The organism is Paractinoplanes polyasparticus, from assembly GCF_019710575.1.
Classification (GTDB): domain Bacteria; phylum Actinomycetota; class Actinomycetes; order Mycobacteriales; family Micromonosporaceae; genus Actinoplanes; species Actinoplanes polyasparticus.
This window is the reverse complement of record NZ_JAHWFK010000046.1, coordinates 110,503-155,477: the sequence shown is the minus strand read 5'-3', so window position 1 is coordinate 155,477 and position 44,975 is coordinate 110,503. Positions and strand designations below refer to the sequence as shown.

General features: G+C 69.6%; 37 protein-coding genes, 1 tRNA gene and 1 pseudogene (1 of these 39 running past the window's edge). 22 read left to right on the top strand and 17 right to left on the bottom strand.

The window, feature by feature from the left end:
- Positions 1–164: 164 nt before the first annotated feature.
- The 3 genes and pseudogenes from KXC43_RS53630 to KXC43_RS38910 form a co-directional block, all read left to right on the top strand.
- Positions 165–452: pseudogene (locus tag KXC43_RS53630) on the top strand (helix-turn-helix domain-containing protein); the annotation flags it as partial.
- Between the two features lie 164 nt (positions 453–616).
- Entirely contained in the window at positions 617–751 is a 135-nt protein-coding gene (locus KXC43_RS51735; RefSeq protein ID WP_255645573.1) for a hypothetical protein, read from the top strand.
- 115 nt (positions 752–866) lie between these two features.
- Positions 867–1,820, top strand: a complete 954-nt coding sequence (locus KXC43_RS38910; RefSeq protein ID WP_369076975.1) for a helix-turn-helix domain-containing protein — start codon at positions 867–869, stop codon at positions 1,818–1,820.
- 179 nt (positions 1,821–1,999) lie between these two features.
- On the opposite strand, the gene KXC43_RS38905 is transcribed toward KXC43_RS38910, so the two are convergent.
- Both KXC43_RS38905 and KXC43_RS38900 read right to left on the bottom strand, forming a co-directional pair.
- Entirely contained in the window at positions 2,000–4,273 is a 2,274-nt protein-coding gene (locus KXC43_RS38905) for an IPT/TIG domain-containing protein (RefSeq protein WP_221381229.1), read from the bottom strand.
- Positions 4,274–5,056: 783 nt separating this feature from the next.
- The gene (locus KXC43_RS38900; RefSeq protein ID WP_221381228.1) at positions 5,057–5,755 is read right to left on the bottom strand and encodes a hypothetical protein; all 699 of its coding nucleotides are present in this window, start codon (positions 5,753–5,755) and stop codon (positions 5,057–5,059) included.
- An 803-nt stretch (positions 5,756–6,558) separates the two neighbouring features.
- Between KXC43_RS38900 and KXC43_RS38895 the strand changes: the two genes are divergently transcribed.
- Complete coding sequence (locus KXC43_RS38895; protein ID WP_308129460.1) at positions 6,559–7,302, top strand: site-specific integrase; 744 nt, start codon at positions 6,559–6,561, stop codon at positions 7,300–7,302.
- A 746-nt stretch (positions 7,303–8,048) separates the two neighbouring features.
- On the opposite strand, the gene KXC43_RS38890 is transcribed toward KXC43_RS38895, so the two are convergent.
- The 3 genes from KXC43_RS38890 to KXC43_RS38880 form a co-directional block, all read right to left on the bottom strand.
- Complete coding sequence (locus KXC43_RS38890) at positions 8,049–9,626, bottom strand: methyl-accepting chemotaxis protein (RefSeq protein ID WP_308129459.1); 1,578 nt, start codon at positions 9,624–9,626, stop codon at positions 8,049–8,051.
- Positions 9,627–10,265: 639 nt separating this feature from the next.
- Complete coding sequence (locus tag KXC43_RS38885; protein WP_221381227.1) at positions 10,266–10,427, bottom strand: hypothetical protein; 162 nt, start codon at positions 10,425–10,427, stop codon at positions 10,266–10,268.
- 202 nt (positions 10,428–10,629) lie between these two features.
- Positions 10,630–10,702 (bottom strand) — tRNA-Lys (locus tag KXC43_RS38880).
- A 167-nt stretch (positions 10,703–10,869) separates the two neighbouring features.
- Between KXC43_RS38880 and KXC43_RS38875 the strand changes: the two genes are divergently transcribed.
- From KXC43_RS38875 to KXC43_RS38855, 5 genes are all read left to right on the top strand, one after another.
- The gene (locus tag KXC43_RS38875; protein ID WP_221381226.1) at positions 10,870–12,120 is read left to right on the top strand and encodes a L,D-transpeptidase; all 1,251 of its coding nucleotides are present in this window, start codon (positions 10,870–10,872) and stop codon (positions 12,118–12,120) included.
- 133 nt (positions 12,121–12,253) lie between these two features.
- The gene (locus KXC43_RS38870) at positions 12,254–13,474 is read left to right on the top strand and encodes a L,D-transpeptidase (RefSeq protein ID WP_221381225.1); all 1,221 of its coding nucleotides are present in this window, start codon (positions 12,254–12,256) and stop codon (positions 13,472–13,474) included.
- Between the two features lie 147 nt (positions 13,475–13,621).
- Complete coding sequence (locus tag KXC43_RS38865) at positions 13,622–13,969, top strand: hypothetical protein (RefSeq protein WP_308129458.1); 348 nt, start codon at positions 13,622–13,624, stop codon at positions 13,967–13,969.
- A 160-nt stretch (positions 13,970–14,129) separates the two neighbouring features.
- Positions 14,130–14,999 carry an MHYT domain-containing protein gene (locus KXC43_RS38860; protein WP_221381224.1) on the top strand — a complete coding sequence of 290 codons (870 nt, stop codon included), beginning with the start codon at positions 14,130–14,132 and terminating at the stop codon, positions 14,997–14,999.
- 340 nt (positions 15,000–15,339) lie between these two features.
- The gene (locus KXC43_RS38855) at positions 15,340–16,338 is read left to right on the top strand and encodes a 3-oxoacyl-ACP synthase III family protein (RefSeq protein WP_221381223.1); all 999 of its coding nucleotides are present in this window, start codon (positions 15,340–15,342) and stop codon (positions 16,336–16,338) included.
- A 162-nt stretch (positions 16,339–16,500) separates the two neighbouring features.
- Here KXC43_RS38855 and KXC43_RS38850 read toward each other — a convergent pair whose 3' ends face one another.
- From KXC43_RS38850 to KXC43_RS38840, 3 genes are read right to left on the bottom strand one after another with little or no spacing between them, the layout of a single operon-like run.
- Positions 16,501–16,848, bottom strand: a complete 348-nt coding sequence (locus KXC43_RS38850) for a PRC-barrel domain-containing protein (protein ID WP_221381222.1) — start codon at positions 16,846–16,848, stop codon at positions 16,501–16,503.
- A 30-nt stretch (positions 16,849–16,878) separates the two neighbouring features.
- Positions 16,879–17,316 carry a response regulator gene (locus tag KXC43_RS38845; protein ID WP_308129457.1) on the bottom strand — a complete coding sequence of 146 codons (438 nt, stop codon included), beginning with the start codon at positions 17,314–17,316 and terminating at the stop codon, positions 16,879–16,881.
- A gap of 49 nt (positions 17,317–17,365) precedes the next feature.
- The gene (locus KXC43_RS38840) at positions 17,366–17,785 is read right to left on the bottom strand and encodes a DUF2750 domain-containing protein (RefSeq protein ID WP_255645571.1); all 420 of its coding nucleotides are present in this window, start codon (positions 17,783–17,785) and stop codon (positions 17,366–17,368) included.
- Positions 17,786–19,085: 1,300 nt separating this feature from the next.
- Between KXC43_RS38840 and KXC43_RS38835 the strand changes: the two genes are divergently transcribed.
- The gene (locus KXC43_RS38835) at positions 19,086–19,778 is read left to right on the top strand and encodes a hypothetical protein (protein ID WP_221381220.1); all 693 of its coding nucleotides are present in this window, start codon (positions 19,086–19,088) and stop codon (positions 19,776–19,778) included.
- Between the two features lie 702 nt (positions 19,779–20,480).
- On the opposite strand, the gene KXC43_RS38830 is transcribed toward KXC43_RS38835, so the two are convergent.
- The 4 genes from KXC43_RS38830 to KXC43_RS38815 all read right to left on the bottom strand — a co-directional run bounded on the left by KXC43_RS38830 (position 20,481) and on the right by KXC43_RS38815 (position 26,098).
- Positions 20,481–23,099, bottom strand: a complete 2,619-nt coding sequence (locus KXC43_RS38830; RefSeq protein ID WP_221381219.1) for a lipopolysaccharide biosynthesis protein — start codon at positions 23,097–23,099, stop codon at positions 20,481–20,483.
- Between the two features lie 196 nt (positions 23,100–23,295).
- Positions 23,296–24,357: a magnesium and cobalt transport protein CorA gene (locus tag KXC43_RS38825; protein WP_308129456.1), complete on the bottom strand. Its 1,062-nt coding sequence runs from the start codon at positions 24,355–24,357 to the stop codon at positions 23,296–23,298.
- A gap of 28 nt (positions 24,358–24,385) precedes the next feature.
- On the bottom strand, positions 24,386–25,120 hold the full coding sequence (locus tag KXC43_RS38820; RefSeq protein WP_308129455.1) for an ABC transporter permease: 735 nt from the start codon (positions 25,118–25,120) through the stop codon (positions 24,386–24,388).
- A 3-nt stretch (positions 25,121–25,123) separates the two neighbouring features.
- The gene (locus KXC43_RS38815) at positions 25,124–26,098 is read right to left on the bottom strand and encodes an ABC transporter ATP-binding protein (protein WP_221381218.1); all 975 of its coding nucleotides are present in this window, start codon (positions 26,096–26,098) and stop codon (positions 25,124–25,126) included.
- Between the two features lie 62 nt (positions 26,099–26,160).
- Here KXC43_RS38815 and KXC43_RS38810 point away from each other — a divergent pair, with 62 nt between their 5' ends.
- From KXC43_RS38810 to KXC43_RS38800, 3 genes are all read left to right on the top strand, one after another.
- Positions 26,161–27,114: a helix-turn-helix transcriptional regulator gene (locus tag KXC43_RS38810; RefSeq protein ID WP_255645570.1), complete on the top strand. Its 954-nt coding sequence runs from the start codon at positions 26,161–26,163 to the stop codon at positions 27,112–27,114.
- A gap of 181 nt (positions 27,115–27,295) precedes the next feature.
- Positions 27,296–28,126, top strand: coding sequence for an LLM class flavin-dependent oxidoreductase (locus KXC43_RS38805; protein WP_221381217.1), 831 nt, complete (start codon positions 27,296–27,298; stop codon positions 28,124–28,126).
- A gap of 137 nt (positions 28,127–28,263) precedes the next feature.
- Positions 28,264–29,031 carry an SGNH/GDSL hydrolase family protein gene (locus tag KXC43_RS38800; protein ID WP_308129454.1) on the top strand — a complete coding sequence of 256 codons (768 nt, stop codon included), beginning with the start codon at positions 28,264–28,266 and terminating at the stop codon, positions 29,029–29,031.
- A gap of 11 nt (positions 29,032–29,042) precedes the next feature.
- On the opposite strand, the gene KXC43_RS38795 is transcribed toward KXC43_RS38800, so the two are convergent.
- A complete protein-coding gene (locus tag KXC43_RS38795; RefSeq protein ID WP_221381215.1) occupies positions 29,043–29,576 on the bottom strand; it encodes a GNAT family N-acetyltransferase in 534 nt (177 codons plus the stop codon).
- Positions 29,577–29,600: 24 nt separating this feature from the next.
- On the opposite strand from KXC43_RS38795, the gene KXC43_RS38790 reads away from it, so the two are divergent.
- Positions 29,601–31,064, top strand: a complete 1,464-nt coding sequence (locus tag KXC43_RS38790; protein WP_221381214.1) for a beta-N-acetylhexosaminidase — start codon at positions 29,601–29,603, stop codon at positions 31,062–31,064.
- Here KXC43_RS38790 and KXC43_RS38785 read toward each other — a convergent pair.
- Entirely contained in the window at positions 31,061–32,266 is a 1,206-nt protein-coding gene (locus KXC43_RS38785; RefSeq protein ID WP_221381213.1) for a cytochrome P450, read from the bottom strand. The genes KXC43_RS38790 and KXC43_RS38785 overlap by 4 nt on opposite strands.
- Before the next feature lie 203 nt (positions 32,267–32,469).
- Between KXC43_RS38785 and KXC43_RS38780 the strand changes: the two genes are divergently transcribed.
- Positions 32,470–34,602 (top strand): M48 family metallopeptidase, encoded by a 2,133-nt coding sequence (locus KXC43_RS38780; RefSeq protein WP_221381212.1) that lies wholly within the window; start codon positions 32,470–32,472, stop codon positions 34,600–34,602.
- A 644-nt stretch (positions 34,603–35,246) separates the two neighbouring features.
- A complete protein-coding gene (locus KXC43_RS38775; protein WP_221381211.1) occupies positions 35,247–35,786 on the top strand; it encodes a hypothetical protein in 540 nt (179 codons plus the stop codon).
- A gap of 45 nt (positions 35,787–35,831) precedes the next feature.
- Here the strand turns inward: KXC43_RS38775 and KXC43_RS38770 are convergent, their stop codons facing one another.
- From KXC43_RS38770 to KXC43_RS38760, 3 genes are read right to left on the bottom strand one after another with little or no spacing between them, the layout of a single operon-like run.
- Entirely contained in the window at positions 35,832–36,842 is a 1,011-nt protein-coding gene (locus KXC43_RS38770; protein WP_221381210.1) for a helix-turn-helix transcriptional regulator, read from the bottom strand.
- A gap of 59 nt (positions 36,843–36,901) precedes the next feature.
- Positions 36,902–37,864 carry a hypothetical protein gene (locus KXC43_RS38765; protein WP_221381209.1) on the bottom strand — a complete coding sequence of 321 codons (963 nt, stop codon included), beginning with the start codon at positions 37,862–37,864 and terminating at the stop codon, positions 36,902–36,904.
- A gap of 12 nt (positions 37,865–37,876) precedes the next feature.
- Positions 37,877–38,521: a hypothetical protein gene (locus tag KXC43_RS38760; protein WP_221381208.1), complete on the bottom strand. Its 645-nt coding sequence runs from the start codon at positions 38,519–38,521 to the stop codon at positions 37,877–37,879.
- A 245-nt stretch (positions 38,522–38,766) separates the two neighbouring features.
- Here KXC43_RS38760 and KXC43_RS38755 point away from each other — a divergent pair, with 245 nt between their 5' ends.
- The 6 genes from KXC43_RS38755 to KXC43_RS38730 all read left to right on the top strand — a co-directional run.
- Positions 38,767–41,670 carry a sensor histidine kinase gene (locus KXC43_RS38755; RefSeq protein WP_221381207.1) on the top strand — a complete coding sequence of 968 codons (2,904 nt, stop codon included), beginning with the start codon at positions 38,767–38,769 and terminating at the stop codon, positions 41,668–41,670.
- The gene (locus KXC43_RS38750; RefSeq protein ID WP_221381206.1) at positions 41,671–42,093 is read left to right on the top strand and encodes a roadblock/LC7 domain-containing protein; all 423 of its coding nucleotides are present in this window, start codon (positions 41,671–41,673) and stop codon (positions 42,091–42,093) included.
- Positions 42,083–42,469: a DUF742 domain-containing protein gene (locus tag KXC43_RS38745; RefSeq protein WP_221381205.1), complete on the top strand. Its 387-nt coding sequence runs from the start codon at positions 42,083–42,085 to the stop codon at positions 42,467–42,469. Before KXC43_RS38750 ends, KXC43_RS38745 begins: the two co-directional genes overlap by 11 nt.
- On the top strand, positions 42,450–43,049 hold the full coding sequence (locus KXC43_RS38740) for a GTP-binding protein (protein ID WP_221381204.1): 600 nt from the start codon (positions 42,450–42,452) through the stop codon (positions 43,047–43,049). Before KXC43_RS38745 ends, KXC43_RS38740 begins: the two co-directional genes overlap by 20 nt.
- Positions 43,050–43,075: 26 nt before the next feature.
- Positions 43,076–44,128 carry a lactonase family protein gene (locus KXC43_RS38735; protein ID WP_221381203.1) on the top strand — a complete coding sequence of 351 codons (1,053 nt, stop codon included), beginning with the start codon at positions 43,076–43,078 and terminating at the stop codon, positions 44,126–44,128.
- Positions 44,129–44,367: 239 nt separating this feature from the next.
- On the top strand, positions 44,368–44,975 hold the 5' portion of the coding sequence (locus tag KXC43_RS38730) for a substrate-binding and VWA domain-containing protein (RefSeq protein WP_221381202.1). 1,105 nt of this gene lie beyond the right edge of the window; only the first 608 of its 1,713 coding nucleotides appear in the window; its start codon is at positions 44,368–44,370; its stop codon lies beyond the right edge, outside the window.

The following is a 44,975-nucleotide window of genomic DNA, read 5'->3' as shown; positions in this document are numbered from 1 at the left end:
TCATCAGCAGCGCACCGGAACTACTATCCAACATGGACAAAGACGCTCTGCGTCACCACCGAAAGAGCGCCAGAGCCGTTCGTGTTACGGACCCTGAAGCTGTCGGCCAGTCGTAGCATTTGATCTTGGTGGTTCGGTGGGACAGGATTCCCGCCGTGCGCATGATGTTGACGTTGTCCGACCGTGAGGAAATCTCCCGCGGTCTGGCGGAAGGCTTGCTGTATAAGGAAATCGGGTTACGGATGGGCCGGGATCCGTCGGTGGTCTCGCGGGAAGTGATCCGCCACGGCGGGCGGTCCGACTACCGGGCCACGACCGCTGACACGAGCGCCGGCATGGCTCGCGGCCGGCCGAAGCAGTACGCGGTCGAGCGGTCGATGTGGCTGAACGCCGTCGTCCGTGACCGGCTGCGCCACGGCTGGTCCCCGGCCTCGATCGCCGGGCGGTTGCCCTCGACCTGCTCGACTGCTACCCACCGATCGCCGGCCTACCAGGCCGGCAACGGCGCCGGTTCGGCACCCTGCTGGCCGACAAGGCCTGCAGCAGCGAGGCCTTCCGTCAGGCCTACCGTGAACGCGGCACCGAGCCGGTCATCCCCAAGCCCAAAACTGCCGGCGTGAAGGCACTTGGCAAGCTGCGCTACGTCGTCGAACAGACCTTCGCCCTGCTGCACCAGTTCCGCCGCGTCGCCACGCGCTGGAACGACGCCTCGACATTCACGACGGCCTTGTCAGCCTTGCCTGCGTTCTGATCTGCTGGCGCCGGTTGATCAACTGGACCGACCCGAGATCGTGTTAGCAGCTTTTTAGGCGCGCGTTCGACGAATTTTCTGCTGCGCCGTTACAACCCCTGGCACGGTGGAGATCATGACCGCAACGACCCTATCCGCGATGATCGACCAGTGGTGTGCTCAGCAGCAGCAACCACCTGAGGAGTTGGCGCGGCGGGCCAGAATGTACCCGGGCAGTCTGACCCGGTTGCTCGCCGGTCGGTTGACCTTGGACCGGCTGCGCGCGGACCGGCTGGCCGTTGTGCTGGACCGCGATGTGCAGGAGGTGCTGGTCGCGCACCGGCCGCACACCCTGGTGCCTGCGGTGCGGCCGGGCCCGCCGTGGCGGCGAATCGTTGACGAGGCGCTGGCCGCGCACCGGCAGTCGATTTGCGGGTTCGCCGACGCGATCGGGATGAGCCGGGGCGCGATCTTCGATGTGTTGCGTGGTGCCCGAGGGCTCAGCCCGGCGGTGGCTCGGCACCTAGTCGAGCAGCTCGGCATTGACCTGGCGGCACTACTCGACGCCGCGGGCATCGAGGTGCCCGAGGGACTGGCGGGCCGGGTGATGGTGCAGCGCTGGCGGAAGGGCTGGACGCAGGCACAGCTGGCGCAGCAGTCCGGCAGCACCAAAGCAATGATCTCGAAGCTGGAGCGGAGTGTGCTGCCGCGCCGGGCGGACCCGCTGCTGCGGGTGTGCGATGTCCTGGGCATCGAGGCCGCTGAGGCGGAGGCGATGGCGGCGCCCACACCGTTCGGCCGGGCTGTGCAGGAACGGATGCGCCGGCGGGGGATGAACATCACCCAGTTGGCCGCCGCGGTCGGGGTGACCAGGCTCGCCGCTGGGCGGTGGCTGTCCGGGGCTCATCCGCGGCCGCAGAAGATGGCTATGCTGGTCGCGGTCCTCGGCGACCCCGACGGTCGGCTGCGATGCACGTGGCAACAGCACCGCAGTCAACTGCCGCGCCCGACCGGGCGGCGCGCCGACGGGATGCCGCGCGGCTGGCGGCGCACCGCTGCGGCCTCAGCACGAATTAATCCCGCTTCCTAAACGCATCCCTCTGGGTGCAGCCGGTTCAGGCCGTCAGAACCAGTTGTGAATAGCGCACGTGCGCGAGGCCCCGCGTGCCCGAAGAGCGCCGGGCCTCGATGCCTGGACACAGGCGGCGGCCCGGAGCTTGATGCTCCGGGCCGCCGCTGATGACGTGTCAGACGGTGGTGCTTGATCTATCAGAAGGACGAGACGGTGAACGTCGAACCGCTGGAGACCAGGCTCTGCACGTAGTTCGGGTCAGACGAAACCGCGCCTACGGCCCCGTTGCTGACGAATGTCAGGTTGTACGCACCCTCAGGGACAGGGTTGTACTGAAGGTGCATGGTGGCGGTGTCCGTACCGGCGGTGGCGGCGTTTGCCGACAGGGTTGCGGCGGTGGAGCTCTGCACCGACAAGATTCGGGTGCCATCGGTGATGTTGGTGTGGCCGACGATCACCTTGCCGACGTCCGCCTGCGAGAACGTGCCGTCAGGAGCGGTGACCGCAGCGATGGTGTTCGTGCCGGTAGTGGTGATGGAGACGTTGGTGCGGTAGATGGGCACCTGGTAGGCCATGGTGAAGCCGTCGGCGTCGGTGCCGACCGCGGGGGTGGAGATCACTGCGGTCCTCGGGCCGAGGACATTGACGATCCTGGTGCCGGCCGGGATGTTGGTGTTGCCGGTCTCGGCGATGATCTGGCCGACGTGCAGCTCGGTGAACTCGTCGGCGATGGCCGTGATGATCCGGCTGCCCAGAACGGTGGTGACGTCGTTGGCCGCAGCGACAGGCGGGGTGTACTGCGCGACCTCCGCGTCACCCTCCAGGTCCAGCCGGCGGTGCAGGTTGAGGGTGCAGATTCCCTCGGTGTCGCTCAGGACCAGGACGTTGGCGCAGTCAGTGACCGGGGCGTTCGCGCGGTCACCGCCGGAGTCCGCCCCGCTGTAGGTGCCCTCAACGAGGTAGAAATGCGCCCCGGCGACCAGGTCTCCATCGGTCGGGAACGCTGCGCTCTGGAAGCCGACACCGCGCACGATGACAGAGACGGGACGCGTGTTGGGGGCGGTGTTCGGGGTCACCTTCAACGCGGCTGTGTACGAGTACGCGTTGGCCAGGGTGTGCTGACCCGAGGAGGTGGAAACCACAAGCGCGACGTTGTTCGCCGGGGCGTGCGCCGGCGTGATCGCCGAGAACGCGGTGGCGCTGATCGGCGTGATGTTGGTCAGCGGCGTGCCGCCCAGCGTCGCGGTGATCTCACCAGGAGTCAGCGGGAGGGCGGTACCGCTGACGACGATCCGGCTGCCGCCCAGGGCGGGGCCCGCCGACGGCGTGATCCCGGTCGCGGTGTGCACGGTGGTGGCCGTGTACGCGACGGACGCGATCAGAGGTGAGGATTCGTCGACGGCACCGTTGTACAGGCAGGAGAGCCACTCCGTCGCGGCCGTCGGAGCGGAGCTGTGCAGAGCAGGGATGGTCAGTGCCACCCGCTCGTCGGAGATTCGACGGACGTTTGCCTGCGTAACAGGCTTGAGCGTCGCACCACCGGTCTCTTCGTACGTCGTCTCGCACGCGGTCTGCTGGAATGCCACACCCACCGTGTCGATGCCGGCGAATAGCGGCGTCGCGCCCGTGATGTTGAGGGCGTTAAGACCCTGCCAGGGGCCGGTGTACTGGCTGAGAAGGACGTGACTGACGGTGTACCGGGCAGCTGAGATGAGCGCCGAAGTGGTGGCAGTGCCGTTGTACAGGCACATGAGGAAGCGCAAGGTTCCGGTGGTCGCGCTCGCGACCCCGGCCGGTACGGCGACGTTCACGCTAGCGTCTCCGACGCGGGTGACCGTACCCGCGAGATTCGCGGTCGGTGTGGCGTAGGTGGTCGGGCAGTCGTTGGCCGTCGTGAATTGAGCGCCGACGGTGGTGACCCCGGTGAAGATCGGGGTGCTTGTGGTGACCCCGACGGTGTTACCTCCGCCGCTCGGGCCAATGGTTGTGGTCAGTGTGGGAGGTGTACCCACCCACACGGGGTAGCCGGCCGCGAGGCCTTCCCGGGCGGTGCCGCCGGTGGGGTTGTAGACGCAGGCGAGGTACCGCTTGGCCTGACCGTTAGTGCCCGCTGTCGCAGTAGCGGGCAGCCTGAACGTCACGGTAGTGGTGGTGGACTCAGCCACGTTAGGGGCCGTCGTAATGTCGGCAGCCAGGACGGAGGCCGACGCCGCCGGCATCGGGGTGACACACGTCGTCCCGGTGGTGAGGAGCTGCACCCGGGACGCCGTCGCGCCGGTGCCGGCAGTGAAGGGCGACGAGTCGGTGTCAGTGATCGTGGCCACGCCGCCGGGCGCGACGACTGGTGGGGTCACGGTGGTGGCGGCGAACGCCGCCGTGGGTGCGACGAGCAGAGCTGCAGTGACTGCTCCAGTCGTCAGCCCGGCGGCCGTCGCCATCCGGGCTGTTGAGCGTGACTTGGACTTACGCATGCGAGGGTCCTCCTACGGGTCCTTAGGACCACGTCTCTGGATTGGGTGGGGCCGCACGTTCGGAACCCGAAGTGAGCCCATCTCGCGGTAGCGTAACCGTAAGTAAGTGACTGATTCCGCACAGTTGGAATATTCCGTGGAGCCGTAGAGTCCGCCTCATCGCAGCTACCGGGTCGGGCCATGATTCCGCTCGGTGCCGGTCGCGCGATAGCGGTTCAACAGATCAGCGTTCGGCTGACGCGGAAGGGGGTCTGAACGGAACTCTGTGGTGCGTACTTCGGCTATTCGCCATGATTCAGCTGCCGGAGCACTTATCCTGACGAGGCGAGGTCACCTACGTATGGTGACCGGGGCTGCCATCCGTCTCAGATGGCAGCCCCGCTTCGTTTTCTAGCCATGATTTCGGACGCCATCATGCTCGAAGATCTGTACCGGCACAGATCCATCCCGATTGTGCAACCCCGGGGTCACCCCATGTCGAGCCGGCACGGACGCAGGGGGCGGTGATATCCGGCGAGGCGCCCCAACCCGAGACAGCGCGTCGGTGGCCTGTGCGGAAGAAGCCGCGAGAGCCACCTGGACCGTCAGCCCTCGACAGCCCCACTACTTGGCCGGTCGGGAACAAAAGAACTCCGCCCGGGGCACACTCGACGCCCGAGGCATGCAGCGGAGGCCGGCCCCTGGCAACGAAGCGCCTCCACCTCAGACCCTTGAGGGCTCGCCGTATGTCCAAGCACTTACCGACCGCAGGCGCCTCGCACGCGTCTGCGCACTGCATGCTGATCAATCCAGCTTTTTCCATTCCGCGTTGATGGTGGCCACGCTCTTCTGCCTGGAAGGGTCGCCGTCGAGGTCCACCACTACGGTGTAGACGCTCTTCTTCGCACTGGTGCGCCAACAGATCAACAGGTTCGACTTGCGTTCCGGTTTCGTGCTGTTGGACAGCTTGATGGTCTGGGAACACGACGCTTCACCGACCCTATCGCCACGATCAGCTACCCAGGCGAGCTCCCGTTGCCCGGTCAGATCCCCTCGAGCCGACACCACGCGCATGGTCGCCTTGTCCTTCTGCACCGAGCCTGAGGTGCGTACCGTGACCGCTTCATCCGGCAGCTCAGCGACAGGAGGCGGCGGCAGCGGACGCAACACCGGAACACTGTCCTTGGCCGCGGCGGCGCGCGCCTCCGCGATGCGTTGAGTGGCGTCCTTGGGCAGCGACGGAGATGGCGCGGGAGACGCAGAGGCGGCATCCTGTTTCGGCGCCGTGCTCGCCCGCTCAATGGAAGGATCGGCCGACGCCGCATCGGCCGCTTTGACCGGTACAGCACGCTCGTCATTCCCGCTCCAGTGATTCACGGCAACCGTCGCACCGCTCAGCACGGCCGTCAGCCCTACCACTGCGACCAGTGCCTGCTTGCGACGCCGGGCCGCTCTCCCCGCCTCCGGGGCCTTCATGCCGTCGTCATCTTCCGCGTTACGCATGTAGAAATCCTTTGCGGGTCTCGACTGGGTCGGCCCGCAGAGGCAGCGGGCGGCTCTGGACCACCATGCTCCCAAAAAATCGGTGACCCTGGACCGGAACGGTGCCACTACGGCGATGGTGCATAGCCGCCGCCTGGTTGCTCAGTATGTGGTCACGCCCGGTCGCCGAGGACTGGGCCGAGGAACGCCGCCGCTCGCATCGCCGAGGTTCTCGGCGACCAGGAGCACCCCAACCTCGACCGCGGCGTCGCCGAGCTGTGGCAGGAGTTCGCCCGCCAGTTCACCAGCCGGCTCTGGGACAACCATGACCTGGCGCAAACGGTTCGCGCTGCGCTGGCGCACCAAGACCGCCGTCGAGGAGATCGCCACCGACCTCGTCTGGAACGTCGCCGGCGGCCTGCGCCGTATCGTCCCCATCAGCGACCTCGGGCACGCAGAGCGAGAAGAGCCAGGAGGTGCCGGGGGTGGTACACCGTGCACGACGCCGTGCTCTACCGGTTCGTCTACTGGCAGCGCCTCACCGAGAAGGACCCGGAGGACCTTACCGCACCCGGAGCGTTCCTGCCCCTCGGCCGGCAGGTCACGCACATGCTCGACTGGCTCATCCGCCACCACCACAGCCAAGCCGCCCACGTCGTCTACCCTGCGTGCCGCACTGAACCTCGCCGTACGGGAAGAACTGATCGAAACGAACCCGGCCCGGCACATCGAGATCACCGGCTACCGCAAACCGCACGCCCAGGTCTGGACCGAGGGCCGGGTCAAGCAGTGGAAACTGACCGGCGAGCATCCGCCCGGTTGCGGTGTGGACCGCCAAGCAGCTCTCCACGTTCCTCGGTGGGGTGGTCGAGGATTCGCTGTTCGCGTTCTGGTGGCTCGCCGCCCTGCGTGGGCTGCGCCGTGGCGAGCTCTGCGGCCTACGTTGGGCGGCGGTCGACCTGGACCGGGGGCTGCTGTTCGTCGAGCGGCAGCGGACCACGGCCGGTTACGAGGTGATCGAGGGCGACCCGAAGACCGCCGCCGGCCGCCGAGCCGATGCCCTCGACAAGCGCACCGTCGCGATCCTGCGTGAGCACCGCCACCGGCAACTCGAACGCCGGCACGCCATCAACGCTCAGTGGGTCGACTCCGGGTACGTGTTCACCCGCAAGGACGGCCAGCCGATCCACCCGAACTACGCCACCACCCGATTCCGCAAGCTGACCGACCGCGCCGGGCTCCCGCCGGTACGGCTGCACGACCTGCGCCACGGCGCCGCGTCGCTCGCCCACGAGGCCGGGGCCGATTTGAAGACCCTTCAAGATCTGCTCGGGCATTCCAGCATCGTGGTCACCGCCGACACCTACACCAGCGTTCTGCCCGACGCGCAGCGCCGCTGCGCCGACGCCACCGCCGCCCTGGTGCTGGCCGCCGACCGGCACACCCGCCACCGGATCAAGCAGAAGAGGCGAAGAACCGGCCCGCCGGACGCGACGAAAAACAAACCACCCCGGCCGATAAGCCCCGATCAGGGGAAGCGCAGTCACAGGTCACGAGGCCGTAACTAGCCGCACCGTCACGGAAAGTGACGACACCCATGTGCCGCCCACCCGCCACCCAACCTCCACAAAGTCCGGAACACGAAAGGCCCGAACCGCGTTCCGCAGATCAGGCCTCTCGAAACGCTGTGCGCCCGAAGGGACTCGAACCCCTAGCCTTCTGATCCGTAGGCCACTCGAACGTGCTGATTCAGTCGCGCCCGTACTGAAACGGTCGCCGACATCCGATCACCACCCGGATCACCACGCGGTCAACTCACTCTGCGTAGAACACGGCGTTATAACGCCGATTCTGCTGAAGGCGGCCTTGGCGACAGGCGTTTGAGCGGCACGCACAGTAACCAGTTGCGGCTAGCGATCGCCGGAGTGCGTCCGCGGCTGGGTGATCATCGGTGAGTCAAAGCATCTGACTCTTAAAATCCAGCTCGGCCGACTGGACCGGTACGGCAGGGCGCGCCGAGGCGCGCGGCGCCCTGCCGATGGCACGTGAACTGCTCGGCCCGGCTATCGAGGCCGTGATTCAGGCCCTGGCTGCGGAGGCCGCGGTGCCCACCGCCGAGCAAGCCGCCCAGCTACTACGCCTCGGCCGCCGGATACTGCACCCGGCGATAGCGCCACCGCCGATCCCGACACGGCGGGCCTACACATCCAGCAAACGGGGTGACGACGGTGGGGGCGTCACCGTCAGGACGCCCATGTGGTGCGGACGCGGCAGGGCGCGGGGGAGTAGTGCCAGGTGTGCCGGTGCCGGCGGTTCAGATGCGGAAGGTGGAGACCAGGCTGCTCAGTTCGGTGGACATGCGGGCGAGTTCGGTGGTGGCTTGCTGGGTTTCGGTGACGCCTTGGCTGGTTATGCGGGCGGCGTCGGCGACACCGGTGATGCTCTGCGCGATCTCCCCGGCTCCGCCGGCCGCTTCGGCGACGCTGCGGTTCATCTCGGCGGTGGTGGCGGTCTGTTCCTCCACGGCGGAGGCGATGGTGGTCTGGAACTCGCTGATCCGTTCGATCACCGTCGAGATTTCGTCGATCGCGGCGACCGCGCCGTTGGTGTCGGCTTGGATCGCCTGGACGCGTCGGGAGATGTCTTCGGTGGCGCGGGCGGTTTCCTGAGCGAGGTCTTTGACTTCGGAGGCGACGACGGCGAAGCCTTTGCCCATTTCGCCGGCGCGGGCGGCTTCGATGGTGGCGTTCAGGGCGAGCAGGTTGGTCTGTTCGGCGATCGCGGTGATGGTCTTGATGACGTTGCCGATCTCGGCGGAGGAGTCACCGAGTTTGTTCATGGTGGCCGACGTGTTCGCGGTGATGGTGACGGCTTCGGAGGCGACGCGGGCGGCTTCGGCGGCGTTCTGGGAGATTTCCCGGATCGAGGCCCCCATTTCTTCGCTGCCGGAGGAGACCGTGTCGACGCTGCGGGAGACTTGTTCTGCGGCGGCCGACACTGCGAGGGCTTGGCTCGACGTTTCTTTCGCGGACGCGGCGATGTTGGCGGCGGTGCTGCTCATCTGCTCCGATGCGCCGGCCAGCGAGGCGGCGGACCCTTCGATCGTCGTGATCGTCTGCCGTAGCCGGGTCAGGGCGGTGTCCAGGGCTCGGGCCATCCGGCCGGGTTCGTCGCGGGTGTCCAGGCCGGTGCTGCGGGTGAGGTCGCCGTCGGCGAGTCCGTCGCAGACGTAGGTGACTTTCGTCAGCGACTGCACGATCTTGCGGGCGACGATGACGCCGACCGCCAGGGCCAGGATCAGCCCGATGACCAGGGTGATGATCGCAGTGGTCCGGCTGGATTCATAGTCGGACTTCGCCGCGGCGGCGTTCTTGACCGCGTCCGCGGTCTCCAGACCGTCCATCGTGGTGAGAGTGCCGAAAGTATCCGTCAGGATCGGCAGGATCTCGGCGTCGCGGATCTTCGCCCATTCGGCCAGCTCGTCGCGTTCGCCGGCCGGCAGGAGTTTGTTCTCCGCGATGTCGGCGTAGGCGTCCCAGTTGGTCTGCAGCTGGTCGATCAGGGCGGTGTCTGAGGCCGGGTTGCTGGCTCGGTAGGCGGCCATCGCGGTGGTGAAGTTCTGCAGGTCTGTGGTGAAGGCGTCGGTGAACTTCTTGGTCGAGGCGTCGGTGACGGACAGCGCCTGGTTGGCGGTGTCGACCCGGGCCTGCAACACGACAGCGTTCAGCCGGCTGACTGCTTTGATGCTCGCGACGTTGCTGCTGGAGATCAGCTGCGGCGCGTTGCTGGCGTCACGCAACGCCAGCAGGCCGAGCACCCCGACGATCAACGCCACCAGCGCGGCGGTTCCCACCGCGGCGAGGACCTTCACGCTGACGCTCTCCTGGCGCACCACGACAAGGACATGACCATGGCGCATTCCATCCCTGGACCTGATCAGCGAACGGCAGGCCACCGTCGCCGCAGCCATCACCGACCTGCGCGAACAGATCGGCAAGCTCACCGACGAGCTCCGTACGGCCGAGATCGAACTGTCCGACCTCGCGACCACCCGCCCCACCCTGACCCGGCTGACCGCCACCAGCGACGCCCACTCTCCGAGCGGCCCGCTCGAGATCACCGTCTACCAGCAGATCCTCGCCACATTCCAGACCGGTGACAGCGGCAATATGCGCGCCAAGGACGTCTGCCACGCCCTCGGTATCGGCACCGAGCCCAAAGACTGCGAGGGTATCCGCGCCAAGCTGAAACGCCTGGTCAAGCGGCGGCAACTCACTGAACTCGAACCCGGCCTGTTCGCTCTACCGGCACCGCCCTCAGCAGCCGATCACGCCGTGACCAGCCACTCACTCACTGGTGAGACGTGTCAGCTCGTGAGGCTTCGTCGCCTGCCAGCCCTGCGGATCGTCCCCGTCCTCGCGCTTTGGCAGCTGCCACGCCTCAACGCCGGTAGGCGAAGTCCACGGCGGCGCCGGGACCGCATCCACGTACAACCTGTCGTACTCCGGAAACTCACCTGCAGACGGCGCGCCTAACGGGGTACACGAGTCTTGCCGTCAACCGGCGGGAACGCCTTCCTCAGAACACGCTCGAACTCGCTCAGCAGCGTGCTCGGCAGGACGTCACTGCCCACCTCGGTCAGCCGGCCGATCAGGCACCACGACGAGTCGAGAACCAGGCGGCAGGCGGGCACGCGACGCCACGAACCCGGCAGCGGCGGCGACCATTCCCCCGGGTGAGCTGGGTCACCCGGGGGGCGCCATGACGGCGAATATCGCCCCCTGCTGCCGGGTGTCAGCGTCTCCAGATCACGCATGGATCACTTGTTCGTCCACAAGCGACGGAAAGATGGCCCTGACCAGAGGTGAAACACCTGGTCAGGGCCATGATTACTGTGCGCCGCGTAGGACTTGAACCTACAACCCGCGGATTAAGAGTCCGCTGCTCTGCCAGTTGAGCTAGCGGCGCTCGTTGGCAACGACGAAAACGTTAGCACGGCTCCCGGTGATCTTGGAAATCGGGGGTGGTGGGGACCCGCGGACGAGGGCACCCACCCGGACGGAGGACTCGATCTCTTGCATTCATGAGGCAAGATGTCCCCGCAACTGGAACAACGGGACGGACGGACGGTCAGCATGCGGCGCACGCTCGTGGCAGTCATGGCGATGGCGGTGATCACGCCGGTCGCGCTGGCGGGGTGCGGCAAGGACGACGACAAGGGCGCGTCGGCCTGGATGGGTACGCCGTCGGCGGGCGCGAGTGCGGGGCCGAGCGCCGGCGCCGGGACGTCGCGGGAAGAGTCCGCCATCGTGCCGATCAGCCTCGCCGTCACTCCGGCCGCGGGTAAGACCGGGGTGCCGGTCAGTGCCGAGATCGGCCTCAAGGTCGCCGGGGCCAAGGTGACCACCGTCACGGTGAAAGATGCCGCCGGCAAGGCCGTGGCGGGCACGCTGCGCGAGGACGGTTCGGCCTGGGTGCCGAGCTCGCCCCTCAAGACGAAGCAGAAGTACGCGGTGAACGTCGTCGCCACCGCCGATGACGGCACCACCAAGACCGCCGGCACCACCTTCACCACGATGGGCAAGCCCGGCAAGAAGACCGGCACCGGCCTCTACCTCTTCGACGACCACACGTACGGCGTGGCCATGCCCGTCGTGGTCGAGTTCAGCCCGGGCATCAAGAAGGCCGACCGCGCCGCCGTGCAGCGCCGCCTGTTCGTCACCACCACGCCGGCTCAGCCGGGCGTCTGGTCGTGGACGCCGAACGGCACCCAGGCCTACTACCGCGGCCCCGAGTTCTGGAAATCGGGCACCACGCTCAAGGTCCGCGTCGCGCTCGGCGGCCTGCCGACCGGCGGCGGCCGTTACGGCGACCGGGACCGCTCGGCCACGGCGAAGATCGGCCGCAAGTTCGAGATGAAGGTCGACAACGCCACCAAGAAGATGACTGTGGTGCAGGACGGCAAGACGGTGAAGACGATGCCGGTGAGCCTGGGCAAGAAGAGCACGCCGTCATCGAGCGGCGTCATGGTGGTGATGGAGAAGAAGGCCGACACGATCTTCGACACCACGGCCGAGCTCGGCCCGGACGAGGGATACCGCACCGAGATCCAATTCGCGCAGCGGCTGACCTGGAGCGGGCAGTACATTCACTCCGCTCCGTGGTCGGTGGGTGACCAGGGGCGTCGTAACGTGTCCCACGGCTGTGTGAATGTCGCGCCCGGCAATGCGCGCTGGCTGTTCGACCGCACCCTGATCGGCGACCCGGTGACGGTGAAGGGCACGGGCGACAAGCTTTCGTACGGCAATGGCTGGACGCCGTGGGACAAGCCGTGGTCCGAGTTCGTCAAGGGCAGTGCTCTTCCGGTACCCGCGGAACTCAAGTGACCATTGTGGCAAATGGGTCCAAATCGGGCTGAATCGCACCGTTGAAATGTGCGGGCGGCACGATTCCGGGATTGGTGACCGGGAAAGATAAAGGCAGTATTGGCGCCGGGACGACCGATGCCGTGAGGGGACCATGAAGACCTGGGGAATCAAGAACGCCGCGATTGCGCTGGTCGCTGCGAGCGTCCTGCTCGCCTCGGGCTGTGGTGACGGCGACAAGAAGTCGTCGTCCTGGCAGGGCGGCGGCGAACCGGGCAGCAGCGCCGCGCCGAACGGCGAGGCTCCGTCACCCGAGGCGCTGCCCAGCACCGTCGCGGTGTCCTCGCCGGCCGCCGAGGCGAAGAACGTGCAGGCGATCGCTCCGATCAAGTACACGAGCGAGAGCCCCGGCGACACCACCGTCACGGTGACCGACGCCAAGGGCAAAGAGGTCGAGGGCACCCTCGACAAGGACGCCAAGACGTTCACCCCGGCCAAGGCGCTCGCGTGGGGCACCAAGTACACGGTGACCGTCACCGGTCCCGAGGCCGACGGCAAGACCAACACCGCCACGAGCACCTTCACCACGATGGCGAAGCCGGCCAAGCTGATCCGCGTCTCGAGCTTCCTCGGCGACGGCCAGAGCGTGGGCGTGGGCATGCCGCTGATCATCCGGTTCGGCCGCTCGATCCCCGAGAGCTACCGCGACGACGTCGAGCGCCGCATGAAGGTCACCGCCACTCCGGCCCAGGAGGGCACCTGGCACTGGACCAGCCCGACTGAGGTGCACTACCGCACGAAGGTCTACTGGAAGGCCAACTCGAAGGTCTTCTACAAGGTGGCGCTGGCCGGCGTCCCCTTGGGCAACGGCTACTACGGCCGGTCCGACCTCACCGTCGACCTCAAGATCGCTCGCGAGTTCATCATGACGGTCTCGAACAAGTCGAAGCGGATGACGGTCAAGCAGAACGGCAAGGTCATCAAGACCATCCCGGTCAGCCTGGGCAAGAAGAGCACCCCGTCCTCCAGCGGCACGATGGTCGTCATCGAGAAGAAGAAGCACACGATCTTCGACACGACGGACGAGCTGCCGGCCGGCGAGGGCTACAAGACCCCGATCGACTTCGCCCAGCGCATCACCTGGAGCGGCCAGTTCATCCACGCCGCACCGTGGTCCGAGGGCAAGCAGGGCAAGGTCAACGTCTCGCACGGCTGCGTCAACGTCTCCGAGAAGATGGGCGCCTGGCTCTTCGGCCGCACCCTCATGGGTGACCCGATCACGGTCACGGGCACGGAAGAGAAGCTGCAGAACGGCAACGGCTGGACCGACTGGAACATGAGCTGGGCCGAGTACAAGAAGGGCTCCTACCTCTGAGCGGTCCAACACCTGAGCAATGCGGGGCCCGGTCGGCGACGACCGGGCCTTTTGCTTCCGTACGAGGTGAGGCCCGCCTAGCCTGACCAAGTGTCACAATTCGTACCTTTAATTCTGGTGTTTATGCTTTTGGCGGGGTGCAGCGGCGTGGAAGAGAAGCCGGCCCCGCCGTCATCGCCGAGCGTGTCCCCGCCTGCCTCGGCGTCGCCGCCACCCGTGGACGATCCGCCCGGCACGCTCGCCTGTGCCGCATTGGCCGAGGCGATAGCCGACTCGTCGCTCATGACACCCGGGATCGTGGATGGGATCGCCGGGGCGAGCGCCACTGCGGATGCCCCGGTCGCCGACGCGGCCGAGCGCCTCGCCGTTGCGTACGCCTCAGCCTTGGCCGCCGCGGGCAAAGAGACAGAGCCGGATGCCGTCGCAGCGGTCGGAGCTGCCGCCTCGGACATGGCGAATGTCTGTTCGGACAGCGGGCTGCAGACCGTCGGGTGATCACGAAACCGCAGGCCGGGGATCTAATCGTTCGGCAAACCGCGGACGCCGATGACGCTCAGCGGCCGGTCCGTGACACAAGTTGGTCACGAACCGCCCGGATCCACGTCCGGCAATGCAGGATGCACTACCGGAGCGGGAGACATAGAAGGGGACCGCGATGGCGCAGATCCATCACTTCGACCATGGGTGGATCACGCCCACCATCAGCTACGTTCTCTCGGTGCTGGGCTCGATGCTGGGGCTCACGTGCGCCATCCGGTTCCGGAGTGCCGCCGGTCGTGGCGAGCGCGTCTGGTGGCTCACTCTGGCGTCGGTGTCGATCGGCGGCACCGCGATCTGGAGCATGCACTTCGTCGCGATGATGGGCTTCAGCGTCACCGGCACCGCCATCCGCTACGACATCGGCCTCACCCTCGCCAGCGCGATCATCGCGGTGGTCGCGGTGGGCGTCGGCCTGGCGATCGCGCTGCTCGGCAAGGGTGCGCAGAACATTCGCATCGTGAGCGGCGGGGTTGTCGCCGGCCTCGGCGTCGCCGCGATGCACTACACGGGCATGGCCGCCATGAGACTGCACGGCGAGGTGTCGTACTCGATGAGCCGGGTCGGCCTCTCGGTCGGCATCGCCGTGGTCGCGGCCGCTGTCGCGCTCTGGCTCGCTGTCACGGTGCGCCGGCCGCTGGTCGTCTTCGCCGCCGCGCTCGTGATGGGTATCGCCGTCAACGGCATGCACTTCACCGGCATGACCGCGATGTCGGTCGACGCCGACCCGTCAACCGTTCAGCTTCCGGGCGCGACCGCCGCCGGCATGATCGTCCCCATCGGGGTGGCCGTCGTCTTCGGCATCATCGGCCTCGCGTACGCCCTGATGTCCGCCCCGACCGAAGAGGACCGCGCCGCGTCCGCCTACCTGGCGCAGCGCCGGGAAGAGGCTGCCGCCCGGATCCCGCAGCAGGCGCCCCCGCCCACGCCGGGCAGCCTCGCCTCGGGCGCCTGGACCTACCGCGATCGGGACCGTTCGCCTCGTTGAGACGGATCTAACAAGAGGGGCCGGCCGCCGAGGCCGGCCCCTCTTGCGTCTCATGAGCCCCGCACGGGATTTCACTATCTGAAGATGTTGAAACCGCTTTTCTGGGCGGCAAATGCAACGCTCCTGGTGACGCTGCGTATCCTCTGCCTCGACGCAGCGAACGACCGCGGTGTATTTGGTTTCCACTTGTTACCGACCCGTTTCCGGCGGCTTCACAGGTGGGCCGATCGGCTGATGGCCGGGCACCGCCCGGTCGCTCGATCTTGTCTGACTGTCATAGCCTAAACCGGATAGCCTCTTTCCTCAGGGAGTGGGCGAGTTCGATCAAAGTGGGGGCGAAATGAGCGTGGGCATCCTGGGTACCGGCTCGTACCTGCCGGCCGAGGTGGTCACCAACGACGACCTGGTGCGTCTCGTGCCGGACGCTGACCCCGAGTGGGTCAGCCGGAAGACGATGATCCAGGCCCGTCGTTTCGCGGCCCCGCACGAGGCCGCTTCCGACCTCGCGGCCGAGGCGGCGCGAGAGGCGCTGGTCAATGCCGGGCTCGAGGCCGTCGACATCGACTACCTCATCGTTTCGACGTCCACCGGTGACTCTCCGCAACCGCCGACCTCCACTCTGGTGCAGCACAAGATCGGCGCCAACGGGGCGGCCTGCTTCGACATCAACGTCGTCTGCGCCGGCTTCGTCTTCGGCGTCGCGCTTGCCAACAGCCTCGTGTCGATGAACCCGACGGCCAAGGTGCTGGTGATCGCGTCCGACATCTACTCGCGCATCCTCGACTTCGGCGACCGCCGCACGGCCGTGCTCTTCGGCGACGGCGCGGGCGCGGCAGTCGTGGGCACGGTGGCCGACGGCTACGGCTTCCTCGACATGGAACTGGTGTCGCGGGGCGAGGCCAGCGAGCTCATCCACGTGCCCGGCGGCGGCAGCCGCCTGCCGGCGTCGGCCGAGACGGTGGCCAACGGCGACCACTACTTCAAGATGAACGGCCGCGGTGTCCGCGACTTCGTCAACATCGGCGTCCCGCCCGCGCTCGAGGCCCTGCTCAAGCGGGCCGACGTCGCCGTGGAAGACGTCACCCACTTCGTGCCGCACCAGGCCAACGGCATCATGCTGGCCGAACTGGTCGAGAAGGCGGGCCTGACCGAGGCCACCACCCACCTGACCCTCGACCGCTACGGCAACGTGGGCAGCGCGTCGGTGCCGGTCACGCTCGACGAGGCAGCCCGCAAGGGCGCGCTCAAGGACGGTGACATCGTGCTGATGGCCGGCTTCGGTGGCGGCATGTCGGTCGGCGCGTCCCTGATGCGCTGGGGCGGCACGCCGCGACGCTGACGTCTTTCTCGCACTGCTGAGCGGCGCGCGGCGGATTCTCGCGGCGCGTCGCTTTCCACGTACGCCCTGGCGGCGGCTTTTGCGCCTTCCCCGGGCGGCGTTGATATTCGCGCCGACGCCGACGCCGACGCCGGCGGTCGGCTTTCTGCTTTCGGGCCGGCTCTAGCGGGGCTGGATGAGCCAGTTCCACGCTCGCTTGAGCGTGTCCTGAAGGCCCTCGTCCGCGCTGTGGGCGGCCGGGTCCTCGCTCGGCTGGGGCAGGTCGGCGCCGGGAACGGTCAGGATCACGCCGTGCTCGAACAGGCCGCTGATCTTCTCGGCCGGGGCGAAGCGGTGTCCCTCCGGCGTCTTGACGATCAGCCCGTGAAAGACGTCCGACTGCTCGTCGTCCAGCACGTGCTCGACCTCACCGGCGCGGGCGCCCGACTCGTCGTACACGGGTGTGCCGTCCTTGAGCACAAGATAGGCGACCGGGGCGCCAAGGTCCTCGGGAGCTTCGTTCTGGGTCATGGCTCCCGCAGTACCCCCAGGTGGCGCGGCCTATGCTTCGCGGTCGGCCGGCAGCGTCGCGATCTCGCGATAGAAGCGGTCGATCTGGCGTACGGTCGCCTCGAACTCGTCCAGGCCGAACGGCTTGGTCACGTACGCGTTGGCCCGGTGCTGATAGCTGGCGACGATGTCAGGCGCCGCGCCGGAGGTAGTCAGAATCACCACGGGGATGGCCTTGAGCCGGTCGTCCGTCTTGATGGCGGCCAACGTCTCGCGCCCGTCCATCCGCGGCATGTTGAGGTCGAGCAGAATCAGGTCGGGCCGGCTCGCGTTGGCGTAGGCACCCTCGCGGCGCAGATAGTCCAGCGCCTCGCGCCCGTCGGCCACCCGGTCGACGCTGGTGTGCGTTGTCGCGTTCTCCAACGCCTCGGAAATCATGAGGGCGTCGGCGTCGTCGTCGTCGACGACGAGAATCTGCAGGCTACGCACAGGGGCCCCTTTGGTTGCTGTACCGCAAGCATAGGGGCAGGCGCGGACCTCAACTACGCCCGGGCAGTTCCAATTCGGCATCCTCGGCCGGTGCATCCACGAACCACTGCCTCACCTGCGTGGGAGCCAGGTCGTAGCCGGTGGCCCGGGCCCCGGACCAATTGACCCCCACCAGCATCCCGTCCTGCTCCAGCCGCGGCAGCCACCCCCGCAGCCATTCATCGACGTCGACCGCCAGCACCTCGAACCCCCGGTAAGCGGCCACCTGATCCACCACCCGCCCGGCCCGGGTCGCCTTGGACCAGAACGGAACCGCCCGCCGGCCGTCATCCCCCGCAGGCGCCGGCATCCCCTCCGGATCCCGGATCGAGAAGACACGCCCTTCCCGCGCCACCTCCCGCCGAAAGGCCGCCCGGTGCGCCCCACTGAGCGACATCACAGTTCCCCCATCCTGATCGAGCGCCTCCATCGTGCTGCATCCAAGAGCCGGACGAGGCCGAGACCGCCCGAAAACACCCCTTCCCACCGCGCTCCCACCCACCACTTGCCGTGGCCTGGCCAGTACCACTGCACCGTCGCGTGCCCGTTTGATGCGCCGCGCCACTCATACCCCCTGCCCCTCGCCGGCGTCGTCTGACCACGCCGCTCAATTCGGCAATGCCGCATCGCTGCACCGCCCACTTCGGGATGCAACTGGCCGCCCGCCGCATCACCGTCCAGCCCGTGCCGGCCGGCGACCCACCGTCCGGACATGCGAGTCCGCTGCGCCGGCCCCGACATTGCCTGTCCGTGCCGGCTGCTGTGCAGCGCCGCCGTGCCGCCTGTGCGTGCTGCCTGTGCCGGCCGTGCGGCCCGCACTGTTCGAGTGGGCCGTGCCGCCGTACCGTTCGGGTCCGCCGCGCTGCCTGTGCCGATCGTGCGGCCCGCACTGTTCGAGTCGACCGTGCCGCCGTACCGTTCCGGTCGGCCGCGCTGCCTGCACTGCCATGCCGTCTGGGCAGCCCACCCCTGACGTGCCGCTCGGGCTGGAGCTGCTGTTCTTGCCGGACGTGCTGTTCGCGTCCGACGTGCCCTTCATGCCGCGATGCCCGGTGGTGCCGTTCTGTGGTGGCGCGCCAACCACGCCGCCTAGCGGTGCTGGGCTGCTGTGTCGCCTACATCGCCCGGCGGTGTCGGTCAGCTGAGGGCATCGCCGAACCCGTGGCTGGGCTGGTCTGCGCGCTGCATCGTGCCGCCCGGCGGGCGGTCTGCTGTGCGGGGCTCCCGCGGTGCCGGCTTTGTCGGTTGTTGAGGCGCGCCGTCAGTACCGCCTGACCTGTGCCACCGACACCGCTCGACCCTGGCCGTCTGCTGCGCTGAGCCGCCAGCACCGCCCGGCCGTGCCGGTCTCGCTCCGCCACGCCGCCCGCCCTGGCGTGTCGTTTGGCTGCGCCGCGCCGTCCGCCGGCTCTGGTCGTGGGGTGGTGGTCCGTCAGGTGCGCGCTCCGGCGAGTGCAAGGGGTCTTGTAAATGTCTATAAACGCAGGTCGCCATGGATTCGTGCGCATTCTTGATCTTGTTATTGCGAGCATTCCGGGTACTTATTCGGGTTTCTGAGGCGGGGTGCAACCTCAGCTTTTCGGTCAATCCGGGCTAAACATTTAGTACAGGAAAGAGGAATTCATCCCGAAACGCGGGGGAAAGGCGGCGCAGGAGCGGCTCGTGGACATAGTGTCCGTTTTGTCGGTCGGCCATTCGCCGGGCAACCATCAGTAACTGGAGGAATTTCGATGAAGAACAATCGGCGCATCGGTGCGTTCGTGGCTATGGCCACGGCGGCGGTCGGCATGGCTACCGTGACCGCGACGGCACCCGCTGCGGCGGCGCCCGTCCGTGGGCCGCAGCCGGTCTCGAACTGGCTGGGCGCGGTCCGGGCCAACGCGGACAGCTGGGTCAAGATCTACTGGCGTACGGACCGCCCGATCTGCGACGTCGAGGTGCGGGTCGGCGGCGGCCGTGACGTCGACGTCGACTACCCGGGCCGCAAGCGCTTCACGTCCTTCATGCGGGGCGACATGCTGCGTCCGGGCCGCACGGACTTCACCGCCTTCGAGGTGAACCCCGACTACGACCGGGCCGGCGTCGCCCGCCTGCGCGCCACGATCTCGTACGACCTGTGCGGTCGCCGCGACCGCACCCAGTACAGGTCGTTCGCGCTGGCGCTGCCGGTGCTGCGCAACAACGGCCCCCACAGCGGCCCGGGCCGCCCCGGCAACGACGGTCGCCCCGGCCACGACGGTGGCCACGACGGCCGTCCGAACGGTGGCCACGACGGCCGTCCGAACGGTGGCCACGACGGTCGCCCGAACGGTGGCCACGACGGCCGTCCGAACGGTGGCCACGACGACCGCCGGAACGGTGGCGACAACAGCCGCCCGGCGAGCCCGAGCCCGTCGGTCAGCGCGTCCACGCCCGCCGCGTAAGCAGAGCGCATCCCCCGTGCCGCGGGTCCCGGGACCACCGATTGTGTCGGTGAGCCGGGACCCGCACGCGCGCCCTCGGCCCGCATGAAATGGGAACGGCCGGGCGATGCGAGAAAAGCGACATGAAAACCGGCCGCGGGGTTCGGAATCGCCGCCACGCCGGTGCCGGCCGCGACCACCGGCGAAGCCACCACCAGCGGCAATGCGGCCGCTGTCCCCAAAGCGCCGAAGAACCCACGCCCGATCGCGTGCATGTTCCAGGCGGTGGACCGGGGTGGGCCGGGATCGCTGGAATCCGACCGTCGCATCTGTGACGTGCGGGCCGGATCGGGGTCCGGGGCGGCGAAGAACTCGAGATCAACCACCGGCGACCGGGAGTTCGCGCGGCGACCCGCTCGGCGGGGGCAAAGTCTGGGCTGAGGCCAGCCACGACCTGGGCGGCCACGGTAACGATCAGCTGATACCCACCGAGGCCGCGACGCGCCGGCTCGGTCGAGAGACACCACCCTGATGCTCCCGAGCGGAGCTGCGAGCTGAGGGGCGGAGGCAAGCGGCACCGAGGTGCCGGAACATAGTGGGCGCCGTCCTCGCGGCGCCGGATGAACGAGGGCGGGGCAGAGCCGCCAGACACGAGCGGCGGTTGACGCCGGACATAAGTGCGCCCGGCCAGCAGAACTGGCCGGGCGCGGACGTTTCTCGAGGTCAGACGCGCGAGAGGATCTGGGTCTGCTCGTCCGACTCGCGCCGGGCGTTCATGATCAGGGCCGACGGGTCGGTCAGGACCATCTCCATCGCCTTCGAGATCAGGTTGGGGTCGAAGGTCGACGCGTGGAACGTCGCCTCGAGGTGGAGCACGCCGTTCATCTCGCTGGTGGTCAGCGTGACACCCTCGGGGCTGTTCAGCGTGGGCACGCTCAGGTTGACCCGCCACTCCGGCCCGACCGACCACGGCAGGTCGCCGAGCAGGTCGTGCCGGCCCTGGTTGCTGAAGGTCAGGCGGGGCCGCGGCGGGATGGCGAGCTCCGACGGGTACGGGTCGGGCATGCCGGGCGCGCCGTCCAGAGCGATCTTGCCTTCGCGCAGCACCATCATCGTGAGGATGCGGCCGGTGGCGAGCTCGCTCTTGATCGTCGTGTTGATCGACGCCGGGTCCATCATGTTCTGCGGGGAGAGGTACGGCCCCATGCAGAAGTTGCTGTCGATCCGGGTGTCCTTGTCGAGGAAGCGCCGGCCGTCGGCCAGGAACGTCGCGCCGCCGGTGTCGGGCTTGAGGCCCAGCTGGTGCAGCGCCGCGGTGAACGCCGCGAACGTGATGGCCGACGTGGTGACACCCGGGGAGTACTCGTCACGCCACTGACGCATCAGCTTGAGCGTCGTGGCCGAGCGGGCCGAGCGCACGGTCAGGTTGGGCTGCCACTTCCGCATGCGGGTCTCTTCGGGCTCCGGCGGGCGGGCGAAGCTGATGCCCTCCTTCCACCGGGCCGGCTTGGTGCCGAACTGCTTCCACCAGGCCTTGGGCAGCGCCATGCGGTTGCGCTCGAGCGGCGGGATCACCGCGGCCCGGCCCTGGCTGGCCGCGAGCACCAGCTCGTGCACCAGCGAGTTGACCGGTCCGGCGTCGCCGTACGCGTGGGAGACCTTGATCGCGATGTAGCCGGCCCCGACGAGGATGCGGATCGGGTGCACGCCGCGCGGCTCGGCCTGGAGCTTGCGGGTCATGCCGTCCATGTCGAGCGACCAGTCGCCGGAGTCCTGCACGGCGCGGTGCACGAACTGGGCGAACTCGGCCCCGTCCATGTGTTCCCAGCGGGCGCCGACGCGGTCGAGCTTCGAGACGGCCCGGTGCTTGGGGTCGGCCGCGTGCAGACCGATCAGAGCCCGGCGTACGCCGTCGACGGTCACGCCGTACAGCGGGCCGACGGTCCGGATGTATTCGAGCGGCAGCCAGGCCCGCTCGTGCAGCGTCATGGTCGTCGTGTTCGCGCTGTCACCCCGGCGCTTGCCGCCGCCGAAGACGACCCGCAGGACGGTCGGCGCGACCAGCACGGTCTCGACGCCCATCACGATGGCGACCCACATCACCAGGTCGGTCAGGCCGCCGGTGCTGCCGCCGTACCAGGCGCCGCCCAGCTCGGCGAGGCCCGCGAACAGCGAGAAGATACCGGCGCCGCGCACCCTGTCCTGCACGCGGGAGATCGCCATGAAGAAGTGCAGGAAGACGAACGGCACGTACGTCAGAGCGAGCAGGCGCAGCGCGTCGCCGGCCGTCTCGGCGTACTGCGCGCCGAAGACCGACATGATCGGGTTGGCCAGGAAGAACACCAGCGCCGCGGCCGGCACGCCGCCACCGAGGCAGATCAGCAGGCCGACCCGGACCTTGGAGGTCAGGGCCCGCTTGTCGCCGCTGGCCACCGCGAACAGCGTGAGGGCCACGTTGCCGGGCACCATGGCCAGGAACGACAGCACCATGAAGGCGGTGTAGAACGACGCGTTGGCCTCGGCCGACAGCGTCGCGGTGACGACCAGCGGCAGGGCCGCGCGCGGCAGGTAGGTCGCCAGGTTGAGCAGGTTGTGGTCGAAGGTCGACTTGCCGCGGCCCTTGAGCAGCGAGAACCGGGGGCGGGCGGAGTCGATGACGCGGCGTCGGCGCAGGGCGACGCTGAGGATGGCGGTCGACAGCACGATGCCGGCGACCCAGGTGAGCAGCAGCTCGTTGCCGGTCAGGGTGATCGGCGCGAGGGCCAGGCCGCCCAGCAGCACCAGCTTGATCACCGAGAACCAGGCGTTGCGCATCAGCTGGAGCGGGCCCTTGAGCAGGCCGACCAGAGCCTCGTCGAGCACCAGCGTGACCGAGTTGAGCGCGATGCCGACGACCAGCAGGACGGTGCCGAACGTGCCGCCGAGCGCGGCCTGCAGGCCCGGGATCCACAGCTGAGCGACGACCACGTAGATGATGCCGCCGACCGTGGCGACGCCGCCGGCCACGAGCAGACAGGTCGTGATCAGTTCCCACTTGGGACCGCGCAGCTGCGACAGGTCGGAGATCAGCATGGTGCCCATGCCGAACATGCCGATGGTGCCGATCAATGTCATCGCCGACACCGCGGCTGACGCCTGGCCGACCGCCTCGGGCGACGCCGAGCGTGCGGCGACCCACCAGAAGGCGAACCCGAACAGGGACGTGATCGCCGTCGTCGCGATCAGCGACCCGGCGTTCAGGAACAGATCGACGTGCCCCTTGAGGGCGGTAATGATGGTGCTGCGGCGTTTGGCCGGCTTCGGCACCGAGCCTTGCGGCACTCTGACCTCGGTCGCGGTCACACAGCCTCCCCACGGAACGACGATGAAAGGGTAGTTACTCGCCGGTTTCGGGTGCTACGGGAGAGCGGCCGACCCTGTGCGTACTGTCCGGTATGGACGATCAGTGAAGCGGCGGATCGGAGTGGCCGTTCGGTCGATACTTGATACGCCTGGAGTCCCAGATGAATCATCCGGTCACTCCCGGTGACGTGGATCATCACAACCAACCCGCTCGTTTGAAACGCCAGAAGAGGCCGCTACAGACGAGAACAACTATCACAATCGTCGCCGAGAACCCGTACCGGGAGTCAAGACCGGGCATATTTGTGAAGTTCATCCCGTAAATTCCGGTGCCGACGGTCGCGACGGCCGCGATGCCCGCCCAAGCGGCGATCATGCGCATGTCGTTGTTCTGCTCGAGCGTGACCTGCGTGAGCCGTGCCTGCAGCACCGAGTTGAGCAGGTCGTCGAAGCCGGCCACGCGGTCGGCGGCCCGGGCCAGGTGTCCCCGCACGTCCTCGAAGTAGGGCCGCAGACTGGGCGGCACCGCGGGCAGCTCCAGCACCCGGGTCAGTGGCTCCTGCAGGGGCAAGACGGCTCGCTTGAGCTCAACCATCTCGCGTTTGAGCTGGTAGAAGTGCGCCACGTCGGCCGAGCGGCGGGTGGCGAACGTCTCCTCCTCCAGGCGCTCGAGGTCGTGCTCGATCTCGGTCGAGACGTCCAGATAGTCGTCGACCAACCGGTTCGCCACCGCGTACGCGACCGCCCACGGGCCGGCTTGCAACAGCTCCGGCCGCTTCTGCAGCTCTTGCCGCACCGGCCACAGGGCACCCGGCGCGCCGTGACGCACGGTGATGACGAACCACGGTCCGATCAGCAGGGTCACGTCACCGGTGTCGACCACCTCACTGGTCGCCGTCAAGGCGTCGTGATCGACGTACCGGGCCGTCCGCAGCACCAGCCGCGTCACGTCGCCGATCGTCTCGACCAGCGGCCGGTGCCCGCCATCGGTCGTCTGCTCGACGATCAGCTCGTGCAGGCCGAACGTCTTGGCGACCGTGCGCATCGTCACGAGGTCGGGCTCGTGCAGCCCCAGCCAGAGGAACTCGCCCCGGCGCCGGTGCGCGGAGGCGTAGCGGACAGTGCCGGGTTTGCGCCGTCCACCTCGATAGACGGCGCAATCAACCACAGCATCCGGATTGTGACTTCGCGCTTCGGGGTCGGGGCCCGTGGCACGTGGGGCGATACCTTCGACGAGCCGGCCCAGGAGCTTGAACACCAGCCGACGGTAGCGGGTAGTTGGCGACTCAGTCGGAGCGGCGCATGGCGCGCACGCCGGCCCACAGCCCGAGTGCCGCCACGGCGGCCGCGGCGATCAGCCCGCTGAGGGTGGCCGAGGTGAAGATCTCACCGTTGAACAGCGCCCGTTCGGCGTCCACCACATAGCTCAGCGGATTGCCCTTGGCCAGCGCCTGCAGCCAGCCCGGGCCGTTCTCGATCGGCAGCAGCACCCCGGCCAGCAACAACAGGGGGAAGAGCAGGGTCTGCTGCACGGTCCAGAACAACCACTCCTGGTTCTTCGAGGCCAGGGCCAAGGTGTACGAGAGAGCGCCGAGCCCGATGCAGAAGGCCGCCAGGATGAGCAGCCCGAGCACCGCGCCCGCGAACTCGAAGCGGAACCCGAACGGCACGCAGACGGCCACGATCAGGGCGGCCTGCGCGAACATCGGAACGATCTCCTTGAGCGCGCGCCCGATCAGCAGGGCCGGCCGCCGCAGGGGAGTGACCAGCATCCGTTCGTGCGAGCCGGTCTGGATCTCGAAGAGCAGGTTCGACCCGGTCATCGAGCACGCGAACAGGCACGACATGACGATGATCCCGGGCACGAACCACTGCAGGGAGTTGTCCGGCAGCAGCGGGGCGAACAGGCCCAGGAAGACGAGCGGCTGCACCATCGAGAAGATGATCGTGAACGGGTCGCGCAGCAGCGGGCGGAGTTCGCGGCTGAAGACGGTGCGGGAATCGGTGATCAGCGTGGTCACGGCTCAGACCTCCACGAGTTCGTCGGGATTGTCGGCGGGCTCCTGGGCGGCGCCGCCCTCGCGCAGGCTGCGACCGGTGAGCTTGAGGAAGACGTCGTCGAGGGTCGGGCGGGTCACCTCGACCTCGGCGGCGGGATGTCCGGCGGCTCGCAGGTCGTCGAGGATTCCCGGTACGCGCCGGGGTGCGCCCTGGGCGGCGATGACGAGCCGGGCGCCCCGGCGTTCGGGGTGCAGCGCGGCCAGCGCCGAGGCGGCCGCGGCGGCGTCGGTCTCGTGGTCGAATCCAAGGGTGATGTGATCGCCGACGTGCTCGGCCTTGAGCCGGGCCGGGCTGTCGTCCGCGATGATCCGCCCGTGGTCGATCACGATCACCCGCTCCGCCATCGAGTCGGCCTCGTCGAGATAGTGGGTGGTGAGCACGATCGTCGTCTCGTGCCGGGCGCGCAGAGCGAGGATGTGCTCCTGCAGGTTGGCCCGGTTCTGCGGGTCGAGGCCGGTCGACGGCTCGTCCAGGAAGAGCAGTTCGGGCGAGTGGATCAGGCCCATCGCGATGTCCAGCCGCCGGCGCTGGCCCCCCGAAAGGGTCGAGACGCGGCGGTCGGCCACCTCGGCCAGCCCCAGTGATTCGATCAGGGTGCCCGCCCGGTTCCGGGCGTCGCGCACGCCCAGCCCGTACGCCCGGCCCTGACTGATCAGTTCGTCCCGGCCGCGCTGGCTGTGCCCGGCGCCGTTGCCCTGCCCGATGTAGCCGATCCGCAGGCGAACCTCACGCTGTTGACGCACCACGTCGAAGCCGGCCACCCGGGCTGTTCCCGCGGTCGGCGGGATCAGCGTCGTCAGCATGCGCAACGTCGTCGACTTGCCGGCGCCGTTGGGGCCGAGCAGCGCGACCAGTTCGCCCGGCGCGACGGAGAGGTCGATGCCGTCGACGGCGCGCACGTCCTTGAAGTGCTTGGTCAGCCCTCGTGTCTCAATCATGAGTACGACGCTAGGGTGACTTGCGGACACTTTCTGACCTCAATACGGCGGAGTCTGGATTCATGGCGAACACGAGTGCCCGGATGCTGCGACTGCTGTCGTTGCTGCAGACCCACCGCTACTGGCCGGGGTCCGAACTCGCCGGCCGGCTCGAGGTCAGCCCGCGCACGCTGCGCCGCGACGTCGACCGGCTGCGCGACCTGGGCTATCCGGTCGACGCGAGCCGCGGGGTGGCCGGCGGCTATCAATTGCAAGCGGGCGCAGCCGTGCCGCCCCTGCTGCTCGACGACGAAGAGGCGGTTGCGATCGCCATCGGGCTGCGGACGGCGGCGGCGGGGGCGGTGGCCGGCTTCGAAGAGACTTCCGTACGAGCCCTGGCCAAGGTCATCCAGCTGCTGCCACCCCGCCTGCGGCGTCGCATCGATGCCCTGCGCGAAGTGACCACGCCCGGCGTCCTCGGTGGCGGGCCCACCCTCGACGCGGGCGTGCTGACCACGATCGCCCTGGCCTGCCGGGGCGAGGAGAGGCTGCGCTTCGACTACACCCCGCGCGACGGCGAGACCGCCGCGCGGTTCGTCGAGCCGCACCGGCTGGTGCCGCTCGGCCGGCGCTGGTATCTGGTGGCCTGGGACCTCGACCGCGGCGACTGGCGCAGCTTCCGCGTCGACCGGTTGGGCTCACCGGCGCTGACCGGCGCCCGCTTCCTCCCGCGCGAGATCCCGGGCGGCGACCCGGCGGCCTGGTTGCGCTCGCGCATGTCGCAGATTCCCGCCCGGTACGACGTCTCGGTCGTGTTCGAGACCGGCGCCGACACGGTGCGCGCCCTGATCGGCCACTACGGCACGACGGAGGCGCTGACCGGCGAGTCGTGCCGCATGCGCATGAGCATCGACGACCTCGGCTGGCCGGTCATGGTGCTCGGGGTGCTGGCGGTTCCGTTCACCATCGAGTCGCCACCCGAGTTGCGCGATCGAGCGCTGGAGACGGCTGACACCCTGCGCCGGGGCGCGGCCTGAGCCGCTGACCTCTATGGACGGATCGGCGCCCCCGTGGCGCCGATCCGCACGGAGAAAGCTATCGGCCCCCTCCGACACTTTTCGCGTCCACCTAAGCCGGTGCTTATATAAGACTGAATGAATTTCAGTCGGGGGTTCGGCGCCGCCGGAAAATGTCGGGGGTGGCGGGCAGAATCGGCCCATGACCACGATCGGTGCGATCTTCCTGCCATCGAACCCGCCCGAGACCCTGCGCTCCGTCGCCCAGGCTGCCGATCAGGCCGGCCTGGAAGAGCTGTGGATCTGGGAAGACTGCTTCCTCAACGGCGGCCTCACCGCGGCCACCGCCGCCCTGGCCTGGACTCAGAACCTGCGCGTCGGCATCGGCATCATGCCGGTCCCGTTCCGCAACGTCGCGTCGCTGGCGATGGAACTGGCCACGCTCGGCCGCATGTTCGGCGACCGCGCGCTGCCCGGCATCGGCCACGGCGTCCAGGAATGGATGGGCCAGGTCGGCGCCCGCGCCGCGTCGCCCCTCACGCTGCTCAGGGAGTACGCGACGGCGCTGCGCGCCCTGCTGCACGGCGAGTCGGTCACGGTTGCCGGCAAGTACGTCACGCTCGACAACGTCCGGCTCGACTGGCCGCCCGAGGTGCCGCCGCTGCTCTCGGTCGCGGCCGGCGGCCCCAAGACGATCGCCCTGGCCGGTGACGTGGGCGACGCGGTCGTGCTCGCCGGCGGCACGTCCCCGGCCAAGGTCGCCGAGGTGGCCCAGGTGGTCACCGACGCTCAGCTCACGGTCTTCGTGCCTGCCATGACCGGCCCCGACGCCGAGGCCAAGCTGCTGGCCGACATGGAGAAATACAAGGCCGACTGGCCCGGCCTGTGGGGCACCCCGGCTGAGATCGCGGCCGGGGTGGCCGAGTTCGCCGCCGCGGGCGCGAGCAAGGTGATCCTGCAGACCGTGGCCGGCGAAGACCCGGAAGCCTATGTGCGCTGGGTCGCTGAAGAAGTGCGGCCGCTGGTCGGTTGAGCGGCCGGGCAAGGGGAATGCGGCCGCGCAGCGGAAAGCGGGCCGGTATGACTCTGGTCGCGGAAGCGGGCCGGCCTCGTCCCCGGTCCGTTAGCCTGCGCCGAGGTGCCAGTGAGAACGACGGGGGCAAGATCACGGTGACGACGAGGTACGTGGCGATCGGCGACAGCTTCACCGAAGGCGTCGGCGACGAGTTGCCCGACGGTTCGGTGCGCGGGTGGACGGATCTGGTGGCCGCCGGGCTCGCGGCCGGCAAGGGCGAGACGGTGCAGTACGCCAACCTCGCCATCCGCGGGCGGCTGCTCGAACCGATCGTCAACGAACAGCTGCCGGCCGCCTTGGCCCTTTCCCCGCCGCCCACGATCCTCACGCTCAACGGCGGCGGCAACGACATGTTGCGCCCCGGCGGTGACATGCTGCGGCTGGCCGCACTAACCGAGCGGGCGATCCAGCGCTGCCTCGAAGCCGGCGTGCGCATGGTGCTGCTCAGCGGGGGTGACCCGTCCGAGCGGCTGCCGCTGGGCGCCATGATGCGCCGCAAGGGCGAGGCGCTCACCCAGTCGGCCATCGACCTGGCCAAGCGCTACGACATCACATTCGTCGACGTCTTCCACGACGTCGAGATCCGCCGGGCCGGCTACTGGTCGTCCGACCGCCTCCACCTCAACGCGGCCGGCCACCGCCGGGTGGCCGGCCTGGTCCTGAGCGCGCTGGGCTACGAGGGCGCGGCCTACGTGATCGACCCCAGCCCCAACGAGAGCCGCCGCGTGCTGGCCGAGGCCCGCTACTACCGCGAGCACGTGCTCCCGTGGCTCAACCGCCGGGTACGTGGCCGCTCCTCCGGCGACAACCGCACCGGCAAGTTCGTCGACTGGGTCGACATCAACCCGGCGCAGAAGAACTAGGCGCGGAAGAGTCAGGGCAACGGGCGGCGGCGGATGTGGTCGTCGTGCCACCCCGTGCCGACCAGGAAGCGTTTCACGCCGATCACCTCGAAGCCGTGCTTGGCATAGAACTTGCCGGCCCGCACGTTCTGCTGGTTCACGCCCAGCCAGCAGAATGCGGCCCCGGTGGCCGCCGCTGAAGCCAGCGTGGCCTCCATCAGCGCCGCGGCCGCCCCCGAACCATGCCTTTCCGCCGCCAGATAGAACTTGCTCAGTTCGACGCTGGCCTTCTCGTCGACCACGGCGGCCACGTCGGGGTCCTTGATCGGGCCGCTGACCAGCATCGAATAGCCCAGCGGCACCCCGTCGCCGAGCACCAGCAGCAGCACCCGCTGCGGGTCGGCGAGGTAGCCGCGGAAGCTCGCCTCGGAGAGGTGGGTGGCGACAAAGTCGTCGATGTCGGATTGGAGAGTGCCGGGCGGACAGGCGAGGCCGAAGGTCCGTTCGGCCAGATCGTGCAGCAGTTCGGTGTCGGCAAGTTCGGCGCGACGGGTCGTGATCGACATGGAAAGACAGTTTATTGTTTGCCCGTGCACGCTCCCACGATGAAACACCTCGGCGACGTCATTCCGCTGCCGGCTTCGGTCCGGCCCGACCCCGCCGCCGACTTCCGCGTCCCGGCCGACGTGTCGGTGAGCGGCACTGCGGCCGCCACCGCCGTGGCCGACGAGCTGGCCGAACTGCTGCGTGAGGTGACCGGGTTCCCGGTCCCGCGGGCGGCCGGTGGGGCGATCCGCCTCGAGGTCGACGACGTTCCGGACGAGGCGCGGTCGCCCGAGTCCTACCGGCTGGCGATCACCGCCGACGGCGTGACCCTGGGCGCCCCCACCGAGCAGGGACTCTTCGCCGGCCTGCAGACGCTGCGGCAGCTGCTGCCCCTGAAGGGTGAGGTCGTCCTGCCCGGCGGCCACATCGAGGACGCGCCGCGTTTCGCCTACCGCGGCACGATGCTCGACCTGGCCCGGCACTTCTTCCAGCCGGCCGACATACGGTCCTACATCGACACGATCGCGCAATTCAAGATCAACCACCTGCACCTGCATCTCACCGACGACCAGGGCTGGCGCCTCGATATCGAGGGCTGGCCGCGCCTCACCGAGGTCAGCGGGGGCGAGGGCACCGGCATCGACGGCGCCGGGCCGGGATTCCTGACGGCCCACGAGTACGCCGATCTGGTCGCGTACGCCGCCACCCGCCACATCACCGTCGTCCCCGAGATCGACCTGCCCGGCCACGTCAACGCGGCCCAGGTGGCGTACCCCGAGCTGACCTGCGACGGCGAACCCGTCCAGCCGCGCACCGACCCCGAGGTGGGTTACAGCTCGCTGTGCGCCGGCAAGGAGGAGACGTACGCGTTCGTCGAGGACGTCATCCGTACCGTCGCCGCGCTGACCCCCGGCCCCTACCTGCACATCGGCGGCGACGAGGCGCTCAGCACCACCGCCGAGGACTACCGGACCTTCATGACCCGGGTGCTGCCCATGCCCGGCCGGTACGGCAAGCGCGCGATCGGCTGGCACGAGATGGCCGCCGTCGACCTGCCGGCCACCGCGATCCCGCAGTACTGGCGGATCGAGCCGACCGACGACGGCGTGGCCCGGGCCGCCGCGGCCGGCCACCAGGTGATCATGTCACCGGCCGACCGCAGCTACCTCGACATGAAGTACGACGAGTCGACCCCGCTCGGCCTCGACTGGGCCGGCCTGGTCAGCGTCGAGCGGTCCTACGACTGGGAGCCCGCCGACCGCCTGCCCGGCGTGGGTGAGCAGTCGCTGCTCGGCGTCGAGGCGCCGCTGTGGTCCGAGACCCTGCGCAGCCTGGCCGACGTCGAGTTCATGGTGTTCCCGCGGCTGCTCGCGATCGCCGAGATCGGCTGGACGCCGCGGGCCGCCCGGGACTGGTCGTCCTTCCGCGACCGGCTGGCCCGGTTCGGGCCGCGCTTCGAGGCCCAGGGCATCAACTATCACCGCTCGCCCGAGATCGACTGGAGTTAGGACAGCACGATCCGAGGCCCGCTGCGCACGCGGGCCGGCACCCGGCTCAGGTCGATGGCGGTGTTCTGCGGCGGCAGGTAGTAGTCGAGCTTGGCCAGCCGCTGCACCAACGTGCCGAGAACGGCGACGGTGATCTTCTCGCCGGGGCAGCGGTGGCCCGAACGCGGGTCGCCGCCGCCCTGCGGGATCAGCTCGAACGCGCCGACCCGGCGGCCGAGGAAGCGTTCGGGCCGGAAATCGTACGGGTCGGGCCAGACCCGCTGGTCGTGGTGCTGGCCGTAGATGTCGAGCAGCACGAGCGCTCCCGCCGGAATGCTCGTGTGCTGGAAGGTCAGGTCGTGGCGGGCCCGGGCGCCCAGGAACGGCGCGAACGGATAGAACCGGCGCAACTCGTGCACGAAGGCCAGGGTGTATTCGTCGTCGCCGGCGCGCAGCCGGGCGCGGGTGCCCGGCCACCGGTCGAGCGCGTGCCCGGCGAAGGCCACGAACCAGGTCACCGCCGTGGTGGGGCGGATGATGTTGATCAGTTCGACCGCGGCCGTGCGGGCGTCGAGCAGGTGGCCGTCCTCGCGGTGGTGCGCGATCCGGGAGAGCGGCGTGTCCGTGGGCTCCTGCCGCCGTACGGCCTCGATGATCTCGGCGAACCTGCGCTCGAGGCGCACTCGCGCCACGCGGGCCCGCACGTGACGCGGACCCCGCGTCGCGAAGCCGTCCACCATCGCCAGCAGGTCGGCCGTCAGGGCGTCCAGGTCGAACGCGTTCTCCGGTACGCCGGTCCAGCGCGACACCGCGTCCGCGAGCACCTTCGCCGTCCCGTCGAACAGCGACACCGGCTTGCCGCCGCGCCAGCCGTCGGCCGCCTCGTCGAAGATCTTGCCGGTCAGCGCGGCGAGCGTGTCGATGCCGTCCTGGTGCATCAGCAGCGCCACGAACAGCGCCTTGCGGGCCGCGTGCGCCTGGTCGTCGAGGGTGTGCACACCCTTTCCGAACAGCGTGTCGACCACCGGGGCGGGCAGGGCGTCGTGCCGTTCGAGCTCGTCCTCGTCATAGAAGAAGCGGGCGGCATCGGGACCGCTGACTGCCACTGCGTGCTGCCCGCCGAACCGCATCGGGATCGGGCGGCCGTGATTCCGGCGACGCAGGTCGGGCAGCCATGCGTACCCCTTGGTCGCGAACGGCAAGGTCTGGTCTGCAAACGCCATGGCAGTCCGTATCCCCTTCGGTGACGCCGCGAAACCGGCTCGAAAATCTTCCTTATTTTTCCCCTCGGCGGACTGTCCGTCTGGGGTTTCTGTCGGAGGACGGCCCTAGTCTTGGGCGCGTTCGAGTGGTCCACGAGAGGCCGGAGGCAGTGGTGCGACCGAGTGCGGGGGCGTCAGGTTCCCAGACGTACGAGGATCCGAGCGTGCCCGGTCCGGCCGCCGGCCCGCCCGAGCCCGCGGCCGGTGATTCCGGCGGCTCGTCGCCGACGGCGCTCGCCGGGTCGGCCGGGCGGTCGGCCGCGATGCTGCTCGGCTTCCTGGCCCTCGCCTGGCTTCAGGTCGGCGTGGTGCTGCTGGTCGTGCTGCTGATCCTGCAGCCGCTGCCCGGGTCGCTGGCTCTCGGGGTCGCCGTGCCGCTGGTCATCGCCGTGGCCGGGCTGTTGTGGTGGGCCACCGTGCGGGCCCTGCGCCTGCGCCGGTCCACTCCGGCCGGCGTGCCGGTGCTGCGTCAGCACGCGCCCGCTCTCTGGGCGATGCTCGACGACGCGTCCGTCGCGGCCGGGGTGAAGCCACCCGACGGCGTCACTGTCGTGGCCGGCGCCACGGTCGCGCTCTTCCAACCGCTGCGCCTCGGCGGCCTGCTGGGCGGCCGCCGCGAGCTCCACCTCGGGCTGCCGCTGCTGCAGGCGTGGGACGATTCGCGCCTGCGGGCGGCCGTCGTCCACGAGCTGGCGCACGGCTCACCCGCGCTCGGCGGCCGTTTCGCCCCGCTCGCCCGCCGTGGCCGGGTCGCCCTGGGGCGCATCGTCCCGCGCATCCCGCGCCACAGTCCCGCCGGCCCTCTGCTGCGCGCGTGGGCGCGGTTCTACCTGCGCGCCGACACCCCGTTCAGCCATGCTCAAGAGCTGGCCGCCGACCGCGTGGCCGCCTCCTTCGCCGGCCCCCGGGCCGCCGCCGCGGTGCTGCGCGACCGCCCCGCGCTCGAGGCCATGCAGCAGCTGTTCCACGCCGAATACCTCAGCCCCGGCTGGCAGACCGGCCTGATCCCCGACGACGTCTTCGGCGGTTTCCTGCGCGTGCTCGCCGCCCGCAGCGACGACATGGCCGCCCTGCGCTCGCGCGAGCCCGAGCCGCCCGGCGAGTGGGATCCGCACCCGCCACTGGCGGCCCGCCTGGCCGCGCTGTCCGCACTCACCCCCGAGGGCCCCGAGGCCGCCGAGAAGCCAGCCGGCGACCTGGTGCCCGACCTGCCCGGTCTGGGACGGGCGTTGCAGGCGGTCGCGTTCCCGGTCGGCGGCCGCGCCGTCGTCAGCTGGGACGAATTCTTCGACGTGGCCCGCGTCGCCGAGATGGAACGCGAGGCCGACGCCTCCCTGCGTGCCCTGTCCCGCGCCGCGGGCGCCCCCGTGACCAGTGCCGCCGAGGTCCTCGACCTGTCGGCCGACGGCCGCCTGCGCAAGATCGCCGAGACCGTCTTCGGCGACCTGCCGCCCGACGAGGTGACGGGCCGCATCACCGACCTCATCGCCCTGCTGCTCGCCCTGGCCGCCCTGCGCAGCGGCGTGGCCCGCTGGCGCCACAGCTGGATGGGCACGGCCGAGCTGGTCGCGATCGACGGCTCCTACCTCGAACTCCAGGCCCCGGCCGAAATGGCCGGCGACCCCGCCACCGTCACCCAGGTCCGCGAGTGGCTGACCGCCGTCGGCGTCGACCTCAACGCGGCCACCGACACGGCCCGCCACCATTCCGCACGCGTCCCCGTGCTGGGCGGCGTCGTCGGCGTCCAGGTCGACGGGGCCCGCACCGACCTCCTCGTCCTAGAGACCGGCCTGTTCCTGGTCCCCGGCCTGCCCCGCTCCCGTCATCACGAGGCCAAGCGCCGCCTGACCCGCCTGGCCGCCGACGGTGTCCTTCCCAACGGCACCCCGGCTCCGGATTCACCGCCCCAGCAGCCGCCCCCGGCCGGCGCGCCGCAGGGAGCCGCCGCAGCCGGTGCTGGTGACGGCCCGGCCGTGGCCGATGCGGGTGCGTCCCCAGCCTCACCGCTCGGCGCATCCGCGGCTCCGGCTGCTCCACAACCGGCCTCCGCCGATCCCGCGACAACAAATGCCGCGACCGCCGCACCACGGCCGGCCGACCCCACCGCGGGCAGCCGCTTCGTGCCCTTCGCCGACGTGGCCACAGCCTCGGCCACACGCAACGGCCGCCGCTCATGGGCGATCAACCTCCGCGACGGCGGCACCCTGAACGTCCGCACCACCCTCGACAGCGAGGAACTCCCCGGCGGCTGGGCCGCCCTGGACGACGCCGTGGCCTTCCTGACCCGAACCCGCTGAGCCGCCGGCCTTCGCTCCGCTCACCGAGTCGCTGCCTTCGCTCCGCTCACCGAGCCGCCTGACTTCGGTCCCGACGTCGGCCGTTCGCAGGTGCGGCCGAGACCACGGCCGAGACAATGTCCACACAGGACTGGCTCGGCCGGCCGAAGACGCTCCGGCGGAGCGGTTGACCCGGTGTTTCGTGATGACGGCCATTCGCCTTGCGTTCGCTCGACCGTGTCGTTGCTCACCCGATGGTTGCGCCGAGCCGGGCGATCACCGCGGCCGTCACTTCTCAATTCGGTTACGGCTGATTGCGGCCACGTCAATTTTCCCCGGGTGGACCTTGCCGTCCGGAAGGCGTACACCTATCGGGTTTTCGCAGGCAGGAGGGATGATCAGCACGTTCTGGGGGACTGCGGGACGGATCTTGCGTGAGGGGGCGGTTGCAGATTGCGCAGAAAGGGGCAGCACGCTCGGTGAACTTCCTAAGAGGACGACCCGTGCTACCTGGCGGGACGGGTCGCATGGGCGACCGAACGGTGAACGGACTGTCACCTCAAGTAACAATAAGCTTGCGGAACGTTCGCTTTATCGCTTTCGATAACGGGTAGGAAAGTGCCTGGACCGGCGGGATGATCCCATCGAGGCAGGGGAGGCCAGACATGGAGCGGGGGCCGTTGGCGCTCTTCGGAGCGATCATCGCGGTCGGGCTCGGGCCTGCACTGTGGATGGGCGTTCAGCTCGGGCCGTCTCCGCAGCCGGGGCCGGCGCGTCCGCCCGCCGGGGTCAACGAGCAGGGCGCCGAGAAGGCCGGGCAGCTGCTGGGCGGCACGGGCGCCGGTGCGGAATCGAGTGACAACAGCCTCGACCCCGCCCCGCGCGGCAACGTCATCCCGCTGACCACGTCGCCCGCGGCCAAGCCGTCGCCCAGCACGGGCACCACCACGGAGCCTTCCGCAGCCACGACCTCGCCGACCCCCGAGCCGACGCCGACCACCACCGACCCGACGACCCCGGCCGACCCCGGCACCACCGCCCCGCCCGAATCCACCACCGTGCCGGTCCCCGATCCGACCGAGGCCACCACGCCGCCGGTCGACGACGAGACCACCGACCCGACCGACCCCACCGACCCGTCGGACAACGACCCGGCGCCGCTCACCGGCAGTTTCGGCGTCCACATCTCATCCGAAGACAGCTAGGTTCCGTTTCGTAGCTGGATCGTGCCGCAGCCTACGAAACGGCCCCTACGAGCGCCGGTCCGCACCCTGGGGTGACTCGGGCACTGGCAGGTAGGTGGCGGCCAGGGCTCGGGCCGTTTCGGTGAAGACGGCTCGCAGTTCCGGCGGGTCCAGGATCTCGGCGTCGGCGCCCAGCTTCAGCAACTCGATGTGGCCGTGGCGGATCGATTCGATCGGCACCCGGGTGATCAGGCGGCCCGTCTCGTCGGGTTCGCCGGCCTCGGCTCGAGCCACCCGGGACATCTCCGGCGGGAAGATGAACGCCATCCGGTCGAGGGCGGCCGCTGTCATCCGCACGGTGGCCGTGCCGGTGTAGACGCTCTGCTCGTACCTCTCGGTCCACTCGGCCCAGAACGCGGCCAGCTCGAAACCCTCGGGCCGGGCCGCCGGCTCGTCCAGCAGCTCCGCGTCCAGGATGTTCGACACGCGGTAGGCCGTCGTGCGGGTCGCCGTCGCCGCCACCAGATACCAGCGGCCCGCCTTCAGCACCACGCCCAGCGGGTTCAGCGTGCGGGTGACCTCGCGCGGGGCCTTCCAGCGGCGGTATCGCACCTCGATCCGGCGCCCGCTCCACACCGCGTCGGCGACGGTCGAGAGGTACGGGACCGGCTCGTCGGCCCGGAACCAGCCGGGCGCGTCGAGGTGGAATCTCTCGCGTACGCGGTCGGCCCGATCGGCCAGTTCGCCCGGCAGCGACGCCCGGAGCTTGAGCTGGGCCGCCGCCAGCACCGAGCCCAGCCCCAGCTCGGCCGCGGGACCGGGCATGCCGGCCAGGAAGATCGTGCCGGCCTCGTCCGTCGTGAGCCCGGTGAGCCGGGTCCGGTAGCCGTCCAGCAGCTGGTAGCCGCCGGCCGGCCCGCGGTCCGCGTACACCGGCACCCCGGCCGCGCCGAGCGACTCGATGTCGCGGTAGACCGTGCGGACCGAGACCTCCAGCTCGTCCGCGAGCCCCTGCGCGGTCATCCGCCCGCGCGTCTGCAACAGCAGCAGAAGCGAGAGCAGACGGTCGGCGCGCATGACCAGACGCTAACGCCCAAGGGGAGCCCATCGGGCTCCCCTTGGTGTGGTTCGGTGGATCAGAGCGCGAGCAGGCGGTTCAGGATGTCCCGGTACGCCCGGAGTTCGACCCGCAGCTTCTCGGTGTCGTCGGAGTTGCCGGCCAAGCCGTCCCGCTGCGCCTTGAGCGCGCTGGTCAGCTTGTCGACCGCGTCGCCGACGAGCGTGGCGGCCTCGGCGGTGGCCTCCTTGGGCTCGTCCACGAAGCGCAGCTGGATGTCGCGGAACCGCTCGGCGAACGAGTCCCCGTCCGGCAGCAGCTTGCCCCCGGTGGCGGAGCCGGCGGAGGAACCGGTGCTGGAACCGGTGGTCGTGGCCTTGGGAGCGGCAACGGCGGCGACCGGCACGGCGGCGGTCTCGGCGACCGGCGACGCCGGCGTGTCCGACGCCCGCTGGAAGTCCTCGCTGTCGACCCGGTCGGTGTCGTCAGCCTTGTCCGAGGACGTGGACGAGGACGAGGACGAGGACGAGGACGTGGACGTGGACGTGGACGCGTCGAGCTTCTCGCCGGTGGCCGGGTCGACCGCCTTGGGGCTGTCGAACGTGCCGTCGTCCTTGAGCGCCTGTCCCTCGGCCGGCCGGGCGTCGGAGTCGGTGAGCGGCAGATCGACCGGCGAGTCGTCCTGCGGCCGCTCGGTGTGCGCGGCCCGGTAGCTGGTGTCCTCGACGACCGAGCCGTCCGGCCCGTACGTCGTCGATGTGACCGTCTTCTCCGTCGTGCCGCCCTGGCGGTCGTGACCGGCCGGCTGAGCGTCGACGTCGTTCGCAGGAACGGCGGCAACGTCATCCCGGCGGGCAGTGTCATCCGGGCCGTCGGACGGGCGCGCGGCGTCGGTCGAGGTGTCGCCGGACGACTCGCGCGGCGCGTCGCTCCACGGTGACCCCGCCCGCTGCGGCGGCACGGAGACGGCCTGCGTACGGTCCGGGTCGGCCTGGGGCTCGGTCTCTGTCTCGGTCTCTTTCTCGTTCGAGAAGAACTTCATGAGCGATCGCTCCTAGCGGGTGGTGTCGCGGGCGGGGGAGTCGTCGTCGGCGGCGGCGCGAGGGGCCGGCGCCGTGCCCTCCGATGTGGAGTCGGGCGTTGAGTTGTTGATACCAGTCGAGGGCACCGGGTCGGTACCGAGGAGGTCGGCGAAGAGCGCGCGGTAGTGCACCAGCGCCTGCCGCAGGTCTTCGGTGTTGGCCTCGCCGGCGGTGTTGCGCTGCGAGATCTCGTGCGCCTGGCGGTAGTGCTCGAGCGTGCGCGCGTGCTCGACGGAGAGGTTGGCGAGCCGCTCGTCGTACTCGCCGGTCGGGTAGCCCCGGTCGGTGATCAGCCGAGTGACCAGGTCGTCGGCCGCGGTGACGGCCCGCTCCGGGTTGTCCACGAACTGGATCTGCACTTCTTCCCAGTTCGCCGAGTAGGTGGCCCGGTCTTCGGCCGACAGCGGCTTCAGTTCGAGCGAGGCGTGCCGCTTCTCGCGCTCGCGCAGCTCTTTCTCGGCCTCGGTGCGGCTGCCGGAGTCGGCCACCGCCCGGTCGTACTCGGGCCCGAAGGTGTTCTGCAACTGCTTGCGACGCATCACCCGGATGCCGTAGACGACGGCGGCGATGACGATGAGAACGACAACGATCAAGACGATGGTGGCTGTGGGGGACATGGGGCCTCCTCTTATCAACATCCGTTATTCCCACCCGCGGTGTCCCGTCAACCCCCTTCGTGCCCCTCCCTTTCGTTCCTTGCAGTAACCACCTGGTCACAGTGTCATAAGGACGACGCGCCGAGCCGTGCCAATCTGAACCGCCAAAAAGGATTTAAGCCAATCTTTAGGTACGGCCTGACGGTGGCTCGCCCTCCAGGTTTTCCGTATTCTCCCGAGGGCGTACGCCGGAAGAGCGGAGCCTGATGAAGAAGCGTTACTGGTCGATCCGTTCGAAGATCATCGTCCTCGCGGCCGTCCCCCTGACGGCTGTGCTGGCTCTGTGGCTCTTCGCGACGGCGCTCACCGCCGGTCCGGCGTTCAACCTGCTGTCCGCCCGCACGGTGCTGGACAACGTCGGCAACCCCGGCATCGAGCTGGTCGGCCAGCTGCAGCGTGAGCGCCTGTTCAGTGTGGAATATCTCTCCGCCACCGGCCCGCCCTCGCAGGCCCTGCTCACCCAGCGCAGCGCCACCGACCGGTCGATCGCGACCTTCCGCCGGCTGGCCGAGGGCGACGAGGCCCGGGGAGCGACGAGCGCCGAGTTGCGCGGCCGCATCGACCAGTTCCTGACCCAGCTGCAGAGCCTGACCGGCAACCGCGGGCACATCGACCGCCGGGCGATGGATCCGATCGGCGCCCAGGGTCTGTTCAACAGCGTGATCGGGGCCGGGTTCCAGACCTTCGCGGCCACCGCCACCTTCAACGACCAGCGGATCGACGGCGAACTGCGCGCGCTGACCACGGTCGGCCACGGCCAGGAGTACCTGAGCCGGGTCGATGCCCTGGTCGGCGGCGCGACAGCCGCCGGCCGCTTCACGCCCGAGATCCGCGGTCAGCTCATCCAGGACGTGGGCACAGCCCGGTTCCTGCTCGAGCGCGGTGTCGAGGACATGGCCCAGAGCGACCGCACCGCGTTCGCCCAGGTGCGCAGCGGCACGGCCTACGACCGCCTCGACAGCCTGCTCGACCAGCTCGTGCAGCAGAGCCGCGACGGCGCGGCCACGCCGGTGAGCAGCTCGGAGTTCCGCCCGTCGTACGTCGCCGTGGCTCAGGAGCTGCGCACGTTCGAGGTGGCGGCCACCGACTCGCTCACCGAACGGGCCCGGCCGGTCGCCGAGCGCGTGCTGTTCCGGCTCGGCCTGGCCGGCATCCTCGGGCTCGCTGCCCTGGCCGCCTCGCTCTATCTCTCCGTACGCGTCGGGCGTTCGATCGTCGGCCGGCTGCGCCGCCTGCACGGCGAGGCCCGTGAGATGGCGGCCGAGCGGCTGCCCACCGTGGTCCGCCGGCTGCAACGTGGTGAGAGCGTCGACGTCGACGTCGAGACGCCGCCGCTCGAGTACGGCCGCGACGAGATCGGCCAGGTCGGCCAGGCCTTCAACGAGGTGCAGCGGACGGCCCTGCAGTCCGCGGTCGAGGAGGCGAACGTCCGGCGCGGCCTCAACGAGGTGTTCCTCAACATCGCCCGGCGCAGCCAGACCCTGCTCCACCGCCAGCTCGCCCTGCTCGACCGCATGGAGCGCCGCGAGACCGAGCCGCAGGAGCTGGAGGACCTCTACCGGGTCGACCACCTCGCCACCCGGATGCGCCGCCACGCGGAAGACCTGGTCATCCTGGCCGGCGCCGCCCCCGGCCGCGGCTGGCGCAACCCGGTGCCGGTGATCGACGTCGTCCGGGGCGCGATCAGCGAGGTCGAGGACTACAAGCGCGTCGACATCCGCTCGATCGAGTCGGCCTCGGTGCTCGGCCGCGCGGTCGGCGACGTCATCCACCTGCTGGCCGAGCTGCTCGAGAACGCGGCGTCGTTCTCCCCGCCGCAGACCCGGGTCCAGGTCTCCGGTCAGACGCTGCCCAACGGGTACGGCATCGAGATCGAGGACCGGGGTCTCGGCATGACGCCCGAGGCGATCGACGAGGCGAACCGGCGCCTGGCCGAGCCGCCCGACTTCGACCCGGCCGACAGTGCCCGCCTGGGTCTGTTCGTGGTGGCCCAGCTGGCCCACCGGCACGGCATCCGGGTGTCGCTGCGCGCGTCCGCGTTCGCCGGTGTCACCGCGATCGTGCTCGTCCCCGGCGAGCTGATCGCGTCCGCCCCGGTCGCCGCGCTGCCGTCCGGCTCGTCCACGGGGGAGCGCCCGCTGGTCGGCTCGGGCACCGACGACCCGTCGCGTCCTTCGCTGGCCGCGCTGCAATGGCAGGGCACCGAGGAGCTCCAGCAGGTCACGGCGTCGGGTCGCCCGATGATCGACGGCACCGCGCGGCCCGGCCCCGCGGAGCCCCACCCGGTGCGCGGCGCGGTCACCGGCGGCCAGCTCCGGCCGCCGTTCGGCGCCGGCGGTCCGTCGCCGAGCTCGGTCGCCGAGGGGCTCAGCGATGAGGGTCTGGTGCAGCGCCGGCGCGTACGCCGCCCGCCCGAGCCGGCGCCGTCGGAGGAGCTGCCCGAGCTGCCCCGGCGCGTGATCCCGGCCCAACGGGCGGTCCCGCGCAACTCCGCGCCGGCCGAAGCGCCGACGCAAGCACCGGCCCAAGCGCCGGCCCAAGCGCCGACGCAAGCACCGACCGAAACGCCGATGCGAACACCGACGGAAGGGCTGCCGCCGGGCGGGCCGGGCGAGGGGGCCACTGAGGACGGTCTGCCGCGCCGCGTACGCCAGGCCAACCTGGTGCCGCAGCTGCGCCGCCCGGCCGGCGAGCCCCGCGAGGAGCAGCCGGCCACGCTCCGTTCGCCCGAGCAGGTCCGCAGCATCATGAGCGCGCTCCAGAGCGGCACCACTCGCGGGCGCATTGACGCCGCTCGCTACTTTGGGGAAGGGGAGCCGGCAGCGCAGAGTAATGGCCCCAGCGCGACCGGCGACGGAAAGCGCGGCGAGAACGGGCATCATCTCGCGGATTCCGCATCTGAAGATAGGTCCAATGCGGATGACACGGACATTGATGTTCGCCCAAGCGGCGCATCCTTTGCCGATGCGGCTACCGTCAGTTTCCCGGCGATCGTCACCCAGACGCTCGCCCGGGACGAGGCATCAACCGGGGGCGGGTCGGATGCGGGGGAAAACCGCGCCAACAATCCCGGGGGCGAAAACGTCATCAGGCCGGAAAAGGACGCATAAGTGACACAGACGACGAACCAGCGCGCGCACCTCACCTGGCTCCTCGACGATCTGGTGGAGCGGGTGCCCACGGCGCAGCAGGCGGTCGTGCTCTCCGCCGACGGGCTCCTCATGGGATCGTCGGCCGGGCTGAATCGGGAGGACGCCGAGCACCTGTCGGCGATGGCGGCCGGTTTCCAGAGTCTGGCCAAGGGCGCGAGCCGGCACTTCCGGGCCGGCCCGGTGCGCCAGACCGTCGTCGAGATGGAGTCGGCCTTCCTGTTCGTCACGGCCGCCGGTCAGGGCGCCTGCCTGGCCGTGGTCGCCTCGAGCGACGCCGACCTCGGCCTGATCGCGTACGAGATGGCCATGCTCGTCACCCGGGTCGGCCAGAACATGAGCGCACCCGGGCGCTCCGCCGTGTTGCCCTCCGATGCCGGCTGAACCGCGGCGCGTGGCGCACGACTGGCTCGACCACGACGCGGGCCCGGTGGTCCGGCCGTACGCCATGACTCAGGGCCGGGTGGCCGCCGAGGGCAACGAGTTCGACCTCGTGGCCTTCGTCGTGGCCACGCCCGCTGACGACCCCGGTCCCGATGTGCTGCAACCCGAGCACCACGCCATCGTGGCCGCGTCCTGGGAGCCGATCTCGGTGGTCGAGCTGGCGTCCGCGCTCGACCTGTCGATCGGCGTCATCCGCGTTCTGCTCGGTGATCTACGCTCGGCGGGACTCATCTCGCTGTACGAACCCCCGGCGGCGTCCCAGCCGCACGATGTCGACGTACTCAAGGCGGTTGTCAATGGACTCCGTGCGCTCTGACCGCAACGGCGCGTCGTCGCGCATCCCGGTCGCGCTCAAGATCCTGATCGCGGGCGGCTTCGGCGCCGGCAAGACCACGATGGTCGGCTCGGTGAGCGAGATCCGGCCGCTGCAGACCGAGGAGGTCCTCACCGGCGTCGAGGGCGCCGATGACACCGGCGGCGTGGAGGGCAAGACCACGACGACCGTGACGATGGACTTCGGCCGCATCACGATCACCGAGGACCTCCAGCTCTATCTGTTCGGCACGCCCGGGCAGGACAGGTTCTGGTTCCTCTGGGACGAGCTGTCCGAGGGCGCGCTGGGCGCGGTCGTGCTGGCCGACACCCGCCGCCTCGCCGACTGCTTCCCGTCGATCGACTACTTCGAGCAGCGCGGCACCCCCTTCGTCGTCGCGGTCAACTGCTTCGATCCCGATCAGCGCTTCGGCGCCGGGGCGGTGAGCCGGGCTCTCGACCTCGACGAGGGTGTTCCGGTCGTCCTGTTCGACGCGCGGGAACCGACCGGCGCCCGCAACGTGCTGATCGAGCTGGTCGAGTACGTCGCCCGTCGTCAACTGGCCGCCGCGGCGTCCCGCTGACCGCGCCGGTGTGATGGGATCACACCATGGGCGCGAACGATGAACTCGTCTTTGTCGGTGGCTACACGGCTGACAAGGGTGGTGACGGCGAGGGCATCGTCCTGCTGACGCGCGACCCGTCCACCGGCGTGCTGTCGCGGCGGGGGGTCGTGGCGCGCACGCCCAGCCCGTCGTTCCTGGCCCGGCATCCCTCGCTTCCGGTCCTGTACGCGGTGAACGAGCTCGACCCCGACGGCGCGGTCTCCGCCTTCACGGTCGCCGCCGACGGCTCGCTCACCCCGCTGGCCGGCCGGCCCACCGGCGGCAGCGACCCGGCCCACCTGGCGGTCATGCCCGACGGCCGGCACCTGCTGGTCGCCAACTACGGCACCGGTTCGGTCGCCGTCTTCCCGCTCGACGACGAGGGCGCCCCGGGCGAGCATTCCGACCTGCTCGGGTTGAAGGGCAGCGGCCCGGTGGCCGACCGTCAGGCCGGGCCGCACGCCCACATGGTGTTCCCCGTCCGTGACGAGGTGCTGATCGCCGACCTCGGCTCCGACAAGGTCTGGCGCGCCCGCCTCGACCCGGTTCTGGGCCGTCTGACGCTGCTCGGATCGGCCGTCGCCGCCGAGCCCGGCACCGGCCCGCGTCACGTGCGCTTCTCGCCCGACGGCGCCCTGTTCGTCGTCGGCGAGCTGAGCGGCGACCTCACCTGGTGGCGCCCGTCGGCCGACGGCTCGCTGGCCCCGGCCGGCCGCGCCGCGACCACCACGGCAAGCGGCGAGAACTACCCGTCCGAGATCGTGGTGCGCCCCGACGGCCGGTTCGTCTACGTCGCCAACCGGGGTGCGAACACGATCGCCACCTTCACCTGGGACGGTGAGACGGCCGCCCTGGTGGCCGAGACGCCCACGGAAGGTGACTGGCCACGCCACATGATCCTGACTGGGGATCACCTGTACGTAACCAATCAGCGATCACAGAGCGTGACGACGCTCCGGATCGACGCCGAGACCGGAGTGCCCGCGCCGCAGGGTGCGCCCCTGGCCGAGCCCACCCCGACCAGCCTGCTGCGCTGGAGCGTCATCGGGCGCGGCTGAGGCACGGAAGGGCATTGATGCCTGTCTGGTCACGGCGGTGCCCAATTCGGGCACGAGCCGCAACTGATCGAGATGGCATCACTACGGTTGGTCACGCAAGATGCCAAGAATCCCAATCCGAGTAACTTTCGACCGAACGTATATGGCGTTCGGGTTCGGCGATGCGCACTATAGAGCGCGTGTCTGGCCGCCATCGTAGAAACTTCAGTCTCAGGGGAGCGGGCGTCGTCGGAGCTGCGATGGCGATCGTTGTCGTCATGGGTGGGTCCTATTACGGATACCAGCAGCTCGCGGACGACGGTTGCACCGGTTCGATCCGGTTGACCCTCGCCGCGACCAGTGAGGTCGCCCCCTCCATCGACCAGGTAGCGCAGCGTTGGGTGCAGGAAGGCGCGAACGTCGACGGCACCTGTGTCGCCGTGACGGTCTCCGACGTCAACTCCTCCACCATGGCCGCTGCCGTCGCCGGTGAACACAAGGTGGTCCTGGCCGGTGTGGGCACGGCGCCCGAGGCCGTCAAGGTTCCGGACATCTGGGTTCCGGACTCCTCGACCTGGCTGCTGCGCCTGAAGTCCGAGGCGCCTGGCTTCGTGCCCTCCGACAGCAAGCCGATCGCGCAGAGCCCGATCGTGCTCGCCATGCCCAAGCCGGTTGCCGAGCAGGTGGGCTGGCCCAACAAGAAGATGGGCTGGGCCCAGCTGCTCCAGCTCATGCAGACCAGCACGACCCTGAACACCGGCATCGCCAACCCGACGCTCGACTCGACCGGCCTGGCCGGGCTGCTGGCGATCGGCCAGGCGGCCGGCGCCGGCGAGAAGGCCCAGGCGGCCAAGGTCAAGGCGATGCA

Excerpts from the sequence above, each read along its gene's own strand:
- KXC43_RS38870 (WP_221381225.1), top strand. The coding sequence starts at position 12,254 with ATGAAGACCTGGGGAATCAAGAACGCCGCGATTGCGCTGGTCGCTGCG.
- KXC43_RS38840 (WP_255645571.1), bottom strand. The coding sequence starts at position 17,785 with ATGGAGGCGCTCGATCAGGATGGGGGAACTGTGATGTCGCTCAGTGGG.
- KXC43_RS38770 (WP_221381210.1), bottom strand. The coding sequence starts at position 36,842 with ATGCGCGCCGACCGTCTGCTCTCGCTTCTGCTGCTGTTGCAGACGCGC.
- KXC43_RS38740 (WP_221381204.1), top strand. The coding sequence starts at position 42,450 with ATGGACTCCGTGCGCTCTGACCGCAACGGCGCGTCGTCGCGCATCCCG.
- KXC43_RS38775 (WP_221381211.1), top strand. The coding sequence starts at position 35,247 with ATGGAGCGGGGGCCGTTGGCGCTCTTCGGAGCGATCATCGCGGTCGGG.
- KXC43_RS38765 (WP_221381209.1), bottom strand. The coding sequence starts at position 37,864 with ATGAAGTTCTTCTCGAACGAGAAAGAGACCGAGACAGAGACCGAGCCC.
- KXC43_RS38875 (WP_221381226.1), top strand. The coding sequence starts at position 10,870 with ATGCGGCGCACGCTCGTGGCAGTCATGGCGATGGCGGTGATCACGCCG.
- KXC43_RS38760 (WP_221381208.1), bottom strand. The coding sequence starts at position 38,521 with ATGTCCCCCACAGCCACCATCGTCTTGATCGTTGTCGTTCTCATCGTC.
- KXC43_RS38805 (WP_221381217.1), top strand. The coding sequence starts at position 27,296 with ATGACCACGATCGGTGCGATCTTCCTGCCATCGAACCCGCCCGAGACC.
- KXC43_RS38815 (WP_221381218.1), bottom strand. The coding sequence starts at position 26,098 with ATGATTGAGACACGAGGGCTGACCAAGCACTTCAAGGACGTGCGCGCC.
- KXC43_RS38905 (WP_221381229.1), bottom strand. The coding sequence starts at position 4,273 with ATGCGTAAGTCCAAGTCACGCTCAACAGCCCGGATGGCGACGGCCGCC.
- KXC43_RS38900 (WP_221381228.1), bottom strand. The coding sequence starts at position 5,755 with ATGCGTAACGCGGAAGATGACGACGGCATGAAGGCCCCGGAGGCGGGG.
- KXC43_RS38860 (WP_221381224.1), top strand. The coding sequence starts at position 14,130 with ATGGCGCAGATCCATCACTTCGACCATGGGTGGATCACGCCCACCATC.
- KXC43_RS38910 (WP_369076975.1), top strand. The coding sequence starts at position 867 with ATGACCGCAACGACCCTATCCGCGATGATCGACCAGTGGTGTGCTCAG.
- KXC43_RS38755 (WP_221381207.1), top strand. The coding sequence starts at position 38,767 with ATGAAGAAGCGTTACTGGTCGATCCGTTCGAAGATCATCGTCCTCGCG.
- KXC43_RS38810 (WP_255645570.1), top strand. The coding sequence starts at position 26,161 with ATGGCGAACACGAGTGCCCGGATGCTGCGACTGCTGTCGTTGCTGCAG.
- KXC43_RS38745 (WP_221381205.1), top strand. The coding sequence starts at position 42,083 with ATGCCGGCTGAACCGCGGCGCGTGGCGCACGACTGGCTCGACCACGAC.
- KXC43_RS38835 (WP_221381220.1), top strand. The coding sequence starts at position 19,086 with ATGAAGAACAATCGGCGCATCGGTGCGTTCGTGGCTATGGCCACGGCG.
- KXC43_RS38785 (WP_221381213.1), bottom strand. The coding sequence starts at position 32,266 with ATGGCGTTTGCAGACCAGACCTTGCCGTTCGCGACCAAGGGGTACGCA.
- KXC43_RS38850 (WP_221381222.1), bottom strand. The coding sequence starts at position 16,848 with ATGACCCAGAACGAAGCTCCCGAGGACCTTGGCGCCCCGGTCGCCTAT.
- KXC43_RS38795 (WP_221381215.1), bottom strand. The coding sequence starts at position 29,576 with ATGTCGATCACGACCCGTCGCGCCGAACTTGCCGACACCGAACTGCTG.
- KXC43_RS38735 (WP_221381203.1), top strand. The coding sequence starts at position 43,076 with ATGGGCGCGAACGATGAACTCGTCTTTGTCGGTGGCTACACGGCTGAC.
- KXC43_RS38855 (WP_221381223.1), top strand. The coding sequence starts at position 15,340 with ATGAGCGTGGGCATCCTGGGTACCGGCTCGTACCTGCCGGCCGAGGTG.